This is a genomic window from Staphylococcus sp. HMSC65H10, from assembly GCF_001839185.1.
GTDB lineage: Bacteria > Bacillota > Bacilli > Staphylococcales > Staphylococcaceae > Staphylococcus > Staphylococcus simulans.
Map to the genome: position 1 here is coordinate 1 of NZ_KV840307.1, position 57,671 is coordinate 57,671.

General features: G+C 36.1%; 56 protein-coding genes and 2 tRNA genes. 35 read left to right on the forward strand and 23 right to left on the reverse strand.

Annotation, left to right across the window (positions count from 1 at the left end):
• Positions 1–71: 71 nt before the first annotated feature.
• Together ltaA and HMPREF3270_RS00925 are read right to left on the reverse strand one after the other, a co-directional pair.
• Complete coding sequence (gene ltaA, locus HMPREF3270_RS00920; RefSeq protein WP_070848496.1) at positions 72–1,274, reverse strand: lipoteichoic acid biosynthesis MFS flippase LtaA; 1,203 nt, start codon at positions 1,272–1,274, stop codon at positions 72–74.
• A complete protein-coding gene (locus HMPREF3270_RS00925) occupies positions 1,252–2,427 on the reverse strand; it encodes a diglucosyl diacylglycerol synthase (protein ID WP_057510810.1) in 1,176 nt (391 codons plus the stop codon). Before HMPREF3270_RS00925 ends, ltaA begins: the two co-directional genes overlap by 23 nt.
• A 385-nt stretch (positions 2,428–2,812) precedes the next feature.
• Between HMPREF3270_RS00925 and HMPREF3270_RS00930 the strand changes: the two genes are divergently transcribed.
• The 6 genes from HMPREF3270_RS00930 (at position 2,813) to HMPREF3270_RS00955 (ending at position 10,429) form a co-directional block, all read left to right on the forward strand.
• A complete protein-coding gene (locus HMPREF3270_RS00930) occupies positions 2,813–4,297 on the forward strand; it encodes a UDP-N-acetylmuramoyl-L-alanyl-D-glutamate--L-lysine ligase (protein ID WP_057510811.1) in 1,485 nt (494 codons plus the stop codon).
• The gene (locus HMPREF3270_RS00935; RefSeq protein ID WP_083326813.1) at positions 4,278–4,535 is read left to right on the forward strand and encodes a YueH family protein; all 258 of its coding nucleotides are present in this window, start codon (positions 4,278–4,280) and stop codon (positions 4,533–4,535) included. The genes HMPREF3270_RS00930 and HMPREF3270_RS00935 overlap by 20 nt, the downstream gene beginning before the upstream one ends.
• Entirely contained in the window at positions 4,532–6,094 is a 1,563-nt protein-coding gene (locus HMPREF3270_RS00940) for a peptide chain release factor 3 (RefSeq protein ID WP_057510812.1), read from the forward strand. Before HMPREF3270_RS00935 ends, HMPREF3270_RS00940 begins: the two co-directional genes overlap by 4 nt.
• A 266-nt stretch (positions 6,095–6,360) precedes the next feature.
• Positions 6,361–7,176, forward strand: a complete 816-nt coding sequence (locus tag HMPREF3270_RS00945; protein ID WP_002480420.1) for a TerC family protein — start codon at positions 6,361–6,363, stop codon at positions 7,174–7,176.
• A gap of 185 nt (positions 7,177–7,361) precedes the next feature.
• Positions 7,362–9,053, forward strand: coding sequence for a S1C family serine protease (locus HMPREF3270_RS00950; protein WP_083326814.1), 1,692 nt, complete (start codon positions 7,362–7,364; stop codon positions 9,051–9,053).
• Positions 9,054–9,070: 17 nt separating this feature from the next.
• The gene (locus HMPREF3270_RS00955; RefSeq protein WP_002480422.1) at positions 9,071–10,429 is read left to right on the forward strand and encodes a TrkH family potassium uptake protein; all 1,359 of its coding nucleotides are present in this window, start codon (positions 9,071–9,073) and stop codon (positions 10,427–10,429) included.
• Positions 10,430–10,564: 135 nt separating this feature from the next.
• Here the strand turns inward: HMPREF3270_RS00955 and hisIE are convergent, their stop codons facing one another.
• From hisIE to HMPREF3270_RS01000, 9 genes are read right to left on the reverse strand one after another with little or no spacing between them, the layout of a single operon-like run.
• Positions 10,565–11,194 carry a bifunctional phosphoribosyl-AMP cyclohydrolase/phosphoribosyl-ATP diphosphatase HisIE gene (hisIE, locus tag HMPREF3270_RS00960; RefSeq protein ID WP_070848498.1) on the reverse strand — a complete coding sequence of 210 codons (630 nt, stop codon included), beginning with the start codon at positions 11,192–11,194 and terminating at the stop codon, positions 10,565–10,567.
• Positions 11,185–11,949 (reverse strand): imidazole glycerol phosphate synthase subunit HisF, encoded by a 765-nt coding sequence (gene hisF / locus HMPREF3270_RS00965; protein ID WP_070848499.1) that lies wholly within the window; start codon positions 11,947–11,949, stop codon positions 11,185–11,187. The genes hisIE and hisF overlap by 10 nt, the downstream gene beginning before the upstream one ends.
• Positions 11,946–12,650, reverse strand: coding sequence for a 1-(5-phosphoribosyl)-5-((5-phosphoribosylamino)methylideneamino)imidazole-4-carboxamide isomerase (gene hisA / locus HMPREF3270_RS00970; RefSeq protein WP_002480425.1), 705 nt, complete (start codon positions 12,648–12,650; stop codon positions 11,946–11,948). The genes hisF and hisA overlap by 4 nt, the downstream gene beginning before the upstream one ends.
• On the reverse strand, positions 12,643–13,224 hold the full coding sequence (gene hisH / locus HMPREF3270_RS00975; protein ID WP_002480426.1) for an imidazole glycerol phosphate synthase subunit HisH: 582 nt from the start codon (positions 13,222–13,224) through the stop codon (positions 12,643–12,645). Before hisH ends, hisA begins: the two co-directional genes overlap by 8 nt.
• On the reverse strand, positions 13,221–13,802 hold the full coding sequence (hisB, locus tag HMPREF3270_RS00980) for an imidazoleglycerol-phosphate dehydratase HisB (RefSeq protein ID WP_023015826.1): 582 nt from the start codon (positions 13,800–13,802) through the stop codon (positions 13,221–13,223). The genes hisH and hisB overlap by 4 nt, the downstream gene beginning before the upstream one ends.
• Positions 13,789–14,784 carry a pyridoxal phosphate-dependent aminotransferase gene (locus tag HMPREF3270_RS00985; RefSeq protein WP_070848500.1) on the reverse strand — a complete coding sequence of 332 codons (996 nt, stop codon included), beginning with the start codon at positions 14,782–14,784 and terminating at the stop codon, positions 13,789–13,791. Before HMPREF3270_RS00985 ends, hisB begins: the two co-directional genes overlap by 14 nt.
• Positions 14,785–16,038 carry a histidinol dehydrogenase gene (gene hisD / locus HMPREF3270_RS00990; RefSeq protein ID WP_057510967.1) on the reverse strand — a complete coding sequence of 418 codons (1,254 nt, stop codon included), beginning with the start codon at positions 16,036–16,038 and terminating at the stop codon, positions 14,785–14,787.
• Positions 16,031–16,645 (reverse strand): ATP phosphoribosyltransferase, encoded by a 615-nt coding sequence (hisG, locus tag HMPREF3270_RS00995; protein WP_002480430.1) that lies wholly within the window; start codon positions 16,643–16,645, stop codon positions 16,031–16,033. The genes hisD and hisG overlap by 8 nt, the downstream gene beginning before the upstream one ends.
• 12 nt (positions 16,646–16,657) lie before the next feature.
• Complete coding sequence (locus HMPREF3270_RS01000) at positions 16,658–17,488, reverse strand: ATP phosphoribosyltransferase regulatory subunit (RefSeq protein ID WP_057510966.1); 831 nt, start codon at positions 17,486–17,488, stop codon at positions 16,658–16,660.
• 235 nt (positions 17,489–17,723) lie between these two features.
• Here HMPREF3270_RS01000 and HMPREF3270_RS01005 point away from each other — a divergent pair, with 235 nt between their 5' ends.
• The 12 genes from HMPREF3270_RS01005 (at position 17,724) to HMPREF3270_RS01060 (ending at position 29,660) form a co-directional block, all read left to right on the forward strand.
• On the forward strand, positions 17,724–18,008 hold the full coding sequence (locus HMPREF3270_RS01005) for a lactococcin 972 family bacteriocin (RefSeq protein WP_070848501.1): 285 nt from the start codon (positions 17,724–17,726) through the stop codon (positions 18,006–18,008).
• A 430-nt stretch (positions 18,009–18,438) separates the two neighbouring features.
• Positions 18,439–19,026 (forward strand): MptD family putative ECF transporter S component, encoded by a 588-nt coding sequence (locus HMPREF3270_RS01010; RefSeq protein WP_070848502.1) that lies wholly within the window; start codon positions 18,439–18,441, stop codon positions 19,024–19,026.
• Positions 19,023–19,718, forward strand: a complete 696-nt coding sequence (locus HMPREF3270_RS01015) for an energy-coupling factor transporter transmembrane component T (protein WP_070848503.1) — start codon at positions 19,023–19,025, stop codon at positions 19,716–19,718. The genes HMPREF3270_RS01010 and HMPREF3270_RS01015 overlap by 4 nt, the downstream gene beginning before the upstream one ends.
• Positions 19,719–19,731: 13 nt before the next feature.
• On the forward strand, positions 19,732–21,192 hold the full coding sequence (locus HMPREF3270_RS01020; protein ID WP_070848504.1) for an ABC transporter ATP-binding protein: 1,461 nt from the start codon (positions 19,732–19,734) through the stop codon (positions 21,190–21,192).
• Positions 21,193–21,359: 167 nt separating this feature from the next.
• Positions 21,360–23,795 (forward strand): NEAT domain-containing protein, encoded by a 2,436-nt coding sequence (locus HMPREF3270_RS01025; protein ID WP_070867148.1) that lies wholly within the window; start codon positions 21,360–21,362, stop codon positions 23,793–23,795.
• 77 nt (positions 23,796–23,872) lie between these two features.
• Positions 23,873–24,538: a heme uptake protein IsdC gene (gene isdC / locus HMPREF3270_RS01030; RefSeq protein ID WP_070848506.1), complete on the forward strand. Its 666-nt coding sequence runs from the start codon at positions 23,873–23,875 to the stop codon at positions 24,536–24,538.
• Position 24,539: 1 nt separating this feature from the next.
• The gene (locus tag HMPREF3270_RS01035) at positions 24,540–25,997 is read left to right on the forward strand and encodes an NEAT domain-containing protein (protein WP_070848507.1); all 1,458 of its coding nucleotides are present in this window, start codon (positions 24,540–24,542) and stop codon (positions 25,995–25,997) included.
• The gene (isdE, locus tag HMPREF3270_RS01040) at positions 25,981–26,862 is read left to right on the forward strand and encodes a heme ABC transporter substrate-binding protein IsdE (RefSeq protein ID WP_070625852.1); all 882 of its coding nucleotides are present in this window, start codon (positions 25,981–25,983) and stop codon (positions 26,860–26,862) included. Before HMPREF3270_RS01035 ends, isdE begins: the two co-directional genes overlap by 17 nt.
• Positions 26,863–26,870: 8 nt before the next feature.
• A complete protein-coding gene (locus tag HMPREF3270_RS01045) occupies positions 26,871–27,845 on the forward strand; it encodes a FecCD family ABC transporter permease (RefSeq protein ID WP_070848508.1) in 975 nt (324 codons plus the stop codon).
• Positions 27,826–28,596: an ABC transporter ATP-binding protein gene (locus HMPREF3270_RS01050; protein WP_070848509.1), complete on the forward strand. Its 771-nt coding sequence runs from the start codon at positions 27,826–27,828 to the stop codon at positions 28,594–28,596. Before HMPREF3270_RS01045 ends, HMPREF3270_RS01050 begins: the two co-directional genes overlap by 20 nt.
• 2 nt (positions 28,597–28,598) lie before the next feature.
• Positions 28,599–29,309, forward strand: a complete 711-nt coding sequence (gene srtB, locus HMPREF3270_RS01055) for a class B sortase (RefSeq protein WP_070848529.1) — start codon at positions 28,599–28,601, stop codon at positions 29,307–29,309.
• Positions 29,310–29,324: 15 nt separating this feature from the next.
• Positions 29,325–29,660: an antibiotic biosynthesis monooxygenase gene (locus tag HMPREF3270_RS01060; RefSeq protein ID WP_002480445.1), complete on the forward strand. Its 336-nt coding sequence runs from the start codon at positions 29,325–29,327 to the stop codon at positions 29,658–29,660.
• Between the two features lie 116 nt (positions 29,661–29,776).
• On the opposite strand, the gene HMPREF3270_RS01065 is transcribed toward HMPREF3270_RS01060, so the two are convergent.
• Positions 29,777–29,995: an IDEAL domain-containing protein gene (locus HMPREF3270_RS01065; protein WP_002480446.1), complete on the reverse strand. Its 219-nt coding sequence runs from the start codon at positions 29,993–29,995 to the stop codon at positions 29,777–29,779.
• 210 nt (positions 29,996–30,205) lie between these two features.
• Between HMPREF3270_RS01065 and HMPREF3270_RS01070 the strand changes: the two genes are divergently transcribed.
• The 3 genes from HMPREF3270_RS01070 to HMPREF3270_RS01080 all read left to right on the forward strand — a co-directional run bounded on the left by HMPREF3270_RS01070 (position 30,206) and on the right by HMPREF3270_RS01080 (position 31,095).
• Positions 30,206–30,778, forward strand: a complete 573-nt coding sequence (locus HMPREF3270_RS01070) for a competence protein ComK (protein WP_002480447.1) — start codon at positions 30,206–30,208, stop codon at positions 30,776–30,778.
• A gap of 150 nt (positions 30,779–30,928) precedes the next feature.
• Positions 30,929–31,003: transfer RNA gene (locus HMPREF3270_RS01075), tRNA-Asn, on the forward strand.
• A gap of 3 nt (positions 31,004–31,006) precedes the next feature.
• Positions 31,007–31,095 (forward strand) — tRNA-Ser (locus HMPREF3270_RS01080).
• A 127-nt stretch (positions 31,096–31,222) separates the two neighbouring features.
• Here the strand turns inward: HMPREF3270_RS01080 and HMPREF3270_RS01085 are convergent.
• The gene (locus HMPREF3270_RS01085) at positions 31,223–32,209 is read right to left on the reverse strand and encodes a lipoate--protein ligase (RefSeq protein ID WP_070848510.1); all 987 of its coding nucleotides are present in this window, start codon (positions 32,207–32,209) and stop codon (positions 31,223–31,225) included.
• A gap of 203 nt (positions 32,210–32,412) precedes the next feature.
• Here HMPREF3270_RS01085 and HMPREF3270_RS01090 point away from each other — a divergent pair, with 203 nt between their 5' ends.
• Both HMPREF3270_RS01090 and HMPREF3270_RS01095 read left to right on the forward strand, forming a co-directional pair.
• Entirely contained in the window at positions 32,413–32,598 is a 186-nt protein-coding gene (locus tag HMPREF3270_RS01090) for a YkvS family protein (protein ID WP_002480449.1), read from the forward strand.
• Between the two features lie 6 nt (positions 32,599–32,604).
• On the forward strand, positions 32,605–33,207 hold the full coding sequence (locus tag HMPREF3270_RS01095) for a CPBP family glutamic-type intramembrane protease (protein ID WP_002480450.1): 603 nt from the start codon (positions 32,605–32,607) through the stop codon (positions 33,205–33,207).
• 70 nt (positions 33,208–33,277) lie between these two features.
• Here the strand turns inward: HMPREF3270_RS01095 and HMPREF3270_RS01100 are convergent, their stop codons facing one another.
• The gene (locus HMPREF3270_RS01100; protein WP_002480451.1) at positions 33,278–33,484 is read right to left on the reverse strand and encodes a hypothetical protein; all 207 of its coding nucleotides are present in this window, start codon (positions 33,482–33,484) and stop codon (positions 33,278–33,280) included.
• Positions 33,485–33,504: 20 nt separating this feature from the next.
• Positions 33,505–33,711: a TM2 domain-containing protein gene (locus tag HMPREF3270_RS01105; RefSeq protein WP_002480452.1), complete on the reverse strand. Its 207-nt coding sequence runs from the start codon at positions 33,709–33,711 to the stop codon at positions 33,505–33,507.
• 162 nt (positions 33,712–33,873) lie between these two features.
• Between HMPREF3270_RS01105 and HMPREF3270_RS01110 the strand changes: the two genes are divergently transcribed.
• Positions 33,874–34,437 carry a GNAT family N-acetyltransferase gene (locus HMPREF3270_RS01110; RefSeq protein ID WP_070848511.1) on the forward strand — a complete coding sequence of 188 codons (564 nt, stop codon included), beginning with the start codon at positions 33,874–33,876 and terminating at the stop codon, positions 34,435–34,437.
• A 42-nt stretch (positions 34,438–34,479) separates the two neighbouring features.
• Here HMPREF3270_RS01110 and HMPREF3270_RS01115 read toward each other — a convergent pair whose 3' ends face one another.
• The gene (locus HMPREF3270_RS01115; RefSeq protein ID WP_002480454.1) at positions 34,480–35,418 is read right to left on the reverse strand and encodes a 1,4-dihydroxy-2-naphthoate polyprenyltransferase; all 939 of its coding nucleotides are present in this window, start codon (positions 35,416–35,418) and stop codon (positions 34,480–34,482) included.
• A gap of 240 nt (positions 35,419–35,658) precedes the next feature.
• Here HMPREF3270_RS01115 and HMPREF3270_RS01120 point away from each other — a divergent pair, with 240 nt between their 5' ends.
• From HMPREF3270_RS01120 to HMPREF3270_RS01140, 5 genes are all read left to right on the forward strand, one after another.
• Entirely contained in the window at positions 35,659–37,011 is a 1,353-nt protein-coding gene (locus tag HMPREF3270_RS01120) for an isochorismate synthase (RefSeq protein ID WP_023015843.1), read from the forward strand.
• A complete protein-coding gene (gene menD / locus HMPREF3270_RS01125) occupies positions 37,004–38,683 on the forward strand; it encodes a 2-succinyl-5-enolpyruvyl-6-hydroxy-3-cyclohexene-1-carboxylic-acid synthase (protein WP_060803877.1) in 1,680 nt (559 codons plus the stop codon). Before HMPREF3270_RS01120 ends, menD begins: the two co-directional genes overlap by 8 nt.
• Positions 38,670–39,482 carry a 2-succinyl-6-hydroxy-2,4-cyclohexadiene-1-carboxylate synthase gene (gene menH / locus HMPREF3270_RS01130; protein ID WP_070848512.1) on the forward strand — a complete coding sequence of 271 codons (813 nt, stop codon included), beginning with the start codon at positions 38,670–38,672 and terminating at the stop codon, positions 39,480–39,482. Before menD ends, menH begins: the two co-directional genes overlap by 14 nt.
• The gene (gene menB / locus HMPREF3270_RS01135; protein WP_002480458.1) at positions 39,475–40,293 is read left to right on the forward strand and encodes a 1,4-dihydroxy-2-naphthoyl-CoA synthase; all 819 of its coding nucleotides are present in this window, start codon (positions 39,475–39,477) and stop codon (positions 40,291–40,293) included. Before menH ends, menB begins: the two co-directional genes overlap by 8 nt.
• A gap of 328 nt (positions 40,294–40,621) precedes the next feature.
• The gene (locus HMPREF3270_RS01140; RefSeq protein ID WP_002480459.1) at positions 40,622–41,068 is read left to right on the forward strand and encodes a MarR family winged helix-turn-helix transcriptional regulator; all 447 of its coding nucleotides are present in this window, start codon (positions 40,622–40,624) and stop codon (positions 41,066–41,068) included.
• A gap of 163 nt (positions 41,069–41,231) precedes the next feature.
• On the opposite strand, the gene HMPREF3270_RS01145 is transcribed toward HMPREF3270_RS01140, so the two are convergent.
• Positions 41,232–42,395: an aminotransferase class I/II-fold pyridoxal phosphate-dependent enzyme gene (locus tag HMPREF3270_RS01145; protein WP_002480460.1), complete on the reverse strand. Its 1,164-nt coding sequence runs from the start codon at positions 42,393–42,395 to the stop codon at positions 41,232–41,234.
• 156 nt (positions 42,396–42,551) lie between these two features.
• Positions 42,552–43,562 carry an acyltransferase family protein gene (locus tag HMPREF3270_RS01150; protein WP_002480461.1) on the reverse strand — a complete coding sequence of 337 codons (1,011 nt, stop codon included), beginning with the start codon at positions 43,560–43,562 and terminating at the stop codon, positions 42,552–42,554.
• Between the two features lie 149 nt (positions 43,563–43,711).
• On the opposite strand from HMPREF3270_RS01150, the gene HMPREF3270_RS01155 reads away from it, so the two are divergent.
• Positions 43,712–44,131 carry a MarR family transcriptional regulator gene (locus HMPREF3270_RS01155; RefSeq protein WP_002480462.1) on the forward strand — a complete coding sequence of 140 codons (420 nt, stop codon included), beginning with the start codon at positions 43,712–43,714 and terminating at the stop codon, positions 44,129–44,131.
• A 109-nt stretch (positions 44,132–44,240) separates the two neighbouring features.
• On the opposite strand, the gene HMPREF3270_RS01160 is transcribed toward HMPREF3270_RS01155, so the two are convergent.
• The 5 genes from HMPREF3270_RS01160 to HMPREF3270_RS01180 all read right to left on the reverse strand — a co-directional run bounded on the left by HMPREF3270_RS01160 (position 44,241) and on the right by HMPREF3270_RS01180 (position 51,923).
• Positions 44,241–48,083 carry a glucosaminidase domain-containing protein gene (locus tag HMPREF3270_RS01160; RefSeq protein WP_070848514.1) on the reverse strand — a complete coding sequence of 1,281 codons (3,843 nt, stop codon included), beginning with the start codon at positions 48,081–48,083 and terminating at the stop codon, positions 44,241–44,243.
• A gap of 444 nt (positions 48,084–48,527) precedes the next feature.
• The gene (locus HMPREF3270_RS01165) at positions 48,528–48,950 is read right to left on the reverse strand and encodes a GNAT family N-acetyltransferase (RefSeq protein ID WP_023015848.1); all 423 of its coding nucleotides are present in this window, start codon (positions 48,948–48,950) and stop codon (positions 48,528–48,530) included.
• 95 nt (positions 48,951–49,045) lie between these two features.
• Positions 49,046–49,516, reverse strand: a complete 471-nt coding sequence (locus HMPREF3270_RS01170) for a DUF2538 family protein (protein ID WP_002480465.1) — start codon at positions 49,514–49,516, stop codon at positions 49,046–49,048.
• An 18-nt stretch (positions 49,517–49,534) separates the two neighbouring features.
• Positions 49,535–50,797: an LCP family protein gene (locus HMPREF3270_RS01175; protein ID WP_070848515.1), complete on the reverse strand. Its 1,263-nt coding sequence runs from the start codon at positions 50,795–50,797 to the stop codon at positions 49,535–49,537.
• Positions 50,798–51,005: 208 nt separating this feature from the next.
• Positions 51,006–51,923 carry a DMT family transporter gene (locus HMPREF3270_RS01180; RefSeq protein WP_070848516.1) on the reverse strand — a complete coding sequence of 306 codons (918 nt, stop codon included), beginning with the start codon at positions 51,921–51,923 and terminating at the stop codon, positions 51,006–51,008.
• A 128-nt stretch (positions 51,924–52,051) separates the two neighbouring features.
• Here HMPREF3270_RS01180 and HMPREF3270_RS01185 point away from each other — a divergent pair, with 128 nt between their 5' ends.
• The 5 genes from HMPREF3270_RS01185 (at position 52,052) to HMPREF3270_RS01205 (ending at position 57,559) form a co-directional block, all read left to right on the forward strand.
• On the forward strand, positions 52,052–52,525 hold the full coding sequence (locus HMPREF3270_RS01185; RefSeq protein WP_057510946.1) for an RrF2 family transcriptional regulator: 474 nt from the start codon (positions 52,052–52,054) through the stop codon (positions 52,523–52,525).
• 128 nt (positions 52,526–52,653) lie between these two features.
• Complete coding sequence (locus HMPREF3270_RS01190) at positions 52,654–54,306, forward strand: phospho-sugar mutase (protein ID WP_070848517.1); 1,653 nt, start codon at positions 52,654–52,656, stop codon at positions 54,304–54,306.
• 51 nt (positions 54,307–54,357) lie between these two features.
• The gene (locus HMPREF3270_RS01195; RefSeq protein WP_070848518.1) at positions 54,358–55,515 is read left to right on the forward strand and encodes a serine hydrolase domain-containing protein; all 1,158 of its coding nucleotides are present in this window, start codon (positions 54,358–54,360) and stop codon (positions 55,513–55,515) included.
• A 109-nt stretch (positions 55,516–55,624) separates the two neighbouring features.
• Positions 55,625–56,755 (forward strand): serine hydrolase domain-containing protein, encoded by a 1,131-nt coding sequence (locus tag HMPREF3270_RS01200; RefSeq protein WP_256324321.1) that lies wholly within the window; start codon positions 55,625–55,627, stop codon positions 56,753–56,755.
• Positions 56,756–56,944: 189 nt separating this feature from the next.
• Positions 56,945–57,559, forward strand: a complete 615-nt coding sequence (locus HMPREF3270_RS01205; protein WP_070867149.1) for a PepSY domain-containing protein — start codon at positions 56,945–56,947, stop codon at positions 57,557–57,559.
• Positions 57,560–57,671: the final 112 nt, after the last annotated feature.

Sequence of the window (57,671 nt, forward strand, 5' to 3'; positions counted from 1 at the left end):
TTTTTTAGTGTCTACTATAGGGGGAGCATATCACTATGTCTGAATCGGCTGCCTTTTTATGACAACTTACATTATTTTGTTGGTTGTTGTTTTTGAATACGCAGGAAATAAATCCCATAGAAAATGGCTAAGAAGACGAAGACGCCTCCTGAGAAGTAGAACGTCATATTCAAGTTATTCGTAAATTGATAAAGCATTCCACCGATAAGTGGACCAATCATAGCACCGACGCCTTGGATGCTGTTAAAGACACCCCAAGTTTCTTCTTGTTCATCTTTCTTAATGAACTTAGCCATGAACGTATTCCAAGCTGGTAATAAAAAGCCATACATTAAACCAATAAACAGTGCGACACCCCACACAAGGTAGATCTGTGTAATGAGTGAAAGACTAAATATGGCAAGTGTATATAATACAAAGCCTGTAAAAATCGCACTGAACATAAATTTATTACCATGATGATCGATGATTTTTGATAAGAATAGCATGGATATAGCGCAACCGACACCACCAATAATCAAAGCTGCCGTATATTCAACCATACTAACTTTTACCACTTTTGTTGCGTAAGTCGGTAAAATCGGTACAAGTGCACTGATTGAAGCACCTTGTAAGATAATACCTGGAAATAGGACACCATTTGAATGTGCCACACGTTTAATTTGCGCAAGTTGTTCTTTTAAACGACGAGTTTTGTAGTTAGTGAGACGGATTTTAACAAAGTAATAAAGTATCCAAGCTACTAACACAACGAGTGCCATTAAGAATGTAAAGTGTGTTGGATGCACTTTAACAATTAGCAGCATGCCAATCATACCTGCTAATAAACCAAATAGCCATGCGAAATAAACATGGCCCATTTGTTTACCACGAGATTCATCACGTACACTAGATAGCATAATGACCCAAATTGGGCTTGAAGCGACACCTAGTAAGATGGAACTCATAATTAAAATAATGGCATTATAAGGGAACCAAATCACTAAAAACAAACTGCCGAAAGCCAGTAAAAAGCCGAGTGTCAATACTGGTTTCGCACCGAATCGTTTTAATAAGAAGCCGACAACAAAGTTTGTTGCGGCATCAGAAATATAATGAATGGAAACTGCAGCTGAGGTTACACCGACAGCTACTGAAGAAACAGTAGGTAAGAACGGAAGGTAACCTAAGACAAACATGCCTCGTGCGAATTCCATAAAGAACAATATAAACAACATAATTATGAAATTACGTTTATAGTTTGCGTTGTATTTACTTGAGGAAGAGCTTTGCATATAATGGTACCTTTCCATAAATTTCTTCTGTTTGTGAAGATTCATCTAAGAGATGAAGTAAGTCTCGGCATAATTTATAGGTAGGGTATTTGACTTTTAAGTCTTGCATACGAGCAACCATTGTATCTAGTTCTTTTTCATCTTGTGTTAAATCTGTAATTAAAGCAATTGCTTCTTCTGTTGTGTCTGCCACTTTACCCATGCCTTTAGACTCAAAGTAAAGTGCATTTTCTAACTCTTGACCTGGTGCTGGATCTAAGAAAATCATCGGCACTTTACGTGCAAGCGCTTCTGATATCGTAATACCGCCAGGCTTAGTAATCATAAGGTTAGAGGCTGCCATCCATTCGTTCATATGATGTGTATAACCTAAAATCAACACATTATGATTGCCTTTAAATTGATGCTTTAAATTACGTTTTAATTCTTTATTGCGTCCGCATACCATTACAACTTGTGTTTCTGGCGTACGTTCTAAAATATCGGCAATCATTGATTCAAAGCCTTTAGATACACCAAATGCACCCGCAGACATTAAAATAGTAGGACGGTTAGGATCTAAGCGATTTTGACGCATCCAAGCGTCTTTATCAATGTCTTCTTCAAATTGTGAAGAAATTGGAATACCTGTAACTTTTATAATATCTTGTGGTACGCCGATATCTTTAAATTCTTGTTTTAAGTCTTCTGTAGCGACATAGTAACGTGAAGAGTGGGGTGTTACCCAGTTTTTATGTAAGCGATAATCTGTCATTACCGTCGCAATCGGGATATTCATATTAAATTGTTCTGTTAAAACAGACATGACCGGCGTTGGGAATGTCAGTAAAATCAAATCAGGTTTTTCTTTAATCAACAAATTGATCAATTTGTTTAAACCGTAATATTTGTAAAAACATTTATCAATGTCTTTTGGGCGGCTATAGTAAAAGCGTTTGTATGAATTTCTGAAATATTTAAAACTATTGATATAATACTTTTTGCAAATGGATGTTAAGATGGGATGTGCTTCTAAAAATAAATCATGTTCAATCACAGATAAGTGTTTAAGATTCATTTCATTTAATTGATTCACAACGCTGTTCGTCACTTGCAAATGGCCGTTCCCGAAAGAACCTGTAATTATCAATATCTTCTTATTTTGAGTAACCATGAAACCAGCCACCCTCCAGTTAGTAGATTTAATGTTGTCTATGTGAAGCTAATATATAGAATATATTGCTTTGTCTACAGTGTAACGTATGTTGCAGCCAGATTAAATAATATTGACGCTAACATCACTGAATTATAACACTTATTCACAGAGTATAAAAATATTTTCATACTTTCTTAACATTTGGTTCAATGAAAAAGAGATTCGTGATTTGTAAATTGTGCTTCTCTTATATAGGAAATATTTGAATTTAATATGTAATTGACAGCGTAATCGATATATTAATAACGTAGAAAAATGTACAATAGAAAATGAACTCACGCATCTAGATTTCTAAAGAAAAAATGTATAATATAGTAGTATTGGAAAAGAAGGGGCGATCGATGTGAAAGCGAACGAATTGTTCGAAAAGATAAAATCGAAACAAGTACTTGGCAGTTTAGATAGAGAAGTAGATGATGTAACAACAGATTCTCGTACTGCAAAAGCAGGCAGTATCTTTGTAGCTTCAAAAGGCTATACAGTAGACAGCCATAAATTTTGCCAAAATGTAGTTGAACAAGGCTGCAAAGTGATTGTAGTAGAACGTGAACAACAATTAACAGGCGATGTGACACAAGTGATTGTGCCGAATACAAGACGTGTCGCAAGTTTGATTGTACATAAATTATATCAATATCCGAGCGAAAAATTGGTAACGTATGGTGTGACTGGTACGAATGGTAAAACATCTATTGCGACGATGATTCACCTAATTCATCGTAAATTAGGAAAAGGCAGTGCTTATTTAGGCACAAATGGATTCCAAATCAATGAAACAGTCACAAAAGGTGAAAATACAACACCAGAAACTGTGACATTGACGAAGAAAGTACATGAAGCAGTAGATGCGGGTGCTGAAGCCATGACATTAGAAGTATCAAGTCATGGTTTAGCTTTAGGTCGTTTAAGCGGTGTTGAATTTGATGTTGCTGTTTTTTCAAACTTAACACAAGACCATTTAGACTTTCATGGCACTATGGAAGCATATGGTCACGCGAAGTCACTCTTATTCAGCCAATTAGGTGAGGATTTAAGTAAAGAAAAATATGCAATCGTCAACCAAGATGATGCATTCTCTGAATACTTGAAAACCGTAACACCATACGAGGTATTTACGTATGGTATTCATAATAAAGCACAATTCCAAGCTGAAAATATCAAAGAATCATTAACAGGTGCTTCATTTGATTTTGTGACACCAGACGGTACATTCCACGTGGATTCACCTTATGTCGGTCAATTCAACATTTCAAATATTATGGCAGCGATGACTGCAGTTTGGAGTAAAGGTACACCAATGCAAGACATCGTGGACGTAGTCAGCCAATTAGAACCGGTTGAAGGCCGTTTAGAAGTGTTAGATCGTTCATTACCAATTGATTTAATCATTGATTATGCCCATACGACAGATGGTATTGAAAAACTGATTGATGCAGTTAAACCGTTTGTGAAACAAAAATTCATTTTACTTGTCGGTATGGCAGGAGAACGCGATTTAACGAAAACACCAGAAATGGGCAGACAAGCAAGTCGTGCAGATTATGTTATCTTTACGCCGGATAATCCAGCGAATGATGATCCGAAAATGTTAACGCATGAATTAGCTAAAGGTGCGACACATGACAATTATGTAGAGTTTACGGATCGTGCTGAAGGAATTCGTCATGCGATTGAAGTTGCAGAACCAGGCGATACTGTTGTATTAGCTTCAAAAGGACGTGAGCCTTATCAAATTATGCCAGGTCATGTTAAAGTACCACATCGTGATGATTTGATTGGTTTAGAAGCGGCTTACAAGAAATTTGGAGGTGGCCCTTCTGAAGATTAGGACACTTCAAACGATAAAAGGTGCAATCGTCTATAGTTATACAGATGAAACAATGCAGAATCAGCTCATTGCGGTTCCTGATATGAGTTGGTCTGCGTTGATAGATAAAAAGGAGTCAGCAGAAGATGTAGAAGAAGACTTAGTAATGGAACTATTTAACTTAATGGATGAAGCTGAAGCGGAAAGCTTAGCGCACGAACTGACTTTAATTCTATTTGATAAAGGAGACGAAAGATGAGTATAAAGGATGAAATTGAATCCAGAAAAACCTTTGCGATTATTTCTCACCCGGATGCCGGGAAAACCACTTTAACTGAAAAACTACTGTTATTTGGCGGTGCCATTCGTGAAGCAGGGACGGTTAAAGGGAAGAAATCTGGGAAATTCGCAACAAGTGACTGGATGAAAGTGGAACAAGAACGTGGTATCTCAGTAACAAGTTCTGTGATGCAGTTCAACTATGATGATTTTAATATTAATATTTTAGATACACCGGGGCATGAAGACTTCTCGGAAGATACGTATCGTACGTTAATGGCAGTCGATAGTGCTGTGATGGTAATTGACTGTGCCAAAGGGATTGAGCCTCAAACATTAAAACTCTTCAAAGTATGTAAAATGCGTGGTATTCCTATCTTCACTTTCATCAACAAACTGGATCGTGTTGGTAAAGAACCTTTCGAGTTGTTAGATGAAATTGAAGAAACTTTGAATATTAAAACGTATCCGATGAACTGGCCTGTAGGTATGGGTCAAAACTTCTTCGGTATTATCGATCGTGAAGATCGTACGATTGAACCATTCAGAGATGAAGAACACTTATTGCATATCAATGAAGACTATGAAATTGAAGAAGAACATCCAATTACAAACGATAGTACTTTCGCACAAGCAATTGAAGAGTTTATGTTGGTGGAAGAAGCGGGCGAAGAATTCGATAACGAAATGATGTTAGCAGGTGAATTAACACCTGTATTCTTCGGTTCAGCATTAGCAAACTTCGGTGTACAAAGCTTCTTAAATGCTTATGTAGACCATGCACCGATGCCTAATGGCCGTTTAACAAAAGACGAAGAAGAAGTGAGTCCATTTGCGCCTGACTTCTCAGGATTTATCTTTAAAATCCAAGCTAATATGGACCCTAAACACCGTGACAGAATCGCATTTATGCGTATTGTCAGCGGCGCATTTGAGCGTGGTATGGACGTGAAGCTACAACGTACAAATAAAAAACAAAAAGTAACACGTTCAACATCATTTATGGCGGATGATAAAGAAACAATCAACCATGCAGTTGCGGGAGATATTATCGGTTTATATGATACAGGTAATTACCAAATCGGCGATACATTAGTCGGTGGCAACCAAAAATTCAGTTTTGAAGATCTGCCACAGTTCACACCTGAACTCTTTATGAAAGTATCACCGAAAAACGTAATGAAGCAAAAACACTTCCATAAAGGTATTGAACAATTGGTACAAGAAGGTGCCATCCAATACTACAAAACATTGCATACAAACCAAATTATTTTAGGTGCTGTAGGTCAACTGCAATTCGAAGTTTTCGAACACCGTATGAATAATGAATATAATGTCGATGTGATTATGGAACCCGTTGGCCGCAAAATTGCACGTTGGGTTGAAAATGAAGAAGATATCCAAGATAAGATGAGTACAGCGCGTTCTATCTTAGTACAAGACCGCTATGAACAAAAAGTATTCTTGTTTGAAAATGAATTTGCGACGCGTTGGTTTGAAGAAAAATTCCCTGAAATTAAACTTTATAGTTTATTATAGGTATCCAATGGGGTATAATTATTTTAAATAAATGAATACCTATGACAGTCATGTCAGAGGGGAGTAACTTACGAAGTTGGATTCAATTCCGCTTCAACATTCTTATCGTCATTACGAAATGCATAGACATTTCCGGTAAAATGGAGTCCGTACAAACAGCTATGGATTCAAGTGAGACCTTTGCTATTTATTTAGCATAGGTCTCTTTTATTTTGTCCACGTTTTTTAGCCAGACGATTGAATTATTTTGAAGGAGTGGTCATTGAATGGATCCGAGTTTAATTTTATCCTACGGATGGGTATTGCTCGTACTCGTATTTTTAGAAGGATTACTTGCTGCGGATAACGCAGTGGTTATGGCAGTAATGGTAAGACATTTACCGCCTGAGCAAAGAAAGAAAGCATTATTTTACGGTTTATTAGGAGCCTTTATCTTTAGATTCTTATCATTATTCCTAATCAGTTACTTAGTAAACTTCTGGTTTATCCAAGCAGCTGGTGCCGTTTATTTACTATATATGTCAGGACGGAATTTATATCAATTCTACAAATCCAAAGGTCATGGACCTGAACAACCAGAAGGTGATGATCATCACTATGATGAGCACGGAACTGAAAAGAAAGTCAGCCCGAAAGCCTTTTGGAGTACTGTTGCGAAAGTCGAATTTGCGGATATTGCCTTTGCGATTGACTCAATGCTTGCAGCAATGGCCATTGCTTTCACGTTGAAACCAGTTGGTATTCATTTCGGCGGTATGGACTTAGGTCAATTCGCAGTAATGTTCATGGGTGGTATGATCGGTGTTATCTTAATGCGTTTTGCGGCAACTTGGTTCGTAGAACTATTAAATAAATATCCTGGTCTTGAAGGTGCAGCCTTTGCGATTGTCGGATGGGTTGGTATCAAATTAGTGGTACTTGTTCTTGCACATCCACAAGTTCATTTAATTCCAGAACATTTCCCACATTCAACATTATGGCAAATCATTTTCTGGGGTGTCATGATTGGACTTGTTATCTTTGGTTGGTTATCATCTTTACGCCACAACAAAAAGAAAGCAAAAGAACAATCAAATTCATAATACAATATGCAATGACAAACCGTTTATCTTTATTGATTCAAAAGATAGACGGTTTTTGTTTTACCTTCAGATTGAAGTAGAAGAAAAAATCCTCTAAAATTTTTAGTGAAAGCACTAAGTTTACAAGAAATTTACAATAGATTGTGTCATAATAGATAAGAAAGATTGTAGTAGAGGAGGGCGTTATGATGGCAGAAGATAATGGAAAGCGTCAACCAGATGAAAAACAAGTTATACCGAAAAGTCATTATAAACGAAAACGTCGAGAGTTTTTCCATAATGAAGAACGAGAACAACGTGTTGAACAAGAAAAAGAGCAACAAGCACAAGAAAAAGAAAAAGCAGCAATGCAAGCTAAAAACAATGAAGAACGTGTGAAAGACAACTTAAGAAAAGCACGTATTGAAAAATTGACACAAGAAGAAATTCAACATCAACAAGAAATTGCGCAAGGTAAACGTGAGCCTGAAGTAGAAAATGAACAAACGGAGACACCGAAGGCAGAAACATCATCAAAAGATGAATCCTTACATAAAGAACAGCCATCAACATCCACTGCAGGTGCGAAAAAAGAAACAGTGAAGAATGAAAAAGCTGTTTCAAATGTTTCATCAGTCACAGTAGACGATGACACAAAAATTCATGAGCCCGCAACATCAGAAGATCCAGCAGAGACAGAATCAGAAACAAAACCGCCTCATAAAGATGGCGAACCTGCAAAACGCAGTACACAAAGCAATCAGGCCAAAGCATTCTTTGAAAAACATTGGGCTAAAATCGCAATTGCGGTCGGCGTAATTATTTTATTGCTATTACTCTTTGCGATATTCCATAATCTAAGAAGTGATAATGGAAGTGCCGGTGACGTCGCAACGTTTGATGGCAGTGGCGATAAACAAGAGACAGCTATGATGAAAGCAGCAAAAAGTTCGATTCATTCAGTCGTAACAGTTGAGAACAAAACAAAAAATAAAAGCTCAATTGATAAAGAAACCGCAAATTCTGATAATGAAATTGGTTCAGGTGTCGTCTACAAAAAAGTAGACGACTCCATTTTTATATTGACGAATAGTCATGTAGTCGGCGATAAAAAAACACAACGTATTTTATACGATGACAACAAAGAAACAACAGGAAAAGTCATCGGTAAAGATAAATATTCAGATGTAGCAGTTGTGAAAGCAAACGTTGAAAAAGATAGTGATGTCAAAGCTATACGTATTGGCGATTCTAAACAGCTTCAATTAGCAGAACCTGTTATTACAGTAGGAAATCCGTTAGGAGCTGACTTTAAAGGCAGTATTTCAAATGGTGTCGTTTCAGGTTTAAATCGTAATGTACCTGTAGATATCGATAAAGACAACCACTATGATGTACTGACAAAAGCCTTTCAAATTGATGCACCTGTCAACCCTGGTAACTCAGGCGGTGCAGTAGTTGATCAAAACGGTAAATTAGTCGGTATCGTCTCTTTAAAAATTGATATGCCGGCAGTAGAAGGCATGGCCTTTGCGATTCCAGTCAATAAAGCTGTGACACTCGCAAAACAATTAGAAGATAAAGGTAAAATTGATTATCCGAATACAGGTGTTGCTTTATCGAATGTCGCTGATTTATCAGATCAAGAACGTGATCAATTCAAAGTTCCTAAAGATTTACAACAAGGTACTGTAGTCAGAGAAGTAAATCAAAACTCACCAGGTGAAAAAGCAGGTTTAAAAACAGGGGATATTATTGTAGAATTAGATGGTAAAAAAATTGAAGATAATTTAAGATATAGACAGATTGTCTTTGAACACCAAGCAGATTTGAAACCATTATCTGCAAAAATATATCGAAATGGTAAACTAAAAAGTATAACGATTAAATTGAAGTAGTGTTGAGGTGAAAACAGTTGTCCATTTTTAACCAGTTATTTAAAAGATCCAGTCCTCAACAAGGTATTGTCTTATTCTATTTGATTGCGATTATCGCAGCATTTTTGATGTTAAATTTACCTGGCGTGCATAAGCCTGGTGTGCACGTGGATCCCATTGATACATTATTTGTGGCTGTATCAGGGATCAGTGTGACTGGATTGACACCTGTGACGATTGCCGATACATATTCGACTTTCGGACAAATTGTCATTATGATTATTTTAAATATCGGCGGTGTCGGCGTCATGGCATTAGGTACGGTGTTATGGCTCATTTTAGGTAAACATATCGGCTTACGTGAACGTCAGATGATTATGTTGGATAATAACCGCCATACGATGAGTGGTGCGGTTCAATTGATTATTGAAATTGTCAGAGCCGTCTTATTGATTGAACTTGTCGGTGCGCTATTACTAGCCTTTTATTTCTATAGAGATACCGCAGATATCCAATATGCGTTAATGCAGGGCTTCTTCGTTTCAGTGGCCTCTACAACTAACGCAGGACTCGATATTACAGGGAATTCATTGATTCCTTATGCGAATGATTATTTCGTACAAGCGATTGTGATGTTCTTGATTACACTGGGTTCTATCGGGTTCCCGGTACTATTAGAAATTAAAGCGTATATCAGTAATAGAAATCCGAACTTCCGCTTCTCATTATTCGCGAAAATCACAACGATTACGTATTTCGCATTATTCTTATTCGGAACAGTGATGATTTTAATCTTAGAGATGGGCAACACGTTGAAAGACGTCAGTTGGCATAAAGCACTCTTTTATGCCATGTTCCAATCGACTACAACCAGAAGTGCCGGATTACAGACAGTAGACATCTCACAATTTACAGATGCGACCAACTCATTGATGGGGACATTGATGTTTATCGGCTCTTCACCAAGTTCAGTAGGTGGGGGCATTCGAACAACGACATTTGCGATTCTGATTCTCTTTATTTTAAATTTCCGTACGGATTCAGAACGTATTACCATCAAAGTCTTTAATAGAGAAATCTTGCCGTCAGATATCCAAAAGACCTTTATGGTGTTTAGTGTTGCAACAATCTTATCACTAACATCAATTGTGATTATTCAAGCAGTAGAAGGCAGTAAAATGTCTATTCTTCAAGTCTTCTTCGAAGTCATGTCCGCATTCGGAACCTGTGGGTTATCGCTAGGTCTCTCGAGTGATGGTACAGATATCACCAAAGTGGTCTTGATGGTCTTGATGTTTATCGGACGGGTTGGATTAATCTCCTTCATCTTAATGATTGGCGGCAGAAAAGAGCCTGTCTTGTATCACTATCCAAAAGAAAAAGTACAAATTGGTTAAAAAGTAACCTAGTAGAAATTTAAATCACTTTCAACATCATTAAACATAGAAATAACTACAATAAATAAAGCATGCGTTTGAAGCTCTGGATTGAGCTCAAACGCATGCTTTTTATATGCTTATTTAAAATAATTTTTACCAGTCTTGAACAGATTTACGTTCACCTTTGAAATTACCGCTTTTTTGATGTCTGCTTTGTAGAACTTGTTTCACATCATCTACAGTTACACCACAAGCGTGGAGTAACACAAAGAGGTGATATAAGACGTCGGCTGTTTCATTAGCTAATTCTTTTTGGTCATTCTTCATAGCAGCAATCACAACTTCAAATGCTTCTTCACCGAATTTCTTCGTGATTTTCTCAATACCTTCATTCAATAAGTAATGTGTATATGATTTGTCATCATCGCTGTTTGCGCGTGATTGCACAATGTCTTCTAAACTATCGATAAAGAAAGGTGTTTCTGTATTGAAACAACTCGTTGAACCTGTATGACAAGTTGGACCATCTGGATTGACGAAGACTAATATTGTATCTTGATCACAATCTAATTTAATATCAACGACATGTTGGTAGTTGTGAGAAGACTCGCCTTTTTTCCATAGGCGTTCTTTGCTTCGAGAATAAAACCAACACACTTTATCTTCTAAAGTTTTTTGATACGCTTCTTCATTCATATATCCCAGCATTAACACTTGTTTAGTTTGATAGTGTTGTAAGATTGCGGGTACTAATCCTTTTGAAAAGTCTGGTGTTATTGCCATCTGACTTCAACTCCTTCTTCTTTTAGAAATGCTTTCACAGCGCCGACGGTTGTTTCTTTATCATGGAAAATGCTGGCAGCGAGGCCGGCTGAAACATCAGTTTCCTTAAATAAATCCGCAAAGTGTTGCGCATTACCACCACCGCCTGAAGCGATAATCGGAATAGATACACGGTCATTGATTAATGATAATAAGCGGTGATCAAAACCTTGTTTGACACCATCGTAATCCATACTAGTCACAAGCAATTCACCAGCACCTAATGCTTCGACTTCTTTAACCCAGTCTAAAGTGCGTTTATCTGTGCGTTGCTTACCGCCATGTGTATAACAGAACCAATCTTGTTTATCTTCTTCCCATTTCGCATCAATTGCGACGCAAATACATTGCGTACCGAATTTCTGACTTGCCTCCGCAATTAATTCTGGATTTCTTAATGCGCTAGAGTTTAATGAAACTTTATCTGCACCATGTTTTAACAAGATAGAGATATCTTCAACAGAATTGATACCGCCGCCGATGGTTAGTGGGATAAACAGTTTAGAAGCAGTCTCTTCGATAATATCTAACATCATTTGATGACCACTTTCAGTACGTGAAATATCTAAGAAAACAAGTTCGTCTGCTAGTTCTTGGTTATAGTACGCTGCCATTTCTACAGGGTCGCCGATATCACGCAACCCTTTAAACTTCACACCTTTGACGACACGACCGTCTTTGACATCAAGACAAGGGATGATACGCTTTTTTATCATTCTAATCCCTCCCAAAAGGCTTCAGTATTCGCAGCTTTGCCGACGATGGCCGCATGTACACCATCCGCTTCTAAACGCTTCAAATCATCAGAACTGCGGATTCCGCCAGATGCGACGACGGGTAGGGCAGTCGCTTGCGCAAGTTGTTTCGTTAATTCGAAGTTCGGTCCTTCTAATTTACCGTCTTTCGAAATATCTGTATAAATCAAGCCACCAAGCGGTAAGTGTTCAATGGTCTTAACGAATTCAAATAAGTTCAATCCTGTTTCTTCTAACCATCCGTTAACTTTGATTTCGTCAACATAAGCGTCTACAGATAGATAAATACGATTTGGAAACTGTTCAGCAGCTGTTTTAAGCCATGCGGTATCTTGAATACCTTTCGTTCCGACAATTACATAAGCGACACCTTTATTGAAATAATCTTCAATCGTTTCAGTAGAACGGATACCGCCGCCAACTTCAATTGGCAAATCTGTTAAACCAACAAGTTGTTCAATATAATCCGCTTCAACAGGTTGTTTAGTTTTCGCAGCGATTAAATCGATAACATGGATACGTTTCACACATTTATAACGACTATAGAATTGAACGGCTTCTTCTGCAGTTCTCGCCATCGCTTCTTTCGTTTCATAGTCACCTTCAGTTAAACGCACACTTTGTGAATCGATTAAATCAATTGCTGGCCATACTTCAATCATGAATAAAACCGCCTTTCAATGCTTGGTCTAAAATAGCTAATCCGAAATCACCGCTTTTTTCTGGATGAAATTGGATACCGATTTTATTATCTTTTTGGACAATGGCGGTAATCGGCAGACCATATTCCGCTGTCGCAATAATCGGTGCAGGTGTTTGAACGTAATAAGAGTGAATAAAGTAAACGTCTTTATCTAAAAGAGGGTGTTTACTTTCTAAATTATTCCAACCTAAGTGCGGTACAGGGTATGGTGTATCAATCGGCACGACACGACCAGGAATCATACCTAAACCCTCTACATCGCCTTCATCACTGTGTTCAAACATCAGCTGCATACCTAAACAAATGCCGATCATCGGTTTCTTGTCTTGAAGCTCAATCAGTAACTTATCTAGGCCAGAAGCTTTGAGTGCTGTCATCGCATCTTTAAAATGACCGACACCTGGTAAGATAATATGCGAGCTTTCTTTAATTGTGTCAAAATCGCTTGTCAGTTGTGCATCGTAGCCTAAGTGATTGACCGCGCGTTCAACATTTTTGATATTTCCGACACCATAGTCTACAATCGCGATCATTCAATCACTCCTTTAGAGGAAGGCACACCTTGTGTATCGCTTTCTGAAAGTGCGATTTTTAAACTGCGCGCAAAGGCTTTAAAAATCGCTTCAATTTCATGATGCGTATTACCGCCGCGGATTAAATCAATGTGTGTTGTCAAACGGGCATTAATCACAAGCGCTCTAAAGAATTCTTCGACAAGTTCTGTATCGAATGTACCGACTTTCTCTTTAGAGAATTCGGCATTAAATGATAAGAAAGGACGTCCACTGATATCTGTAACGACACGTGCTAACGTTTCATCCATTGGAATATAGAAAGTACCGTATCGTGTAAAAGATGTTTTATCACGAACAGCTTCTAATAATAATTGACCTAACACAATTCCGATATCTTCTGTTGTGTGATGATCATCAACATAGGTATCACCCTCAACTTTTAACTGAAGGGCAATACCGCTATGGAAGCTGAACAAAGTCAACATATGGTCTAAGAAGCCAACCCCTGTTGAAATCGATGTTTCTGATTGATTGGTAAAATCTAGCGTTGCTTCTATAGAGGTCTCTTTAGTTGCGCGTGTTTTATGATAAGTCATTTTGTTCACTCCATTCCTTGATGATTTGTGAGAGTTGATCGAGTTCTTGATCTGTCGCAATAGAATAACGGACAGCTTCATTTAATTCAGGTTCATCATAAATACGTGGTTTAAAACCATGTTCCATCACGTATTCACCTAAACTGCGTGCTTTTGGTCCATATGTGAAGACAAAGTTTGCTTTAGATGGAATCACTTTTAAATCATTGCTGTGATACGGTTTGAAAATATCATTGAGTTTACGACATAAGTAACGTTGTTCTGCGATCAGATTCATAACGCGTTTAGTATCTTTAAATAATGTTTCCGCTAGTGTTAAAGATAAAGTGCTCATCGGATACGGGTGTGCGAAACGATTTAATAATTGAATCGTTTTTGGTGTTGAAATCACGACACCGATACGTAAGCCAGCTAACGCGAAGGCTTTACTTAATGTTTTCATGACGATGATATGATCTTCTAACGCTACTTCAATCGGTTCGCCAAATTCAATATAAGCTTCATCAATGACAAAGTAACCGCCAAGTGCTTTCATTTTGTCGCTGATAGCTTTCAAGAAATTGAAAGGATATTGTTCGCCTGTTGGGTTATGTGGCACGCTCATGATAAAGAACGCAGGTTGAACGTCATCAATACGGTTTAAAATCGCTTCGAGTGAGAAGCGGAAATCTTGGTCGCATGAGACATATTCAATGTCACGCTCAGTTTGGCGCGCAAATTCGGTATACATAACAAAATCTGGGCTTAACGTAAGTACTGGGCCTTCTGGCAGAGCTAACATACATTTTTGAATCCATTCATCAGATCCGTTCGCAGCTAAAACTTGATTGGTATTTAAATTATAAAAATCTGCGTATGCTTTAAGAAAATCATTATATTGTGTTTCTGGATAGACGCGAAAATCTGTATGATTAATGACTTCTGCAATTTCTGATTTAGAAAGTGCAGGAATCGGGCTTTCGTTTTTATCAATATAAATCAATTATGATTCCTCCTGTTCTACTCTGACTTTAACTGAGGCTTCATGTTGGTATAAACCTTCTTCATGGGCGATTGTCATAGCGCCTTCTGCAAGGTTGTTGAAGGCATGTTGGTCGTAACGGATTACAGAGTGACTTGTGAGGAAGTCATTGACTGTTAAACCGTTTGTGAAGCGGGATGTTTGGTTAGTAGGCAAGACGTGGCTTGGCCCTGCATTATAATCGCCTAAAGCTTCAGGTGCATAAGAACCTAAGAACATTGCGCCAGCATATTTGATTTTGTTGATGTAATAGTCAGGTTCTTTTGTTTGAATTGATAAATGTTCAGGTGCGACATAGTTTGCGATTTCTATATTGTCTTCGATACTTTCAGTCAAAATAGGGTAGTGGAAGTCTCGTACACTTGGTTCGATAATCGCTTTTCTTGGGGCATTGTTGATAGCCTTTGGTAATAACGCTTCTACTTCTTCTAATAAAGATTGACTTGTAGATAATAAGAAAGTACGTGCACGCTCATCGTGTTCAGCTTGTGCTAAGATATCTTGAACAATAAATTCAGGACGAGATGTTTCATCTGCGATAATCATAATCTCGCTTGGTCCAGCGATTTGATCAATACCGACATAGCCATAAAGTAATTGTTTCGCTAACGCAACAAACTGATTACCTGGTCCGACGATCTTATCAACTTTAGGTACAGTTTCCGTACCAAAGGCTAACGCCGCAATACTTTGTGCACCGCCGACTTGGAAAATACGATCGACACCCGCAATTTTACAAGCTGCTAGAATACTTGGTTTAATGCCTTCAGCTTGTGGAGGTGTCACTGCGATAATTTCTTTGACCCCTGCAACTTTAGCAAGTGTCGCAGTCATTAAAACAGTCGAAGGATAAGCGGCTTTACCGCCTGGAACATAAATACCGACACTTTCAAGCGGGTTATAAATTTCGCTTGTGTATTCACCGATGACATCTTCATGTTTGATACGTTCTTGGAATGCTTTGATATTTTCAAAGCTTTGTGTCAAAGCTTCACGTAATTCTGGTGAGATTTGAGTCAAGCTGGCTTCAATATCCGCTTGCGGTACTTCTAATTGTGAAAGTTCGACACCGTCAAATTGTTTATTATAGTCAAATAAGGCTTTGTCTTGATTCTTTTTGACGTTTTGAATGATTGTGTTGACTTGGTCGATTAATGATTGTTCGATATCTGAAACGTTTTGGAAACGCGCATAAAATTCAGTTTTATTAAGCATGTATAGAAACCCCCAGTTGTGTAATGAATTGATTAATAGCGTCTGATTTACTGAAGAAAGCATGTTTATTGGTAATTAATTTCGCATTTACATTACCAATTTGTTCACGTTCTTCTAATCCGTTAGATTTAAGTGTTGTACCTGTTTGGACGATATCCACGATAGCATCGACCATATTGACGACAGCTGCGAGTTCCACTGATCCAGATAAAGGAATGATGCTGACATCTTGACCGAGTTGATTGAAATATTGGCGTGTAGTATTAACGTAAGTCGTCGCAACACGATTGATATCTGTCACACCAGGTTTGGCTGCTACAGAAAAGTGGCATTGACCGAATGGTAAATCGATATAGTTATTCACATTATGATTTGGCTTTTCACTTAAGATATCACTGCCGGTAATCCCTAAATCTGCGATACCTTCTTCAACATAAGTAGGGACATCTGTTCCTTTAACTAAAATGAATTTAATATCTTTTACGGTAATCTGCAGCTTACGTTCACGTTGATGTAAAGCTTCTGCCCATATAGGATTGTTGTTGCGTTCTAAAAATGCGATGAAGTCTTTGAGTAATCTCCCTTTGCTGAGGGCAATCGTTAACATAATTTGTTCCTCCTAATCTAATTGAATCCCAAAACCGAAACCATCGATTGTTCCACTGTAATGACCGCCTGACATTATCGGTTCAGACTGGCTATTTTCAAACAGCTGCATAAAGCTGCCGATATAGTAAGTTTTCGGTGGCATTGTTGTTACATCTAAGTGAATCGTTTGGATGCCTGCACGTTTCAATTCTTCTGACCATCGTAATAAAGATAAGTATGTCGGATGATCGTTAGGGATAATATTTCGAATATAATCCAGTTGCAAATGAGTCGGTTGTTTCAATAAACCTAAAAGTTTATGACCTTTAGGCAACTGCTGATTAAGTTCAGAAAGGTTACGTTCATTAATCAATTGTAAGATTTTTGGTGTGCGTTCTTCTTCACTAAGCAACAACGATAACAGTTGATAGTGACCAATCACCGCAAAATCTACCTCTCGTTTCATTTCCTTTTGAACAAATCCCAACATTAACTGAAAGCTCGTCAACATTTCTTGGTAAGTCGGATGAAATACTTCAATACCTAAGTTTGTGCTGATATGTTCATTGTTTGCGATAGGGCCTGCATATACGGCTTGTTTTAAATTTAAAGCATACGTTCTGACATAATGTTGAAGTTGATCTGTCCAGTCATTACGAAGCGCAAAGAAATTTTGACCATTTTTCCAAATACTGCGCGTTCCCATACTTTCTAAATCATCTTGCGTCAACTGTTGCCAATTCAAACGTTCAATAAAATGCAGGTCTATCACTTCATATTGATGAGATTGGAAATATTTTAAAAAGCGGAGTTCCAAATCTTTTCGTTTAAGCACTTTATCTTGGTATTCGATGTATTCCATTTATAGTTCCTCACTTCCATCAACGCTTTCACTCTCTACCGAACTAAAGCGTATTGATTTAATGACGTAATCATAGCACGAAATCACAGTTAAATCAATAGAATATTCAGAATATGATAATTATTACGAAAAGACTTATTAATGTAAGAATATTCAGAAAATTTATTGACGCTAGCGGGTTTTTATTGTATATTATTTTTAATAGATAGAGAACGTTTTAAAAAACGGTGTTTTCATGAAAAAGTATGTTGCTAGAACAATAATTATTGCCACTTTATTACTAGGAATGGGAACAACTACAATTGCAAATGCTTACGAATGGGCAGAAAGTGGAAAATGGAGTCATGGAATAGGCTCAACATATGTTTGGTCATATTACACACATAATAGTTATGGTCATGATTCTACAGCAATCGGCAAATATCGTTCAGATAGTGGCTATACCACTGCTGGAAAACAAGCACGTGCATCTGCGAAAAAAGCTTGGTGGGGTAACCAAGCATATTATAGAGTGTATTAGAATATCATTTAAAAAGAGTGGGGCTGGGACATAAATCCAGCCCCTTTTATATTTTAGATGTGAATCTAATTTTGCAAAGCAAAAAAGTTAAAATATATAAATTAGCTAGTATACTAGGCTATGTGTACGAGGATAAATTTAAATCTAAACATAGTTTATATAGAGAGATTTTAATTGTAGTAGAAAATGAATAGTCTGATTGATAGGATAGAAAGTGTTGGTTTGATGTGGGTTTCTAAATGGATTTGAATAATTTAAAGCTCAGATAAGCAGTTATTTCTATTTTATTGTTTTATATACCTTTTACTAAATGAAAGTAATTTTTGATTGAAATACGTAATTGAGAATCATTATCAATGGTGGTAAACTATGATTAAGTTATATTCACACGATAAATTTAACGACAGATTTTTAAGGAGGAGATACATGCATGCAACGTGAGAAATTAGAAGTTAAAGATTTAATTAACATCGGGCTCTTTACCGCAATATTCTTTGTGTTAATTACACCTGTAGGTATTGCTGGGATTGTGCCAGTGATTATGTTTTTCTTACCTGCATTATTTGCGGTTATTGGCAGTGTACCTATTATGTTGTTGGTAGCTAAAACACAAAAGTTTGGTGCTTTAAGTATCAGTGGTATTGTAGTGAGCTTAGTATTGTTTATTATGGGTCACCCAGGGCTCGCATTAATTACTGGTATTCCATTACCCATACTTGCTGATTTAATTATGAAGATAGGCAACTATCGTCATTGGTTGTCATTAAGTATCGGTTATATTGTTTTTTCATTTTGGTCACTCGGCAGTTTGCTTCCATTTTACTTCGCAAGACAATCCTTTTTCGATTATCTAGAACAAAAAAGAGGACACGAATATACAGCATTACTAGATAAACTATTCACGCTACAAACATTACCAATCATTATAGTGACTTGTATGGTCGGTGCGGTTATCGGAATTGTCATCGCAAGAATTCTATTTAAAAAACATTTTGTACGTGCAGGTATGGTCTCATGATCAAAATGCAAATTGATCCAAGAATAAAATTGTTAAGTATGGTATTGATATCCTTTATCGCTTTAACAGGAACTACTACGGGTCATGCGGTTTATCCACGACTTGTAATTATTCTGATACCTACATTTTGTCTGCTTTATCTACATTATTATAAAGCTGGCTTATTATGCTTTTTTATTCTTTTTACTGGATGGTATATCGAAACATTCCAATTGAGAGATTACCATGCGGTTGTGTATAGTTTGATATTTATAATAGCCAATTTGCTTACACGTTTTTTACCTGCTGCTTTAATGGGATTTGTCTTATTTAAAACAACGTCAGTTGAAATGTTCATTCGTGCATTAGAGAAAATGAAGTTTCCAAATGTGTTGACGATTCCTTTAGCGGTCATGTTTCGTTTTCTTCCTGTGGTCTATCAAGAATCGCAAAACATTAAACATGCAATGCGTATGCGGGGTATGACGACACTTCAAGCGTTTCTACATCCGATACGTTATACCGAAATGCGTATTGTACCGTTAATTAATCGAGTGGTCAAAATTTCAAATGAGTTGACAGCCGCTTCTTTAACAAGAGGACTGTCTGTAGACGCTGCACGTACGTCACTCATTGTATTTAAAATGACCGCAATCGACAAAACTATCGCAGGATTACTCATTTTACTGGTTATCCTTTATTACGTTATATAAGAGGGAGGCTCAAATGATTCAATTTAACAATGTAACTTTCAGTTACAGTGCTTCAGATAAAAATGCATTAGAAGATTTTAATTTAACTATTCGTCCTGGCGAAGTGATCTGTTTAACCGGATTATCAGGATGCGGAAAATCAACAGTACTAAGATTAATCAACGGGCTAATTCCTCAGTTTTTCTCAGGTGAAATCACAGGAGATATTGTCATCGCAGGACAAAACATGAAGGACTATGCTTTCAAAGATTTAAGTCGCCAAATCGGTAGTATCTTTCAAAATCCTAGATCACAATTCTTCTGTACACATGTATTAAATGAACTTGCCTTTGAATTAGAAAATTACTATACAGACCCAGAAGAAATTCAATCACGAATTATTAGAGCAGTAGATCAATATCAAATTAATGATTTACTAGAAAGTAATGTCTTTGAATTGTCGGGTGGTCAACAACAAATGATTGCCTGTATCAGTATTGAAATCGCAGGACAAGCGCTTATTGTCATGGATGAACCTTCTTCAAATTTAGATTTCAAAGCCGTTCAAAAATTAGCACGTATGATTCAATCTTGGAAGCAACAAGGGAAGACGATTGTCATTGCGGAACATCGTCTGCATTATTTATTAGATTTGGCAGATCGTTTTATCTTAATTGAATCAGGTCAGATTACTAAAGCGTGGAATCAAGATGATTTTCGTCAATTAGAACTAAAACAATTAAAAGCACACGGTTTACGAGCGACAGATTTAACACGACTACGACCAAAACAATCAGCACCTTCATCACACGATGTGATACCTATACAAAACTGGCAATATCGCTATCAGAAAAAAGAAACATTAGATTTAAATATTGAGCGATTTGATTTACATAAAGGTGCGATAACAGCGATAGTCGGCCATAATGGGGCAGGGAAATCTACATTCGCGAAAGCATTAATGGGTGCAGTTAAGTTAAATAAAGACGCGGTCATTATGGACGGTACACATAAAATACGTCAAAAACAGTGGAAGCACGATGTATATCAAGTTTTTCAAAATGTAGAGTCTCAACTTTTCGGTGAAACTGTAGAAGAAGAAATCAGATTCAGTCATCGAAATATGTCAGATCCTGATTTACTACATGTGTTAGATACGATTGATTTAAAACAACATCGTGATAAACACCCCTTATCACTTTCAAACGGAGAAATGCAGCGACTGGCGATTGCGAGTGCTAAAGAAAGCGGCAGACCTATTTTAGTATTTGATGAACCAACCAGTGGTTTAGATGGCAAACGTATGTCTGAATTTGCGACAGAATTACGACAATTAAAAGACCAAGGGTATACAATTCTGGTCATTACACATGACTATGAATTGATTATAAACAGCGCAGATTATGTTGCGGAATTTCATGAAGGGGAGGTCAAACACCACTATCCGCTTGATATGCGTAATGTCAAAGCGCTTCAAAACTTCTTCGAATTATAAATATTTAATAATAACGCAAATATAATAGTGTCATTTTAACTACTTTAAAAAACATAAATAATAGTAATGACATTGATTTAAGGGTGTGCTATACTCCCTTTATACATTGTTAATGAGAATGATTATCATTATTGGTGTAAAAATTAATGATTAGGAGCGTTATCAACGTGAGAAACAACAAAGAGAGAACAGTTATGAACCATGCCAACCAGAAAGCGTACCAATATTCAATTCGTAAATTTACTGTCGGAGCAGCTTCAATAGCTGTAGGTGCAGTGATCTTCTTAGGAGGAGGACAAGCACAAGCAGCTGAACAAGAAGCGCCCGTATCAAACGCAGCAGCATCGACTACTGTAACGGATAGCGGCACTTCGACGACACCAAACGCGACACCTGTTTCAGCGTCAAAAACAGTTGAGTCAAAAGAGAAAGAAGCAGTTAAACCACAAGCAGCATCTACAGCACAATCTCAAACAGACTCAAAACCGACAATCGAGAAAGTTGAAACAACACCAGCACCAAAACAAGAAGCACCACAAACAGAAAAAGCAACAGCAGCACCAACAAATCAAGTCTCAGTACAAGAAGCAATAAAACAACCATCTTTACAAGATCCTCACGCAAACGAAGAGCGTTACCCAGTAGAGTTTAAAGTTGTTAAACCAAATACTGACGAAGAAGAGTTCTTCCATGCATCGAATATTAAGCAACCTGCTTATTTCATGAAAGGTGATAAAGCATCAACTGTTGAATTAACATTGGACATTCCAACGATTTGGGATAGATTTGATGTTTATCAAGAGAACCATAAATTAAATACACAAGTCACTGCCTACGATGAAAAGGCAGGAACAGCAAAATTACAATTCGCCGTTCCAAACAATACACAAAGTGTCATTGTGAAGTCATCAACGAAATCAAGAATGCTTGGTAACCAAGAATATGACGATGTTGAACTTAAATTCAACCAACCTATTAACGCAAGTGATTCTAAGCCATTAACACAAGATGAGTATAAGAAAAAAAAAGAAACAGAAGCATTCGATAATGCGATTACGTTAGAAGATAAGATATATCAACTTAAGAAGTTGATGGCGAAAGATAAAGTGCCTACAAGAGAAGATAAAGAAATGCTTGCTGACTATGAAGAACAATTACAAGAACAGTTAGAAGCAGCGAAAAAAGAATTTAAAAATGCGCCATTGTCAGATTTCACAATTACGAACCCAGAAAATCACAATTTTGAAGTGTTGCACAGTAAGAAAAACGAACCTTCACATATGGACTTTGAAGTAGTCAAACCTATGCAAGTCTTCCAACAAAACGGTAAACACTATGTGGCGATGACAATTAAGTCAGACAGTATGTGGGATGACTTTATGGTGGATACTAAAGAAGGTTACGAGCGTGTGAAAACGATCGCACGTGATACGAAGAAGAATCAAAGAACAGTCGTCTTCCCATATCAAGTTGGTATTGATCACTATGATGCGATTGTGAAAGTCAGCTTACCTAAAATCAACTACGAAGGTGCTTACCATGTAAGAATTAAAGACCTTGACCAAAATAAACCGCCGACAGCACAATCAAATCAACAACAATCAGATGCAGCAGCACCGAAAGTGACGCCTAAGCCACAAGTAGAAAAGCCAGCTCCAAAACCACAAGTTGAACAACAATCTGACCACACTACACCTAAAGTAGAAACTCTAAGTGCTGCGCCTGTTACAAAAGAAATCGGCTTTATGGTTAAAAAAGACGGTGAAGATCAAAAATCAGTCATGGATGATTATATGGACCACCCAGCAAAAGTGGTTAAGGAAAATGGTAAAACATTTGTACAGTTTACAATTAAAAATCCAGATTGGTGGCAATCATTTGAACTCTTTGATGGTGCACAACAGCTCAAACAACATGAGGTTTCAAAATCAGCTGATCAAAAAGTTATTAACTTTGAAGTGAAACCAGGTACAAAGATGTTAACAAGTAAGGTGCATATTGTAGTCCCAGGCATCAATTACAACAATAAATATACGACACAAATTGCGTTTGACGAAGCAGTTGCTGATTTAAAAGCACCTGAGTCAAAACCACAAGTTAAACCTATGCCTAAGCCACAAGAAAAAGCTGAAGATCAAGCAACTGATAAAGTTGTAGATAAAACAGCTGAAAAAGAAAAAGTACAACCAAAAGTTATCACACCTGAAAAAGATACTAAGCAAGTCGATGAATCGACTGAAAAAGCATCGGATGAGTCTAATGTAAAGCCAGAAATAAAAGTAGAACCGATGTCAGTTCAAAAAACAGAACCAAAAGTATCTGAAGTTGTGACAGAAGTACAAGATGCGGCAGCAACTCAACCATCTATGAAAGCTATGGCATCTAAATCTGTACAGCCGCTTGGTTCAGTTAAAGCTAAAGCAATGAAGTCTGAAACTGTAAAATCAGTTAAAGGAAACAAATCAACACCTGCTAAGGCAAAAGCATTGCCGAAAACTGGTACAGAAGAATCAGCGACAACGTTTGGTATTTTATCTGTATTTTTAGGCGGTATCGCACTGTTTTGGAATAGACACGTGAAATCAAAGAAAAATAGTCTGTAATGTATTCCTGAGAATCAAGAAAATGAGGTTGTGGGTCTCTCACAACCTCTCATCATATAGAAAGAAGGATGATTCATATGACAACAACAATCAAGAAAGTTATCGCAATGAGTGCGATATTAATTGTGTTAACTTGGGCCATTTTTTCCATTGTAGCTTCAGCTGCTGAAAAAGATCTGAATTACGATATTTTAAAACATAAGACACAAGACGTATCGATGGCAAATGATTATTTCAATAAACCCGCTAAGTTAATTGATAAAAACGGTAAACAATATGTACAATTCACAGTCAACCACAGTCATTGGATTGTTAACTTTACATTTAACGGTCAAAAAGAAAATATTGTGCATGAAGATAAAGCAAAAGATGAACGTACTTCAGAATTTTTAATCGATAAAACATCAGGCGAAATTCCAGGCACAATTAAAGTGTATATCGATGAAGAAGTAAACGGTAAACCTTTTAAATATGACCATAACTACAACATCACATATTTATTAAAAGGTGATAAGCAAGGTGACAGTGCCGCAGCTGCATCCCATGCGGATGATTCAAAAGGTGACACTTCAAAAGGAGAAAATGCCGAAGCAACAGGAAAAGCAACATCATCAGATGCGACACCGACAAATCCACAAACAGCTGCCGGTGAATCTAAATGGCTTTATATCACTTTAATTGGTGCTTCAGCTGTATTACTTCTATTTTTTGTCGTCAATAAACGTAAAAAAGGACAACATTAAAATGAATGTACCTCACAAATGTTTAGTTGCTGTACTATGTGGCAGCTTACTTTGTTCATTTACCGTTGACAACTCAAAAGCTGAAGTCAATCATCAAACATTATCACAACAAACAATTAAAGAGATACCTTTTAAAGTCTATAAAGAAAACAGTCAGGATGTGTCAGTTATGAATGATTATATGGCACATCCAGCAACTGTCAAAACTAAAAACAACAAAGTTTATTTACAGTTTAAATTGCTGTATCCAGAGTGGTGGAAAGCTTTTGAATTATATGAAGGTGATAAACAATGTGATGTACGTACAGTCAGTGAAACAAAAGAAGCACGTATTGTAGAAGTTGAAGTCACATCAGAGACGCAAACATTTACTTCAAAAGTACATATTATCGTCCCTGATATTCATTACGATCATCACTATACAACCAAAATTAATTTAGAAGCACAATTGCCAAAAGATGTGACACCTAAAGTACAACCGACACCAAAGCCAAGTCCTGAATCGAAGCCAAAAACTGACGTTCAACCAAAACCAGATACACAACCAACAGAAAAACACACACCCAAAAAAGTATTTCCTAAGAAATCCAATACCCACGTATCAGAAATACAGAATTTGAATTTCAAAGTATTAAAACATCAAACAAATGAACGATCAGTGATGGATCAATATATGGTACATCCAGCTAAAGTGACCTATCACAATCAGCAAGCTACTGTTCAAATGACATTAAAAAATGCTGCGTGGTGGAAGTCTTTCGAAATCTTTAATGGTGAAACGCGTATTCCAGTAAAAGTGGTAAGTGAAGATTCACAACAAGATCAACGTGTCATTGAATTTAACATGCCAAAAGATCAGAAAATGTTGACCTCAAAAGTACATGTTATTGTTCCGCATTTAAATTATGATCATCACTATACAACTGAAATGGTGTTTAATGAAACAGCTCAAGAGACAGACACACCAAGCCAACAAGAAGAAAAAGGTGGCACATCTATCAAACAAGATGAGGGCACAGAAGTATCAACAAATGAAGCGACAGAAACGGTTGAAACTAAAGAAAATACTATAGTAGAAACTCCGTCAGAACATGCATCTGAGACACACAATCATAAACAAACACCAACTAATCCAGCATTTAATCAGGCACAATCGGTGAATGACACACCATTTATTACGTCATCAAGACCTCCACAACCAAGTGCTGTTAAAACAACACAAACTGCAAAAACAATGGAAGAACCGCCATTGCCTGAAATATTTCCTAAATTCAATCGGCATGCGGATGATGGTGAACCTATTAAATTTACAAAGACACATTCAGATGTTGGAAAGTATTTAAAGAGAATGAATCAAATTTATTTAGGTGCGGTGATTATTTTGGCGAGTGCTTTGTTAGTAGTCTCTACACTTTACGTTAGAAAGGGTGAAGGTAAAGGTCATGAGAAAAAACATTAAACGATGGTGTGTGGTACTTTTAGGTTTAATTGTTCTACTGACTGGTTGCCAAGCACAAGAAGATAAAAATAACCAAACATCTTCTGAAAAATACCGCATTGTACCGACAACAGTAGCTTTGACACAAACGTTAGATGCTTTGAATTTAGATATTGCAGGTAAACCAGATTCATATAAAACACTACCTAAAAGATATGACAATGTACCGAAAGTCGGACAACCGATGACACCAGATATGGAGAAGGTACAAGCTGTTCACCCGACACATATTTTAGGCGTTTCTACTATTGAAGATGAGACAAAACCTAAGTTCAAAATGATTAAAGCTAAAGCTATCTTTTATGACTATGACAGTCTAAAAGGCATGAAAACTTCTATTTCACAGATGGGTAAAGAATTTAATCGTGAAACAGAAGCATCAAAGCTAAATCAAAAATTAACTCATGCAGAAGAACAAATCAGACAAAAAGCAGCGCAACAAAAGCACCCTAAAGTACTCATTTTAATGGGTGTGCCAGGCAGTTATTTAGTTGCTACGAATCGCTCTTATATCGGCAATTTAGTTGAAATTGCGGGCGGTGAAAATGTGATTAAAGAAGATTCGAAACAATATCTAGCTTCTAATACAGAGTATCTGTATGACGTTGATCCAGATATTATTCTGCGTCTGCCACATGGAATGCCTGAAGAAGTTAAAAAGATGTTTGATAAAGAATTCAAAGAAAATGATATTTGGAAACATTTTAAAGCAGTCAAGACAGGTCGTGTCTATGATTTAGAAGAACAACCTTTCGGCATTACAGCTAATATCGATGCAGACCAAGCCATGCAAGATTTATATGATATCTTCTACAACAAGAAATGAGGTGCAATATGAAATATAAATTCAGTGTCGTCTTTATGTGTACCTTAATTCTCTTTGTTGTAGTGGTCTTATTTGCGTTGCTTAACGGTAAATTAGGCATAAGTTCAGCTCAGCTTTGGCATAAAATCGCAACAGGTCATGATAATCAAATCGATGCGATTATAGATTTACGTTTACCACGTATCATTGTCGCGATTTGTGCAGGTGCTACGCTATCCGTAGCGGGTGCTTATTTACAAGCAGTGCTGAAGAACCCGCTTGCGGACGCCAGTATTATCGGTGTCAGTTCAGGTGCTTTGGTGGCTAAAGCACTTGTGATGACTTTGGTGCCGACTTTATTCTTTTATATGCCACTTATCAGCTTTATAGGCGGATTATTGCCATTTACTTTATTGTTTTACTTACAACATCGTTATCAGCTGAATCCGATGCGCATGCTGCTTGTCGGTGTATCGATGTATGCGATGTTGAATGGTATGTTGGAATATTTAACCGCTAACCCAGCTGTGAGATTATCTGCTGGTTTATCTTTAAAAGTATGGAAAGACGCAGCACAAATTTCAGTGACTACATGCATAGGACTTATCTTAGCTATAACTGTTATCTTTCAAGCGAATATGTTGGGTTTTGATGATCGACAAGCACACAACTTAGGCTTTCCTATACAACGTTATCGTATGTGGATAGGGTTGATTGCGGTCTTTTTAGCGAGCAGTGCAGTAGCTGTAGCTGGTGCTATGGCCTTTGTTGGTTTGATTGTACCGCATATTGCACGTCGATTAGGCGGCAGTGACTATAAGAAAGTTGTGATTTGTTGTGTGTTATTCGGTGCGATAGCCGTGCTATTAGCAGATACACTTGGCAGGTTGATGTCCCGTCAATTTGAAGTGCCAGCGCATATTATTACGGTCATTATCGGCGGACCTTATCTTATCTATTTAATTTGTAAAGGAGCGTACCGAAATGAATATCAACAACGTTGAGTTTAAATATGGTCAAAGACAACTCTTTAATGACTTGAATCTGACAATTAAACGTTATGCGGTAACTTCTATTATCGGACCGAATGGATCAGGTAAGAGTACCTTACTTCAAATGCTTGCAGGTTATCTTCAACCTCAGGCTGGTTGTGTGTACATAGAAGGCAATGATTTGAATACATTAGGTAAGAAACAACTTGCGCAAATGTTATCAGCAGTCCATCAAAACAATACAGCACCTGAAGATTTCACCGTTAAAACATTACTGCGCTATGGACGATATAGTCATCATCGTTGGTTGAAGAAGGATGTAAGAGGAGAAGCGGTCATTGAACGTGTACTTGAACAATTCAATTTAACTAAGTATGCAGATCGTCCGATTGGCGCTTTGTCCGGTGGCGAAAAACAACGTGTTTTTATCGCAATGGCCTTAGTCCAAGAACCACAATATTTATTATTAGATGAACCTACCACATTTTTAGATTTACATTATCAATATCAAGTCCTTGAGATGATTCGACAGTTAAACGACATGCATCGTTTAACTATCATCATGGTGCTTCATGACATAAATCAGGCTTTAACTTATAGTGATGAACTGATTTGTGTCGCAAATGGTGAAATTGCAGCACAAGGCAAGCCGCAAGCTATCGTGACACCAGAATTATTAAAAACAATTTACCAAATCGACGCAAAGATTATTCATGATAAAGATTGCGGCATATTAATTGGTAAATGCCACGGCGGGTGTTAATGATGAATAAACTAATACGTGTCATTCAATTTGGATTAGTGCTGGTTATTATTGCGGCTGTCTATCTTATCTTCCAACATCGTTTAGATAATGAAGCGGAAGAAAAACAATACGAAGTTTTACAAACGGACTATAAAAAGAAAGGGATCCGCCCACAATTTGAAGCATTAGCAGAGGTCAATTCTGACATTCATGGGTGGATTCGTTTAGAAGGTACGAGTTTGAATTATCCCGTTTTACAATCCCGAGATAATGAAGATTACTTAGAACATAACTTTAAGAAACAAAAAACGAAAAAGGGCAGTATCTTTGTAGATTATCGTAATAACTTACAAGATTTATCTCAAAATACAGTGCTTTATGGTCATAGTGTTGGCGATAAAACTATGTTTGATGATTTACATCAATATTTGAATCAAACATTTTATGATGCACATCAAACGATAGAGTTTGATACAAAGTATCATCAGTATGCGTTAAAAGTATTCAGCGCATATTCGACAGATGCCCATGATAACTATATTCGAACAAGTTTCAACAATGTACATGAATACGAACAGTTTTTAAAAGAAACGAAAAATAAATCGAAAATCAAAACAGATATTTCAGTTCATCCACAAGACAAGATAATGACGTTATCTACGTGTGAAGATGCTTTTTCGCGTTCTGATAAACGTGTTGTTGTGGTTGGAAAATTAATTGAAAACAGATAAAGGAGTGTATGCGCTATGTTTATGGCAGAAAACAAATTGAAATTAGATAAAGGTTCAGCAGAAGGAATTGTAGAACGTTTTTACAAACGACAAGGTATTGAAACAATTGAAGGTTTTAAAGAAATGTTTGTCACAACGACAAATAATTTAAAAGAATATGATGAAGTGAAAATTTTAACAATTTGGGATGCAGAAGCATGTTTCAAAAATTGGTTGAGCTCAGATGTCTTCAAAGATGCCCATAAAAATGTACGTCATCAATCTCAAGATCAAGCGAGTCCAATCCAAGATAATGAAGTACTGACTTATACAATTGGCTATTACTATTTAAATGATCAAGAGGGGAAATAGAACGAAGTTTATTTCTCATTATGATTAAAAATAAGCAAACAAAAAAGGTCTATTCATTCGGTATTTGAAATGAATAGACCTTTTAGTATGAACAGGAACAGGAATCCCACGACGAGTTAGCCAATTAAAACATCCTCCAATTGATTATATTCTTCAATGTAACGATTGAATGCTGCTTCATCTTTTTCGATTAAAGCTTGGTCAATCAGTTCTGTAAGTTTTTCTTTACGTACATTACGTAGAGCTTGATCAATTACGAGTTCTACCCCCAGGTCGTTTACATTCGCTACGAACGCCTTCAGTGTTCCATTTTTTACATTGATATTGTGATTCATTTTAATCACTGCCTTTCTTTTTTTAAGTTATTTACGAGTATACATTGCATTTAATCTAAAATCAATGAATATTCTGACTTTTTAAAAATTAAAAGTGTAATATTAACTCAAAAGTTTCTATTGACTTTTCTAGGTGCTAGTATACAATAATTATATGATTAGATGTCTAACGAATTCTAATCGTAATTAATTAAATAGGAGGACGTGCTTATGGACGAACATAGCATCTTCAAAAGCGATGATATGGCCATTATCCCAGTCATTGCTCAAGAGTATGGAGCACTCCATACAAAATTGCTTACCTACAATAAAGATCCGAGGATTGTAGAAAGCTCCCCGCAAAAAACTTTAGACAACTCTTGTCGCTTTTATGGTTCAACCTTTCAATCACTTCGAACTGATACCGCTCGGATTACCAACATCAACAGTAAACCACCCATTTTACTTTCACCAGTTATTTCAATCTTTCTATTCTCTACCCATTCTGAACGCTCTGAAGACAATATTTGGATTAACATTGAATTTGTACAAGATATCAAAGCGTTGAAGAACAATACCACTAAAATCACTTTTTCTGACGGACAATCTTTAATCACAACCGCAACAGTCCGTACTATCTGGCATCAATATAAAAATGCAGCTTATTATGAACACATCATTAGAAAGCGTGTTAAGAAAATTAAATGGAATACAGAGCGCCCTATTGACTACTCTAAACCTGCTTTAGACGTGTATGAAACACTTTGTACTTATTTAGTGATTAATAACACACCACGCAGCTAGCGTAATTTTAAACATTTTATGATATTATCTCAAACTGCGGGATGTTTATAGGGAATGAGTGTAAATGTTCCGCAACTTTTTCGTTATTTTCTCTTGAATTATTTTAAGGGATTGTTATAATAGTATTTGTGCTTGAAGAAATTACATTATTCCACAGTAGCTCAGTGGTAGAGCTATCGGCTGTTAACCGATCGGTCGTAGGTTCGAGTCCTACCTGTGGAGCCATATGGAAACGTACTCAAGTTGGCCGAAGAGGCGCCCCTGCTAAGGGTGTAGGTCGCGAGAGCGGCGCGAGGGTTCGAATCCCTCCGTTTCCGTTACTGTAAGAATCCCATTAAATCAATGTCTAAGACGTTGACTTAATGGGATTTTTCTTTTTGTCAAAGTTGAATGAGAAAAGGTGAGAAACTGAGTTCTCACCTTAATCATGTAAAGCTTATTTAATTATGACATTAATCGAATTAATTCTTCTCTTGGAATATCTCCGAAATAATGATACGTATCGAATTCAGATAAAGCCGCTTCAATACTCTCGAAATTATGCAAGCTGCCGACTAATACATGTTCTAAATCTGACACATCGCCGACACCGAAGAAGTCACCGAAAATTTTCGCATGTTCAATACGTCCGCGCTTAACATCCAATTTAATTTGAACGAAACCTTTTTCGAACTTCTCTTCACGTTCAAAGTTATATTTAGGGTTTTTACCATAGTTCCAATTCCATGAACGATATTTTTCATTACTTAATGCTTCAATGTTCTTCCAATCATCTTCAGTTAACACATATTCTTCAACTTCATGTTCACCAAAGATATGTTTTAGGATAATTTCTTTGAAAGTTTCAATGTCAATCGGCTCTTCTAAGAATTCAGAGATGTTTGCGACACGTTTACGTACTGATTTGATACCTTTAGATTGAATCTTCGCAGGGTTTACACGTAAAGCATTCGCAACTTCGTTTAAGTCACTATCTAACATTAAAGTACCATGGCTGAACATACGCTCTTTCACTTTAACCATCGCATTTCCTGAAATTTTAGCTGCACCGATTTGGATATCGTTACGTCCAGTCATTTCAGCATCTACGCCCATTGCTTGTAAGGCTTGAACAATCGGTTCTGTGAACTTCTTAAAGTTATGGAAACTGTTGCCGTCGTCATCAGTGATAAAGCTGAAGTTTAAGTTTCCGAAATCATGATAAACGGCACCACCGCCTGAAATTCGACGCACAACATCAATATTGTGTTCATCTACATAGTGTTGATCAACTTCTTCAATCGTATTTTGGTTTTTACCAATAATGATAGAAGGGCGGTTAATATAGAATAAAAAGTAATCGCTATCGTTAGGAAGGTGTTTTAACACATACTCTTCCATTGCTAAATTTAATGTGGGGTCTGTAATACCTTTGTTACTAACAAACTTCATACATTCTCTCTCCTTCTGTACTTACTTTGCTTGATACTTTATTTATGCCCTAATTTAGGATAAAATGCCAACTATACACTTTGCCAGAAAAAAGGCACCAGTCGGACTTCAATTACAATTATAACGTGTTTACAGGATATTTGTTTATTTGAAGAGAGAATTTTAGTACAATATAGAATAGTATAATTCAAGGAGGATCTGTAATGACTATTGCAGAAGTAGGAGATATTGTAGAATTTTATGACGGTTTAAGAGGCCGTGTCGAAAAAATTAATGATAACTCTGTTATTGTTGACTTAACTATTATGAAAAATTTTGAATCATTAGATTTACCTGAAAAAACGGTAATTAATCATAAACGCTATAAGATAGTTGATCAAGAAGGTTAAAATATAATGAAAACTAATACAAAAGCATTACTATGGTTTGTGATAAGCTTTGTAGTGTTCCACATCATCTTATTTATCATGTGGGGAGAACGACAAGAATATTGGTATCTGTATACAGGCATTATGTTGTTTGCGGGTATCAGTTATGTCTTTTATCAACGTGATTTAGAATCTAAACGATTGTTGACGTCTATCGGTATCGGTATTTTAACCGCAATCGCATTAATCATTGTACAGTTGATTATGTCTTTGATGTCACAAGATTTAACGTATACATCATTGATTAAAGATTTATCACGTTCTGGCGTTTACTTTAAATGGCAGATTTTAGTGACATTACTCTTTGTGATTCCTTGTCATGAACTTTATATGCGTACGGTACTGCAAAAACAATTGTTGAATCTTAAGTTACCGGCTTGGGCAGCGATTGTAATTACTGCACTCGCATCAAGCTCACTCTTTTTCTACTTCGATCAAATCTGGTTATGCATTTTTATTTTCATCGTACAAGCTATTCTATCAATCAGCTATTATTATACGCGTCGAATTATTACAACTTCTGTTGCACAAATTGTGGCAGTGGTGTTATTACTGATTTTTCATCCTTAATTCAAAAGGACAAAAAAAGAACCTGTCAGCTTATCTCAAGCTTGGACAGGTTCTTTTTGCTATATCTTAATTAATACGTTGAACGCTCTAAAAGTTCGAAATAAGAAATCTTGGAAATATCTACTACATATTCTGATGGTTCTGTAACGTGTAATGCGCCTGCATTTGAATTCTCTTCAACGGCTTCTACTGAAATTTCATTGCCGTTGTCCATATAAAGGACAAGATATTTAGCAGGATTTTCATTTAAATACGTTAGAATCGTTGCTTTATTCATATAGTTTCAACTCCATTTAACTAAAATGTGATATTACCATGTTTGTCTGCTGGTCTGAATAGCATTGTATTGATTGCGCTGATAATCGCGATCACATGTGGAATGCCTGTCCAGAAGAACGCTAAGTGTAACAGGCCTGAGCCGTTTTTACCTGCGTAGAATCTGTGCACTCCGAAGTTGCCGAGGAACAGTGCAAGTACAATATAAACAATTTTATTTACTTTCATGCTGATTGCTCCTTTCTCCATTTAAGTGATACCTTTATTATGAATGATGAAATACAAACTTTCCAATAATACAAATGTTAAAATAATAAGTGAACAAACAATATAAATGATTGTTAAACTATATAGTGAATGATAATAACTAAACACATAAAGGAGAAAACAATGATTAGACCTGCTAAACCAACTGATAAACGTGCTATTGCAGAATTAACATATATTATCTGGCAAGATATGGAGTTGCCGATTGTAAAACGATTTGATAAATCTCATGTCATTCAATGGCTGGAACAAAGTATTACAGAAATACCTTATCGTTGTTATTACGACAATGTACAAGTTTACGATGTTGAAGGGGAAGTCGCTGGCATTATTATTACGTATCTTGGTAAAGATGAAATGAATTTAGAAGAAAATTGGTTGAAGTTAGATTTACCAAAAGAAGCGAAAGCAATAGGAACACCTTTACCTTTAAGAGAAGCAAAATCAGATGAGCTATATATCGAAACTGTGGCTGTTTTCCCAAAATATAGAGGAAGAGGAATTGCGACACAGTTAATGGAATCTGTCATCCATCACTCTAAAACATATAAGCTGAGCTTGAGCTGTGATTTAGTAAACACAGGTGCGTTCAGACTTTACGAACGTTTAGGGTTTCATAGTGAAGGTGTGATTGATTTATATGGCCATGATTATTATCACATGGTCATTGAACCTCAAGAAGGATAAAAAAAGAGACTGGAACGAAAAGTTCCAATCTCTTTATCATCATCAAATACCGCCTAATAACGCACTGATATAAATCCCTAATGCATACAGTAAACCAAATACTGTGTTTGTTTTACCTGTTGCTGCCATAGCTGGCATCATTTCAGCAGGTGTATCGTTCTTTTTGAAACGACGAATGGCTTTGATAGGGAACGGGAATGATAACAGTACGAGTAAGTAAAAGATTGAACCGCCAGGTACAAAGAAAACAGTATAAATGACCCATGCATAAGCGATGATGTACATGAGGGCCATGAAGCGGATAGAATTGGCTTTACCTAATAAAATCGGTAATGTTTTGCGTCCGCTTGCTTTGTCTTTGACACGGTCTCGGATGTTATTGGCCATATTAATTAAGCCAATTGTGATAATAATCGGTACACTGATCCATACAGCATAACCTTGTAAGTTATCTGTTTGAATAAAGAACGCGATTAAAATAATAATCAATCCCATAAAGACGCCGGAGAACAACTCTCCAAAAGGTGTCCAAGAAATTGGGAAGGGACCGCCTGTATACAGATAACCGACTGCCATACACAAGATTCCGATTGGGATTAACCAATAAGAAGATTGTGAAGCGATAAATAAACCGATTAGCGCAGCAATCACATAAAAGGCGATGGCTAAGTTCATCACGAGTTTCGGGCTCATGCCGTTACGTACAATCGCACCGCCGATGCCCACTGATGTATGATCATCAAGACCTTTCTTGAAATCATAATACTCGTTGAACATATTTGTGGCTGCTTGAATTAAAAGACAAGCAAGTAACATCGCTAAAAACAAACTGAACTTAAGATGGTCTTCACTACCTAATAAGAATAACTTTGCTGTCGCTGTACCGACTAATACAGGTACTACAGCTGCAGTTAAAGTGTGAGGACGCATCAACAGCCAATATTTTCGAACGGTTGAAAATTCCTGATATTGTTTTGACATGGTTTCTCCTTCTTAACACTTAAAAATACCAAATTTCAGATTGCGGATTTTAAGACACAAAGATTCTATTATAAATTATCTGCATTCTGATTAATAAATTTATTTTAAGCAATAGAAAGAGAAAGGTCAAATCATGTAAAAATAGTAAATAATAAATGTGCAAATCAAAGTACAGATAAAGATAAAAAATGATACAATGAGATAATGTGATTAAGTAGAATGATGAAAGAAGTGAGATAGATGACTGTAAGTGTCAAGGATGATCAAATTCTCGACGCAATATATGAAAGCCGTGAAAAATGGGTTTCAGTGGAGGTTAAAATCGACCAGCCGACGAACCCAATCATGCTTTTCCAAATGACAGAAGATAAAGCAGATGACCGCTTCTACTTCAGGGAGAATACAGGAGAAACGGCCTTTTTCGGATATAACGCGCTTTTAAAATTTAAAAATGACTATGAAAATAAACAAACCATTTTCCGTGAATGGGAAAATTATAAAAATGATATCGCACTTATCCATCCAGATTCAAACAAACATCACTTAAAAGTGTGTGGAGGTTTCCAATTTTCAAGTCATAAATCAGATGACGAGTGGCGTCAATTCGGCTTGAACCATTTCGTGTTGCCGAAAGTATTAATTACGATGACAGCTTCAGAAACATTCGTCACTTATACAGTATTAAGAGAAGAGTTTAATATAGAAGACCTACATGAACTTGTACAACAAGTTGCAGAAACGAAAGTAGAACCGACACAACCTATTGGGGATGTAGTTCGCAGTGAAGATATCTATAAAGAAGAATGGTTAGAACTTGTACAAGAAGCCATAGATTCTATGAATGACGAAGAAAAAATCGTTTTAGCACGCAGACGTATGATTCGCTTTGATCGACCAATTGATATCGCATATGTGTTAGAAAATGCGATGCACAACGAATCCAACAGCTATATATTCGTAATGCAATCGGAAGGGTCTGTGTTCTTTTCACAAACGCCAGAACAGCTGATGGAAGTCGAAAACCAAGTGTTATCGACGAAAGCAGTTGCAGGGACAATTAAACGTACATCTGATGAAACAGAAGATCAAAAACACGTAGATGCTTTCTTGAAAGATGAGAAAAACTTGCAAGAGCATCATTTTGTGGTGCAAAGTATTCTAGATGATATTGAGCCGTACGTTACAGATGTAGATTATAATAAGCATCCTAAAATCTTAAAAAATGATCATTTGTATCATTTATATACAGAGATTTCAGGAGCGTTAGAAAATAATACCTATATTGGCTTACTAGACCGTCTGCATCCAACACCTGCGTTAGGCGGTTATCCTAAAGAAAAAGCCATGGACTTTATCGAACAAAAAGAGTTCGGAACAAGAGGTCTGTATGGTGCGCCAGTAGGGTATATTGATATGGAAGATAATTGTGAATTTATCGTCGCAATCCGTTCTATGCTGATTAAAAAGAAACAAGCAACTTTATTTGCAGGTTGCGGTATTATTAAGCAGTCTGATCCACAGAGTGAATTAGAAGAAACTACACTTAAATTTACTCCGATGATGAATGCTTTAGGAGTCGAAAATCATGGATAATCATCAAACTTTATTAACCAAACAAGTGTTTACGTTAGCTTCAGAAATCTATGCATACGGCATCAGAGAAGTTGTCATTAGTCCAGGGTCTCGTTCAACACCGCTTGCTTTAGCGTTTGAAGCACACCCAGGTATTAAGACATGGATTCATCCAGATGAGCGCAGTGCTTCATTCTTTGCGCTCGGATTGATTAAGGGCAGCAATCGACCTGTTGCTATTTTATGTACGTCAGGAACAGCAGCAACCAACTATACGTCAGCAGTGGCTGAAAGTGATATCAGCAACTTGCCGTTAGTAGTATTAACAAGCGATCGCCCACACGAATTGCGTGGCATTGGTGCGCCGCAAACGTTGAACCAGGTCAACATGTTCCAAAACTTTGTACGTCATCAGTTTGATATGCCATTAGCTGATGACACTACAGGTTCAACTGAAGATGTTATTCGTTTCCAAATGCAGATAGCAAGTCAGTATTTTGAAGGACCCAAACGTGGACCTGTACATTTTAACTTGCCGTTTAGAGAACCGTTGACACCAGATTTCGAGATGACAGAATGGTTAACGACTAACGAAAAAGTCATACCTAAATATCAAAAGACAGCTACGGTTGAAGCTATTAAGCCAATCTTGAAGAAAAAACGTGGTTTCGTTATTGTCGGCGATATGCAGCATCAAGATGTGAGAGAGTTGTTACCATTTGCGACGGTCCATGACTTGCCTATTTTAGCAGGTCCGCTTTCAGGTCTGCGTCAATCAGGTCATCCGAATATTATTTCAACGTATGACTTACTATTTCGTGCAGGTTTAGATCCGAAAGATATTGATTTTGTGATTCGTGTCGGCAAACCAGTATTATCTAAGAAATTAAATCAATGGTTGAAAGCTACAGATGCTTATCAAATTGCGGTACAAAACAGTGCGCAGCCAGATGCTTTCCCTACACCGGCAGATATTACATTTGAAATGACACCAAACGACTTCTTCCGTGCACTTGGCGATATTCCGACAGCTTATCGTAAACGTTGGTTATCCCAATGGCAAGATATGGATAGTCGTGCAAAAATCGAAGTAAAAAATTATATCGATCATGCGACAGACGAAGCGGCGAATGTCGGTATCTTATTAGATAAACTTACTAAAGAAGATGCTTTATTTGTCAGCAATTCTATGCCAATTAGAGATGTGGATAATCTATTTGTAAATAGTGAGGCGGAAATCTATGCCAACCGCGGTGCTAATGGTATCGATGGTGTCGTTTCTACTGCAATCGGTATGGCAGTGCATAAGAAAGTGACATTGTTAATCGGTGATTTAGCTTTCTATCATGACATGAACGGTTTGTTGATGGCTAAATTGAATGATATTCATTTAAATATTGTGTTGTTAAATAATGATGGCGGCGGTATATTCTCTTATCTGCCGCAAAAAGAATCAGCAGCGAAATACTTTGAACGTTTATTCGGTACACCGACGCATCTTGAGTTCAAACATGCGGCCATGTTGTATGATTTCAACTATGCCTTAATGGATTCTGTCGAAGATTTTAAATTCACGCCATTATCACAATTAGAATCATACATTTATGAAATTCGTACAGACCGTGAAGACAATCGTCAACAACACCAAATCCTATATCAGAAATTGAGTGATATTGCGAATGTTGAATTATAATTTTTATGACAGTCAAACAAGAGAAAATCATAACTTGCTTGTTTTGTTGCATGGATTTATCAGTGATGCGACATCATTTAGTTCACACATTGACAAACTGACTGAAGCAGCAGCTGTCGTAACGATAGAACTGCCTGGACATGGTCAAGATAACAGCGACAGAACTAAGCAATGGGATTTCGATTTTATTTGCGATGCGTTAGATAATGTACTCGTACAATTTAAAGCTTATGATATCTATTTACATGGCTACTCTATGGGTGGCCGTGCAGCATTGTATTATGCCTTACATGGTCAATTAGACCTAGCAGGTTTGGTTTTAGAAAGTGCTTCACCAGGCATTGCAGATGAAACAGCGCAAAAAGAACGTCAGCAAGTTGATGAAGCAAGAGCTAAAGTATTAGAAATTGCGGGCATTGAAGTGTTTGTGAATGATTGGGAGAAATTACCATTGTTTGCGAGCCAAGCAGAGATGATGACAAAAGAACAACGCCAGAAACATCGTGCAATGCGCTTAGCACAAGATCCAAAAGGTTTGGCGAAAGCACTGCGTGACTATGGCACAGGTCATATGCCGAATTTATGGCCAGAACTTGCGCAACTTCAGCTGCCGGTCTCTCTGATTGTCGGCGAGTATGACGAAAAGTTTGTGGAACTTGCGCATAAGATGCATCAGCAACTTCCAAACAGTGAAGTTCATGTTGTGGAAGGTGCTGGCCATACGGTTCACGTGGAAGAACCAACACAATTTGATATACTAATATTAGGTTTTTTAAATAAGGAGGAGCAAAATGACTAGACAATGGGAAACAATTAAAGAATATGAAGAGATAAAATATGAGTTTTTCGATGGTATTGCTAAAATTACAATCAACCGTCCAGAAGTGCGTAATGCATTCACACCAAAAACGGTTCAAGAGATGATTGACGCATTCTCACGTGCACGCGATGATCAACGTATTTCTGTAATCATCTTAACAGGTGAAGGCGACATGGCATTCTGTTCAGGCGGCGACCAAAAAGTTCGCGGTCACGGCGGATATGTAGGCGACGACCAAATTCCTCGTTTGAACGTATTAGATTTACAACGTTTAATCCGTGTTATTCCTAAACCAGTCATCGCAATGGTTCGTGGATATGCAATCGGCGGCGGCAACGTATTACAAGTCGTATGTGACTTAACAATCGCTGCAGACAATGCAAGATTCGGTCAAACTGGACCTAAAGTCGGTTCATTCGACGCAGGTTACGGTTCAGGTTATTTAGCTCGTATCGTAGGTCACAAGAAAGCGCGTGAAATCTGGTACTTATGCCGTCAATACGACGCACAACAAGCTTTAGATATGGGCTTAGTCAACACAGTTGTACCATTAGACCAAATTGAAGATGAAACAGTACAATGGTGTCAAGAAATCATGCAACATTCACCAACTGCTTTACGTTTCTTAAAAGCAGCAATGAATGCTGATACTGACGGTTTAGCAGGTCTTCAACAAATGGCTGGGGATGCAACTTTACTTTATTACACAACTGATGAAGCGAAAGAAGGTCGTGACGCATTTAAAGAAAAACGTCAACCTGACTTTGATCAATTCCCTAAATTCCCATAATAGATTAATCATTTAAATGAGGTTCTTATTAAGTCTCTCGTGTTCATACCTTTGGGTGTGAAGCGGGAGGCTTTTTATGTCGTTTTTTTACTTATTAGGTAAATAAAAAATGCACGTCCAGCGATTAAAATTATAAAGTGCACGTTAGGATTAAAATATTTTAAAAGCAGGCATAACTCTTTATTTTATGTGTATTATTATGTGTTTTATTTTGCGGAGTGAGTTAAACAAATTATATAAAGCAAGCACAAATTTACTTAATAAATAAAACTATTTAATTGACATTCATTATGATGTTGAATATATTTTAAGGTAGAGGTGAAATTATATGAGTAATAGCACAAAGAAGAATTTAGATCACGACTTATGTTTTCTTTTTTATATCACAACAAAAGAAGTGATCAACCGTTTTAACAAGTTTCTGAAACAATACAATATCAGCTTCCCCAATTATATGGTCTTATCTTATATTGAAGATGATGAAGAAGTGTTTGTGAAAACACTTTGCAATAAATTGTTTTTAGATTCAGGGACAATCAGTCCAATTGTAAAGCGCTTAGAAAAGAAGAACTTGGTCATTAGAAAAAGACTACCTGAAGATGAACGAAAAGTGATGTTAAGTTTAACTGAAGAGGGAAAAGAATTAAAAGCACAATTCAAAAACATTTCAACACAAGTAATTAATCAATTGAATTTAGATTCTGATGAAAAAGAAGATTACTATAACATGATGCGTGGTTTCGCACAAAAGAATCTAAGTCAACCAGAAGTTTAGTCAAGTCAACAAGAAATACTGAGAATAAAGAGGGAATGTTATGCTCATAAGAGAGGATAATTTTTTTAGGGATAATATTAAGATAACTCGCACATTAAAAAGAATAAAAAAGAAAGTGAGGTAGAACTAGCGAACTAGTCTATCTCACTTTCTTAATGATGATTTATTTTACATACTGATTTAAATAATTTTCAAGACGATCCATACCTTCTTTGATGGTATCTAAGTCATAAGCATATGAAATACGAATATGACCTTTACCTGCATCTGTAAAAGCAGAACCAGGTACCATCGCAATATGACCTTTTTCTAAGGCATCGACACAGAAATTAAAGTCATCTTCAATACCGAATGGTGCAAGGCTCGGGAAAATATAGAATGCACCTTCAGGTTCGGCATCAATTTTAAAGCCCATATCAAGTAAACGTTGTTTTAAATAAGCTAAACGTTCTTTGTATGCTTTATTCATCGCTTTTGGCGCATCGATGCCATCTGTTAACGCAGCGATACAAGCGATTTGAGCGGGTACATTGGCACAAATCGTATTATAGGCATGCATGAATGTCAATTTCTTTATTAAGTACTCAGGGCCTAGTAAAAAGCCAATACGGATACCTGTAGCTGAATGAGATTTACTTAAACCGCTGATTAATAATAATTGATCACGTAAACCTTCAAATTCCGCAAGGGATGTGTGTTTACCTTTAAAGGTATTTTCAGCATAAATTTCGTCACTTAACACAAAAATTTCGTGTTGTTGTAACTCTTCAGCAATCGCTTCAGCTTCTGTTCTATTTAAAATAACTCCTGTTGGATTGGTAGGGTAGTTTAAAAGAATCGCTTTTGTTTTATCGTTTACATGTGAACGAATTGCTTCAGGCGTAATTTTAAAGTCTGTTTGTGTAGTATCTACATAAACAGGATGACCGCCTAATGTTTCAATCAATGGAATATAGCCTGCATAAATAGGACCAGGAATAATGATTTCATCTCCAGGTTCTAAGATGCTCCGTAAAGCTGTATCAATAGCTTCACTTGCACCATTCGTCACAATAATTTCTTCTTCTGTGTAATCCACATTATAACGAAGGTTGAAGTATTGACGGATGGCACTTCTTGTTTCCATTAAGCCTTTATTATGAGAATAACTCGTTTCATCATTTTCAATCGCTTTAATATACGCGTCTTTAACCACATCAGGCATAGGGAAGTCAGGTTGACCGATTGTTAAGTTGATACAATCCGGTATATTTTTAATTCGGCTTGAAAATTGTCTGATGCTTGGCGCACGTAAAAATTTAGAATTTGTATTTAAAGATAATTTCACTCTGTTAACACCTCAATTGATTACTGCACTATGTAAGTAAATGCTATCTTATCATATTGTAACACTGAAAACCGTCAAAAAGTCTGAATTGCTTTAATTTTAAGTCGATAATTGTCAAAAGAAAAGTGAGGCAATGTTGATTTGCCTCACAATGCTTTATAATTTAGATTTAAATTTTGATGGTGACTTGAGGTTGATGACTGGATTGGTCCATTTTGCTACAAAGTTTGTGGATAACAGATAGACAATGAGTGCTGTTAAACCAATCAAGTATAGGTAAGTCCACAACGTAACTGGGTCCTGGAAAGGATAAAGTTTAAAGCCTCGAATCAATCCAATCGCAATACCGTGTAACAGATAAATGTACATAGTACGTTGGCCAATATACGTAAACCAATGTAATCCTGAAGGGATTAGGTTCAAGAATGAGAACATCGTGGCACAAATAATGATATAGAGCAATAGACGTTTCAATGGACTATAGACGTCAGGACCATCTAAAGAACTATATGGTGAGCTGCCGAGCAACCAATCAGAATTAATCGGATGAATCATATATACGATATAGAATCCAACTAAAATCAATAATGAAATTGGAATTAACTTCTTATTTCTCAGTAACATCGCTTGATGTTTATTCATTAAGAACCCTAGATAGAAAATAGGGAAGAACACAATCGTTCTTGAATAACTCATATAGCCGTCGATATCAGAAGAGAATCCTGCCAATAAAGACACTATTACAGCAATCGGTAATACGTAATAAGCTTTATAGTTCTTTACAATCACTAAGACAACATGAAAGATAAAGAGCGTAATTAAGAACCATAACGCAAAGACAGGATCAAATGGATCCAACTGCAAGTGACTGCTTTTACCTGTCAGATAATAATAGATTGAGAAGAAACTAAAGAACACAAAATAAGGTACTAATAGTTTTTTCGCAACTTTTTCTAAATGATCCGGCTTACCGATATTTTTCGCAAAGTAACCACTTATAAATAGGAAAGAGGGCATATGGAAACTGTATATTAATAAATACAGTGCACCCATGTGCTTATGTCCTTCTACATAAGGGTTTAATAAATGTCCGAATACCACTAAATAAATTAAAAAGGCACGGGCATTATCAAAATAATAATCTCTATGGGATAGTGATTTATGCATATGTAAACTCCTTTTGAGATTTTAGATAATCTTAACGTATTATACATACCAACTTAAATGCAAGATAAACAACTTTTGCAAGTTAATGTTGTGTATTTTCCGCAAAAAACTTATAATATGTATATTAAAACTAGCGGGGTATAACATCTATGTTTAAACAACTTGAACAACAAATAACACTGACACACAATGATTTGATTATCGTAAATAAACGTTTTGGGCAACGCGCTAATTTAACAACTGAACAAATTGAACTTTTACGAATTTTGAATGAGCATCATAGTTTATCACAATATGATTTAACAATGAAAATCGGAAAGGAACAATCTATTGTTTCAAGATGGATTAAAAAACTCGTCAATTTAGGTTATGTGATCAGTATTCAATCGAACCATGATTTACGTTGTAAAGTATTAAGTGTCACGCCGAAATCCGAAGAATTAATCAATCAAATTAATGACGCTCGCCGAGAATGGTTACAAAAACACTGTGAAGAGTTATCCGCTGAAGATGTGGAAACACTATATAACTTACTAGCAAAATTAAATAAAAAAACCTTTTACATTTAAAAAGAATGCGGTATACAGAACTTGTATACCGTATTTTAATGAATAAGGACCTGCAGCATTTTATTATTACGCTGCAGGTCCTTTTCAAATATCAAAATGATAATTGGGATTAAACGCGATAAATATCTGTATCGAAGTATTTACCAGTTTCACCGATTTTATCATACATTTGTTTCATTCTTGTCGCATTGTGGCTTGCCCAGTTGATATCAGTCGCATATTGATGCATAGCTGGTTCGCTTGGGTTCCAACGCATGCGGTAAAGTGTGTTTTGACCTCTATCTAAGTAGTCGCTTGTGATGAACTTAGCTCCGCCGATAATCGCTTTTTCTACAGTATCCCAGCCGTAGTGTGCTGCTGTTTTGAAGCCGCCACGTACTGCATCTGTGTCAATTGCACCGATACCGAACATATTGTAGTATTTTTTAGGTTCGTTTGTCACAACTTTGTTGGCGCTGTTGACATAACCGCCATTAGCTAAAGCAGATGTACCGTTACCAGTTTCAAGTAAGGCATGTGAGATTAAATAGATTTCGTTAATGTCATATGTTTTAGCTGCTTGTGTGAAAGCTGCACCTTGTCCTTCTAAAATACCTTTACCTTCAAGTAATTTATTTACACTGCTTGCTGAAAGGGCTTGTGCTTTGTCTAAACGTAAGAATTGATATTTTTGTGTCGCATCTTCTGTGATAGTTCTAGGGTCCATCGCAGTTCTTACTTCATCTTCTGATGCATCATCCCATTGACCAGGCACGTGTTGAACTTTAGGTGACCAAGGTAAGTTCATTTGTTTTGCGACTGCTTGATCAAATGAGTAGTCAGAAACATTTGTACGTGTCAATGTATTACGAACATCTGCAGCTTTAACCCAAGCTGTTTGTCCGTTAGCTAAGACACCATGATACCAAGTCACACCATTAACTACTTGTCTTTCGAAAACTGTAATGATGTTACCGAATTGGTCTTTTAATGAACCTAATACTTGGCCATTTGGCGTTTTGTAGTAATAACCTTTATTGCTTGTCACGATATAGTCGTGGTTGTATTTCACAGCTGGTTGTTGTTTTTGTGCTGAAGTTGTCGCAGCTTTAGCTGTTGTTTTAGGTGTTAATGTTTTTTCAGCGACCCAACCAGTTTTACCATTTACAGTACCGTATACATAAGGTGTTTTGTTGACTAAAGTACGTTTAATTGCTTTGAATGTACCATTTTGTTTTGTTAATGGATCAATTAATTGTTTTGCTGTACCCCAAGGTGTTGTGTACAGACCATTTGATTTTGTATTAACGCTGTATTGTTGAGATGTAGGTGTTACAAGACCTTTATCCGCAACTCTTACATCTTTTGCGTTAACCCAACCAAGTGGCGTAGTTAAACCGATATTTTGTAATAGGTAGTATAATGTACCGTCTTGGTTACGTTCTCTAGTGATGTTGTAAGTGTAACCTAAGAATTTCGCAGCTTTCGCACCTTTTTTATCATAAACACTTGCACGTAAACCGTAGTTATCAGATACATATTGACCTAATTTGTTTACTGTAATTGTTTTGTTTAATGGTGCTTTAGTTGTTTGTGTTGCAGCTTTTGTTGTTGCTGGTTTTGAAACTGCTTTAGTTGTTGTAGCTGCTTTTGCAGTAGGTTGAACTTTTTGAGCAGTTGTTTTCGCAACAGATTTTACTGTATTAACAACTTTCTTAGCTGCAGGTTTAACCGCTGTTTTAGTAGTTTTAACTGCAGTAGTTGGTTTAGTTGCTGGTTTAACAACTTTTTTAGTTGTTGTAGTTGCAGGTTTCACTGCTGTTTTAGTTGTTGTTTTCGCAACAGGTTTAGCAGTAGGTTTAACTGCAGTTTTAGTTGTCGTTTTTGCGACAGGTTTTGTCGCTGGTTTCACAGCTTTTTTAGTCGTTGTTGTTTTAGAAGGTGTTGTAGTACTTACACCTTTTACTTGTGTTGTTGGTTTGTTGACTGTTGTTTTAGGTGCAGTGTAGTTAGATAATTTAGCGATATCTACCCAACCAGATTTACCGTTTACTGTACCGTATACAAATTGAGTAGGGCTGACTTCTGTTTGTTTAGAAGCTTTAAATGCTTGTGCACCTGTACCTGAAACAGTTGCGACAGCTTGTTTATCAGTACCCCAAGGTGTGCTGTATAATTTAGTGCCTGATTGAACACCATAAGTTTTAGTATTAGTTGTAACAGGGTGGCCGACTTTGTATGTGATGTCGCCAGTTTGTACCCAACCATAATTTGTACCTTTATTATAATCACTGATTAAGTAGAATGATTTGTCACCTAATAACGCTTTTTTAGTTAAGCGGTATGTTTGGTTATTTAAGTTTGAGTTTTGAACACCAGCTTTATCATAAACTGTTTTATATAAACCGTTGTTAGTGTTGTTGAGACGACCTAGTGAATCTACTGGAATTAATTTTAATTGAGATGTATTTGTGCTAGGTTTAGTTGTCGGTTTAGTTGTTGGTTTAGTAGGTTGAGTCGGTTGTGTTGTTGTATTTGATGCAGTACCCCAAGGTGCCACAACGCCTTCTTTGATTAAATATTTTTCATTGATTAAATCATAAAGCGCATCATAGTTATAGCCGCGTGATTGTAAGTAACCATGTGGATCGACATGGTCTGTACCACCTAAGAAGTTTGAAACTGCACGGTGAGTCCATACTGTACCACGACCATCATATTCAGCACTATCTGGTTTTAAACCATAATATTGTAAGTTTGTTGCCGCATAGTCAGCGATATTGTTCATTTGACGCGCAAACGAATCTTTATCATGTGTATGCACAAGTTCCATGTGAATGTAACGTTCGTTGGCTACTGGACCAGCACCCCATGCAAGGTAGTCTGTGTTCGCTGTTTCAACGATACGATTACCATCTACGAAACCATGAACAAAGGCATTTTGCCAGTTGTTTTTCATATAAGCAACTTCGTTATTCAATGTTGAATTTTCATTCGCTGTATCATGGATTACGATACCTTCAGGTTTACCATAACGATAATTATATTTAGGAATGTATGAAGAATAATCTTGCTCATACGTTGGTACTTTGTAATTTTGTTGACGAATGTAATCATTGATTGATGATTTCACTGTTGGTTTATATTTTGGTAGTGATGGTTTAGGTGCACTATAAGTTGTTTGTGCAGGTTGCGCAGAACGTGTTGCAGTTTGTGTAGTTTGTGCTGAACGCGTTGCTGTTTGCGTAGGTTGTTGTACTGAACGTGCTGCAGTTTGTGTTGGTTGTTGTACTGAACGGAAAGTCGTTACAGGTTCAGTTGAACGTGCTGCATATGTTGTTGCTTTAGGTTGCTCAACTTTTTGAGGTGTTGTTTGATTTACTGATGTTTGTGCTTCAGGTTGAGAAGCTTTGTTTTGTTCAGATACAACTTGTTTTTGAACAGCTTGTTGTGCTTCTTGAGTTTGTTGTTTATTTGCTTGTTCTTGTTGTTGAGCAGCTTGAGCTTGTTGTTCAGCTAATTTTTGTTGTTCTGTTACCTGCGCATTTTGAGCCTGTGTATTTGTTTGTTCTGTATCTTGTTGTGTAACATTAGCAGGTTGATCAGTTGTATTGTTTTGAGCATCTGCAGTTGGTTGTGCATTTGCTTCATTACTTGGTTCTGCTTGATTATTTAATTGATCAAGTTTAGAATCGTAACTCAAATTCTCATCATTTTCTTTTGGCTGTATTTGTGTAGGGTCTTTGTATTGTTGTGTACCAGCAATAGTTTTAGCTGTATCCTGAGTTGCTTGTTGATTTTGAGCCGTTTGATTACCTGTCGGCTGTTGATTCTGGTTTACATTGCTTGTAGTATTTGTAGGTTCTGAAGTTTCTGAATTACTTTGCGCATATGCTTGGTGCGTTGTAATAGCAGATCCTGCGATTGTTAATGCAATGATTGCTGGGGTTTTGTAATGAAACTTTTTAGACATAAAATGATACTCCTTTTAACAATATATTATTTTGAATATATTACAGTCTGTAGATAAACGTCTGGATTGGTAATTCTGAATTTCCTAGATGTTTGATTCTTAACGTCAGTGAAGTTCAAATCTGTGGGTGACGTTAGAAAATAGATGACTTGATGATGTTATTAACACATTGGTAGTTGTTGAAACGCATTATTAACATTTATCCAGGTCATATCATTTCTACACACAAAGCTACTAGCAGACTGAATGAATATGACACTATGTCAAAACTATGTAATATATCATTTTCATATATTATAATACGACTAAAGTAGGATAGAGAGGTTTTTAATCGATTTGTAATCAAACCTTAATGTGAGTACTCAATTGTTTATAAAGTAAATAGTTACTAAAGGTTACATTAATATATCTTTTAATCTATAAAAATTGTAAATTTCATAGAAATTATAACGCTTTCGACATTGTTATATGTTCGATATTTTCCTCTAGAAATACGTCGCCCTCGGCTTTATAACCTAGTGATTCATAAAAAGCTTGTGCTTGAATTTGACCATTTAAAACTGCTTTTGAAAATCCATCGTTTTTCGCAATTGTTTCAATATATTTCATTAAATCGCGACCAATCCCTTGTTTTCTGTAATCTTTCAAAACTGCAACACGTTCCATTTTTGCAACACCATTGTAATCTCTGTAACGTGCTGTCGCAATAGGGCGTTGGTTATCATCATATCCGATAATATGTTTAGAGACATCTTCGAATTCATCCAATTCATTTTCTAAAGGCACATTTTGTTCATGCACAAAGACTTCGATTCTTACATCAAACACATCTTGCATTTCCTTTTTGCTTTTTGCGATTTTAAACATATTCATCATCCTCATATTTATTTTTTAGATACGATATAAGCGTACAAAAAAATCGTTACAGATGCATGCATTCATGCGCTGTAACGATTAATTAATTATTGGGCATATTTACGCACAATGGCTGTATATTGCCAGAATATACGCATTTGCGCAATATTCCAGTTATTCATACCCATTGTGAAACCTGATGGTTTAAAAATATTAACGTCAGTCACTTCAAGAGCTGCCGCAATTAAATATTGAATTGGAACACTGATGCTTTTCATGGTTTCAGTAATTCCATTTTGATCATAAACCCAAGAGAAGGGTAGTTCAGATTCGAATACGTCTACACGATCAAAGATTTCAGGCAGGGCAACGATATAACAAGCACCATCAATAAATGGATTTTCAACACTATCTTTATAGTAAAGCAGTAACGCTTCATAATTCTCTCTATGCGCATGGTTCACATAGAAGAATTCATTTCTGAAATGTGCCATATCTTTACTGTGGATGATTTGTTGCTCTAAAATACCGAACATTCCATTGATATTATTTAATTTCTCATAGGTTTTACGTGGCATACGTTATCGCTCCTCTTTCTAATAAAAGTCTTGACCAGAAGGCGCTTGTTGCTGCGCTGGGTTATTATTCATATTCGGATTTTGTTGATTACCTGGGTTCTGATTTTGATTAAAGCCGTTATTTGGATTTTGTTGGTTATTCCACTGTTCATTACCCGAATTATCGTATTGTTGATTATTATTTAATTGTTCATCTTGAGATTGGTCATCAGATTCTTCATCTTCAGTCGTATCTTTTTGATTTTCTCTTAATAAACTGTCATCAATTGGTGTTAATGGTATTAACTCACCATATTGTTTGATAACGCGTTCGTTTAAGAATTCATCTTTTTCTTTGATTTTAGATAGACCTAAATCCGAACGTAGTAAGTTCGCATATTTCTTGATGCTTTTGATATCTGGATTGTAATAATAGATACCATTAAGTAATTCGTTATCTCCTTCGATTTGGGCTGTTTTAATATCTAAATCAGCTGGAAGGTAAGTCGTAAGTAATTTTTGGATATCTTTGTTTGAAAGGTTATGTTTTGAGTTTTTACCTACAATTTTAATTAAGTTATCAAGTTTGTTTACTTTATCTAATTTTTGCGCTTTTGTTGCGAGGATTTTAATTAAATCCATTTGACGTTGTCCTCGTTTTAAATCGGAATCATGATATCTTGTTCTAGCTACAGCTAATGCTTGATCGCCATTTAATTTATGATAGCCTTTTTTGACTTTAATACGACCATCATCGCCTGTATTCGGCTCATTTAAATTGTATGGCACATCATAATAAATACCGCCAAGTTCATCAACAGCTTGTACGAAAGCGTCCATATCAATACGTACATAGTAATCGACTGGTACATTTAATGTAGCTTCTACTGCATCCATTGAAGCATTCGGTCCACCAAATGCATGCGCATGTGTGATTTTATCAAAGTAACCGACTTTAGGAATATAACTGATAGTGTCTCGTGGAATACTTAACATTCTGACCTGTTTCTTATCAGGATTGAATGTTGAAAGAATCATTGCGTCTGTGCGTGACTTCTCAGTGGCTTGACCGCCTTCTCGTCTGCCTTTGTTATCATCTATTCCTAAAAAAAGTATAGAAATCGGCTCCTTTGCAGGATTGACTTTACCATCACGTAAATTCGATACTCTATTGGAATTATCGCTGAACGATGAATCGATTGCGCTTCTAGAAGTTTTATATAACATCACTGCGAAAATAATAGGAATAATGACCAGGACGAGTGAAAGAAGTATTAAAAAATACTTGAAAATTTTATTCATTAGTCTTGCTCCCGGTTTCAATTTTAAGATGTAGCAATCCTATAAATAGGCAGCTAATGCACCGCTCATGGATTGCCGATAATTTTGCTCATTATAACCATATATTTTAATACTAATATGGCTAAATTACAAACTTTGTATCCCACTTATTATTTCACAAAACAGCAGATTACTAAAGATAAATCAGAAAAACTTCTAATAAATTACATCACTCGTTTGACTGTGCTGAATGATGATTAACGATTATTAAAGCAATCACTACAAATAAACCGCCGATTACTAAGCTGAAAGTAAATTTCTCATGTAACCAAATAATAGAGAAAATTGTTGAAGAAACTGGGACTAAAAATAAGAAGCTGCTTGCGACTGTAGCTCCACCGATACGAAGACTTAAAAACCACAAGCCGAACGATCCGATAGATGCTGGGATAATAAGCCATATTAAATTAAACCAGCCAAAAAAGCTTAAGTCGAAAATATGGTAATGTTCATTGGAAACAGCAGAAATAATCAACATGATAAACCCGCCGATAAATAGTTGCCAACCTGTGAGGACCCATGGCCCTTTATCGAAAGCAACCATTTTAGTGACTACTGTATTGACAGCCCAACATAAAGATCCCAAGAGTGCATAAAATGCACCGATACCTAAAGTTGATTTATCTAACCCTAAACAGATTACTACACCTGTAATACCTAGAAATAACGCTAATACTTTTAATTTTGTCAATTTATCATTTAATAGAAAATGGGCTAAAAAAGCTAACCATAAAGGGTTTGTAAATAAAATGATAGATGACATTGAAGATGACAATCCTTTAGCCATTGATAAATTTAAAAAGCCCATTGTACCAGCTGTTTGCAGTAAGCCAATAACAATGACAAGGATTATTCCTTTAGTAATGTTTTGATTAGAAGCGGGCACGAGCGGGCGCCAACCACGTAAAACAAGGGTGATTAATAACATAAGTAGACCTGCGATTAAAAAACGCCATCCGCCAATATAAAATGGAGGTGTACAATCAACGGATATTAAATATTTTCCTGTAGGAAACGAAGAACCCATAAAAATTGTTGTGAAAATTATACTGAAAAGAAACGTATGTTTAGAACTTAGCTTTTCCATGGTATATCTCCTCACTTTCATTTAAAAAAATTAGAAAAAATTATACAATAATTGTAAGTATAAATCTCTATTAGGGATATTGTTTATCTCTAATGTATAAATTAAAACTTTAAGGATGGTGTGTCAATATGAAATTATCATCAGGATGGGAACAATCTATCTATGTTTTACTTATATTAAATGAATTACCTGACGGAAAAAGTATCAATTCACTTGCTTTAAGCGAACGATTAAATACTTCACATTCATATTTAAAGAAAATTATTAAGTTACTCGTAAATGAAGGACTTATTATTTCAACGCCAGGTAAAAATGGTGGATTTTCATTAGAAAAACCTCTAGAAGAAATTACATTTTATGATGTGTTCATGGCAGTAGAAGGCAGAGGAAAAATATTCGCGAGCCAACACTTGTTACGTAATTTTTTAGGTGAAAATGAAGGTGAAAAAGCACAAAAATGTGCGGTAACTGAATCATTAACAATTATTGAAGAAACTTTAATAAATACTTTAACTAGTATTACACTTGAAAATGTATCAAAAGATATAAAAAACCATTATGATTTAACAGAACTTCAGTCTTGGGTCAGTGAGAATATTTAGTCCAGAGATGTATGTCAATCTGAAAAACATAAGTTATAATAAAACTATTGAAGTGAAGTAATATTATCTATTATTGAGGACTATTGACTTATAGTAGATTTAAATCATAGAGAGGAGCATAAGTAAGTATGAAATTGAATTGGGAAAATAAGATAGATGAAAGTTTAGTTTCAGCGTTTTATAAAGATCAAACTGAAAATATTAAAAATGAAGGATTTGAAGATACACTCGCTTTTGGTACAGCAGGTATCAGAGGGTTAATCGGTTTAGGACCTGGCCGTTTAAATGCCTTTACAGTGCGTAAAGTTGCGGTAGGTTTAGCTAAATATTTAAGTGAACATAAACCTGAATCATTAGTCGTGATTCATTTTGATACACGTTTCTTATCAGAAGAATTCGCACATGAAATCGCAGCAGTACTAGCACAATATGAAGTGAAAGCTGTAGTAGGCAAACGTTATAATTCTACACCTGAATTATCATTTGCGGTACGTTATTTAGAAGCAGACGCTGGCGTTATGATTACAGCGAGTCATAATCCTAAAGAATATAATGGAATTAAAATTTATGGTGCAGACGGCGGTCAATTATTGCCTCAACCTTCTGAGATGTTAAGTAGTTATATTAATCAAATTGAAGATCCATTAGACATTGAAGGCGGAGATTTTGAAGAAGGACTAAACAATGGCTTCATTACATACTTATCAGAGGATGTTACAGAAGCTTATAAAGCAGAAGTAATTAAATTAGTTGATTCAATTCCAACGCAGACTGAAAAAATTGCGTTAACAAGTTTACATGGTACAAGTCTACCAATTCTATCCGAAATCTTTGAAAAATTAAATTACAGCAATTATGTCATCGAAAAAGAACAATCACAACCTGACGGCAGCTTCCCGACAGTTGCTTATGCGAACCCAGAAGAAGAACAAGCCTTTACGTATAGTTTACGCTTAGCGGATCAAGAAGATGCCCAATTGATTTTAGCAACGGATCCTGATGCTGACCGTTTCGGCATAATCGAACGCTACAAAGATGGCACACACCGTTACTTCAACGGCAATGAAATCGGCTTAATCTTATTAAAATTACGTTATGACCAATTAAAAGCAGAAGGTACAAACCAACCGTTATACATGGTGAAATCTATCGTCAGCAGTGCAGCCAGTGATCGCTTAGCACAAGCATTAGATTTAGAAAGTAATACAGTTTTAACAGGATTCAAATTTATTTCTGAAATTCTTCAAAACAAACAAGATACTGATGAACAATTGGTATTAGGTTATGAAGAAAGCCATGGTTATCTAGCAGCACCATTCTCAAGAGACAAAGATGCGATTCAAATGATTCCATTAGTGGTTAAATACAAAAATGAATTAGCCCAACAAGGTAAAACGTTTAAAGATGTCTTAGATGAAGTTTATGCTTTGACAGGTATCTTCAAAGACAAAACGATTTCACCTAAATTTGAAGGTGCTTCAGGCAGACAAAAAATAAATGATTTACTTGAAAGTTTCAGAAAAGAACAACCAGATACATTACTTGGACTAAAAGTGAAACAAATTGAAGATTATCAAACGAAGACCATTACAGACTTAGTCAATCATCAAACAGTGGAAACAACATTACCACAAAGCAACTTAATCCGCTTCATTTTAGATGAAGGCTTTATCGCGTTAAGACCTTCAGGTACAGAACCTAAAATCAAAGTGTACTTCTCATTAAATGTTGAAGATTTAGAAGTTGTTGTTACACAATTTGAACAAACGTATTTGGATTAATAAAAATGAATTAAACTAACAAGAAAGACATATCGATAAAAGAGGAAATGAATGAATAGAAGAATAAAGAACGGCATTATCTTTGTCGTTGTAGTTACGTTGTTGGTTGGTGTATTTTCGGTTTATTTAAATTGGAAACATCATCAAAGCTATAGTCAGCATCAACTACCGAAAATAAGTGGAAACGCACAGTCAAAAGAAAAAGCAAATTACTATACTGTAATGAAAGATAATGCAGTAGACCCTAAAATTGATGCATATTTAAAAGGAAAAGGTTTTAACGGTACAATTACGATTTTTCATAAGGGTCAGTTAATTATGGACAAAGCGTATGGCTATCAAAATTTTGAAGAGAATAAGAAAAATACACCGAACTCTATGTATTTGATCGGTTCTTCTCAAAAGTTCACAACAGGCTTATTATTGAAACAATTAGAAAGTGAAGGCAAAATAAATATTAATGACCGATTGGATAAATATTTGCCGTGGTTTAAAACAGAGCAACCCCTTTATTTGAAGGATTTAATGCTGCATCGAAGCGGTTTAAAGAAATTTACAGGCAGCAATACAGCACACAGTAATGAAGATGTTGCGAAAGAGTTACAGCGTGCAGGCATTCAACCGGGTAAATATCATAAACATCAATATAATGATGGGAACTACATTATATTGTCTGATGTTATCCAAAAAGTGACACACAAGTCATTTGATCAATACTTTGATGAAAAATTAAAAAATCCGAACCAATTATATAGAACAGCTTTCTATAATGAAACACAATATCAACCGTTTATGGCACAAGGTTACAATGCTGAAAAACAACCGATGACTTTAAAATTTATGGACCATTACTACGGTGCAGGTAATTTGTTTATGTCAACGCGAGATATGGCAAAGCTGATCGCAAACTTGCAAGAAAATAAAATCTTATCTCCAAAAGATACGGAAGGGTTGTTATACGAATTACACACACCAACCTATAATGAACCTTATCGTTACGGCTTTTATAGTTATGATAATGGTAGTCGTGTCAACGGTATGTTTTTCGGTCATCAAATGACCAGCTATTTTAACAAAGATTATATCGTGGTAATGGGAACGAACTATCAATATCCGAAATACGTTAATGAACACTATATGAAAGATATTTTTGTGAAACAATTACATCAGCCAGATCCAACTAAAAAAAAGCAGAGTCATTTGATTTAAACCGTTTTTTAATATCAAAACAAAAACGATATCAAATCAACTAACGTATCATTTCAAGACGTGACATCAAGTGAAGAGGACAACAATGAAGAGAAAACTAATAAAGATAATGATATTTATACTAATGGTCGCACTTATAGTCGGTGTGATAACCTATTATTTAAATTGGAAACATTTTCAACAATACGGACATCATCATAACTTTTTGAAAACTAAAGATAATCATCCATCAGTTCAAGTTGGAAGTTATAAAACTGTAATGAATGAAAAGAATGTGCGCTATACAGCCATTGATGAATATTTGAAAAAACAAAAGTTCAATGGTGATATTGCGATATATTACCAAGGTAAACTCGTGATGGATAAAGGATATGGTTATCAAGACTTTATCAATCGTAAAAAGACGAATCCTAATTCAATGTATTTGATTGGGTCAGCGCAAAAGTTTATGACAGGTATGATGCTTAAAAAGTTAGAAACAGAAGGTAAACTCAACATCAACGATGAAGTGACAAAATATCTACCTTGGTTTCAAACCAATGAACCTTTGATTCTGCGTGATTTTATGCTGCATCAAAGCGGTATACAAATGTTTCGCCCGAAAACGAATATCCATAGTATAGATGGAGCAGTTCATATGTTGCAGGAACAAGGGTTGCAGCCGGATATGTTTAGAAAGCATCAATATAATGATGCGAATTATATTGTGTTAGCGCGGGTGATTGAAGCGGTCACTAAGATGTCATATGCAGATTATTTCAATCAAAACTTTGTGCAACCATATGAATTGAACCAAACAGCCTTTTACAATAACACTGCTTATAAACCTTATATGGCTAAAGGCTATAATGAATTGAAAATACCAGAGTTTCCTGCATACATGGATCAATATTATGGGGCAGGTAATTTGTATATGGCACCTAGAGACATGGGGAAATTTGTCTTAGCATTACAAAATCAGAAGATGTTTAATGCTCATACTACAAATCAACTCTTACATGAATTGAACACCAAAGAGTTTCCACATGCATATCGTTATGGCTTTTACAGTTTTGGTCAGAGTGCGCGCGCGAATGGTATCTTTTATGGGCAACAATTTACTTGCTACTTCAATAAGGATTATATATTAGTGATGGGCACTAACTATCAAAAACCAGTTGGTAAGAATGAAACATTAATGAAAAAGATTTTTATGGATTATCTGAAACAACCAGATCCTACTAAAAAAGCAAAACAGTAGAATAAAAAAGTGAAGTAATAGACTGTTTCATCTACAGTGATATGTAGAGCGAGACAGTCTATTTTGTTTGGAAACAATTTCTCAAATAAAGAGAAAACAATATATTTAAATGTATAATAACACAAAATATTGGGAATAATTTAAATAATTCATGGCGTAACGGGTATATAAATACAAGGAGGAATCGATATGCAGAAAAAAATGCTTTCTTTATTAGTCGCTTCCGGTTTAGTACTTGCTGCATGTGGAAAAGGCGGATCAAGCGATGAAAACAAAAATGATTCAGAACAAAAAGCCAATACAGAACAAAAACAAAAAGGTGATACTTCTGGTACAAGCGAGACTGGTAAAAACAGTAACGTTATTAAACTAGGAGATATTAAAACTCAACCTGAAGATGCAGTAAAAACTGCTAAGAAAGAATATGATGGTGAATTAAAAGAAATCTCATTTGAAAAAGAACAAGGCAAATGGGCATATAAAATTGATTTACAAAAACAAGGTGAAGAAGGAGAAGTTATCATCAACAGTAAAGATGGTAAAGTCATGAATAAATCAACTGAAAAAGAAGATGATTATGACAAAGCAAAATCATTCAAATATGAAGACTTCAAACCTTATGATGAAATCATCAAAAAAGCGAAAGACAACTTCAATGGTGATATCCATGAATGGTCATTATCAAGAGATAGTGACGAAGGTAAATTCGTTTACGATGTAGACTTACAAAAAGGCAACTCTAAACAAGAGTTCAGCTTAGATGCGAAAACAGCTAAAATTTTAAAAAATGAAAAAGATGACTAATCTTTAAATACGAAATGGACTACTTAGGTTAATGCCTAGGTAGTCTTTTTTTACGTCAAAATGAAAGGGAATTCATTCAAATCTTTAAAGCGCTGTCAATTTTATGTAGATT

Excerpts from the sequence above, each read along its gene's own strand:
- ltaA (WP_070848496.1), bottom strand. The coding sequence starts at position 1,274 with ATGCAAAGCTCTTCCTCAAGTAAATACAACGCAAACTATAAACGTAAT.
- HMPREF3270_RS00925 (WP_057510810.1), bottom strand. The coding sequence starts at position 2,427 with ATGGTTACTCAAAATAAGAAGATATTGATAATTACAGGTTCTTTCGGG.
- HMPREF3270_RS00940 (WP_057510812.1), top strand. The coding sequence starts at position 4,532 with ATGAGTATAAAGGATGAAATTGAATCCAGAAAAACCTTTGCGATTATT.
- HMPREF3270_RS00945 (WP_002480420.1), top strand. The coding sequence starts at position 6,361 with ATGGATCCGAGTTTAATTTTATCCTACGGATGGGTATTGCTCGTACTC.
- HMPREF3270_RS00950 (WP_083326814.1), top strand. The coding sequence starts at position 7,362 with ATGATGGCAGAAGATAATGGAAAGCGTCAACCAGATGAAAAACAAGTT.
- hisIE (WP_070848498.1), bottom strand. The coding sequence starts at position 11,194 with ATGGCAATAACACCAGACTTTTCAAAAGGATTAGTACCCGCAATCTTA.
- hisF (WP_070848499.1), bottom strand. The coding sequence starts at position 11,949 with ATGATAAAAAAGCGTATCATCCCTTGTCTTGATGTCAAAGACGGTCGT.
- hisA (WP_002480425.1), bottom strand. The coding sequence starts at position 12,650 with ATGATTGAAGTATGGCCAGCAATTGATTTAATCGATTCACAAAGTGTG.
- hisH (WP_002480426.1), bottom strand. The coding sequence starts at position 13,224 with ATGATCGCGATTGTAGACTATGGTGTCGGAAATATCAAAAATGTTGAA.
- hisB (WP_023015826.1), bottom strand. The coding sequence starts at position 13,802 with ATGACTTATCATAAAACACGCGCAACTAAAGAGACCTCTATAGAAGCA.
- hisD (WP_057510967.1), bottom strand. The coding sequence starts at position 16,038 with ATGCTTAATAAAACTGAATTTTATGCGCGTTTCCAAAACGTTTCAGAT.
- hisG (WP_002480430.1), bottom strand. The coding sequence starts at position 16,645 with ATGTTAACGATTGCCCTCAGCAAAGGGAGATTACTCAAAGACTTCATC.
- HMPREF3270_RS01000 (WP_057510966.1), bottom strand. The coding sequence starts at position 17,488 with ATGGAATACATCGAATACCAAGATAAAGTGCTTAAACGAAAAGATTTG.
- HMPREF3270_RS01005 (WP_070848501.1), top strand. The coding sequence starts at position 17,724 with ATGAAAAAGTATGTTGCTAGAACAATAATTATTGCCACTTTATTACTA.
- HMPREF3270_RS01010 (WP_070848502.1), top strand. The coding sequence starts at position 18,439 with ATGCAACGTGAGAAATTAGAAGTTAAAGATTTAATTAACATCGGGCTC.
- HMPREF3270_RS01015 (WP_070848503.1), top strand. The coding sequence starts at position 19,023 with ATGATCAAAATGCAAATTGATCCAAGAATAAAATTGTTAAGTATGGTA.
- HMPREF3270_RS01020 (WP_070848504.1), top strand. The coding sequence starts at position 19,732 with ATGATTCAATTTAACAATGTAACTTTCAGTTACAGTGCTTCAGATAAA.
- isdC (WP_070848506.1), top strand. The coding sequence starts at position 23,873 with ATGACAACAACAATCAAGAAAGTTATCGCAATGAGTGCGATATTAATT.
- HMPREF3270_RS01035 (WP_070848507.1), top strand. The coding sequence starts at position 24,540 with ATGAATGTACCTCACAAATGTTTAGTTGCTGTACTATGTGGCAGCTTA.
- isdE (WP_070625852.1), top strand. The coding sequence starts at position 25,981 with ATGAGAAAAAACATTAAACGATGGTGTGTGGTACTTTTAGGTTTAATT.
- HMPREF3270_RS01045 (WP_070848508.1), top strand. The coding sequence starts at position 26,871 with ATGAAATATAAATTCAGTGTCGTCTTTATGTGTACCTTAATTCTCTTT.
- HMPREF3270_RS01050 (WP_070848509.1), top strand. The coding sequence starts at position 27,826 with ATGAATATCAACAACGTTGAGTTTAAATATGGTCAAAGACAACTCTTT.
- srtB (WP_070848529.1), top strand. The coding sequence starts at position 28,599 with ATGAATAAACTAATACGTGTCATTCAATTTGGATTAGTGCTGGTTATT.
- HMPREF3270_RS01060 (WP_002480445.1), top strand. The coding sequence starts at position 29,325 with ATGTTTATGGCAGAAAACAAATTGAAATTAGATAAAGGTTCAGCAGAA.
- HMPREF3270_RS01065 (WP_002480446.1), bottom strand. The coding sequence starts at position 29,995 with ATGAATCACAATATCAATGTAAAAAATGGAACACTGAAGGCGTTCGTA.
- HMPREF3270_RS01070 (WP_002480447.1), top strand. The coding sequence starts at position 30,206 with ATGGACGAACATAGCATCTTCAAAAGCGATGATATGGCCATTATCCCA.
- HMPREF3270_RS01085 (WP_070848510.1), bottom strand. The coding sequence starts at position 32,209 with ATGAAGTTTGTTAGTAACAAAGGTATTACAGACCCCACATTAAATTTA.
- HMPREF3270_RS01090 (WP_002480449.1), top strand. The coding sequence starts at position 32,413 with ATGACTATTGCAGAAGTAGGAGATATTGTAGAATTTTATGACGGTTTA.
- HMPREF3270_RS01095 (WP_002480450.1), top strand. The coding sequence starts at position 32,605 with ATGAAAACTAATACAAAAGCATTACTATGGTTTGTGATAAGCTTTGTA.
- HMPREF3270_RS01100 (WP_002480451.1), bottom strand. The coding sequence starts at position 33,484 with ATGAATAAAGCAACGATTCTAACGTATTTAAATGAAAATCCTGCTAAA.
- HMPREF3270_RS01105 (WP_002480452.1), bottom strand. The coding sequence starts at position 33,711 with ATGAAAGTAAATAAAATTGTTTATATTGTACTTGCACTGTTCCTCGGC.
- HMPREF3270_RS01110 (WP_070848511.1), top strand. The coding sequence starts at position 33,874 with ATGATTAGACCTGCTAAACCAACTGATAAACGTGCTATTGCAGAATTA.
- HMPREF3270_RS01115 (WP_002480454.1), bottom strand. The coding sequence starts at position 35,418 with ATGTCAAAACAATATCAGGAATTTTCAACCGTTCGAAAATATTGGCTG.
- HMPREF3270_RS01120 (WP_023015843.1), top strand. The coding sequence starts at position 35,659 with ATGACTGTAAGTGTCAAGGATGATCAAATTCTCGACGCAATATATGAA.
- menD (WP_060803877.1), top strand. The coding sequence starts at position 37,004 with ATGGATAATCATCAAACTTTATTAACCAAACAAGTGTTTACGTTAGCT.
- menH (WP_070848512.1), top strand. The coding sequence starts at position 38,670 with ATGTTGAATTATAATTTTTATGACAGTCAAACAAGAGAAAATCATAAC.
- menB (WP_002480458.1), top strand. The coding sequence starts at position 39,475 with ATGACTAGACAATGGGAAACAATTAAAGAATATGAAGAGATAAAATAT.
- HMPREF3270_RS01140 (WP_002480459.1), top strand. The coding sequence starts at position 40,622 with ATGAGTAATAGCACAAAGAAGAATTTAGATCACGACTTATGTTTTCTT.
- HMPREF3270_RS01150 (WP_002480461.1), bottom strand. The coding sequence starts at position 43,562 with ATGCATAAATCACTATCCCATAGAGATTATTATTTTGATAATGCCCGT.
- HMPREF3270_RS01155 (WP_002480462.1), top strand. The coding sequence starts at position 43,712 with ATGTTTAAACAACTTGAACAACAAATAACACTGACACACAATGATTTG.
- HMPREF3270_RS01160 (WP_070848514.1), bottom strand. The coding sequence starts at position 48,083 with ATGTCTAAAAAGTTTCATTACAAAACCCCAGCAATCATTGCATTAACA.
- HMPREF3270_RS01165 (WP_023015848.1), bottom strand. The coding sequence starts at position 48,950 with ATGTTTAAAATCGCAAAAAGCAAAAAGGAAATGCAAGATGTGTTTGAT.
- HMPREF3270_RS01170 (WP_002480465.1), bottom strand. The coding sequence starts at position 49,516 with ATGCCACGTAAAACCTATGAGAAATTAAATAATATCAATGGAATGTTC.
- HMPREF3270_RS01175 (WP_070848515.1), bottom strand. The coding sequence starts at position 50,797 with ATGAATAAAATTTTCAAGTATTTTTTAATACTTCTTTCACTCGTCCTG.
- HMPREF3270_RS01180 (WP_070848516.1), bottom strand. The coding sequence starts at position 51,923 with ATGGAAAAGCTAAGTTCTAAACATACGTTTCTTTTCAGTATAATTTTC.
- HMPREF3270_RS01185 (WP_057510946.1), top strand. The coding sequence starts at position 52,052 with ATGAAATTATCATCAGGATGGGAACAATCTATCTATGTTTTACTTATA.
- HMPREF3270_RS01190 (WP_070848517.1), top strand. The coding sequence starts at position 52,654 with ATGAAATTGAATTGGGAAAATAAGATAGATGAAAGTTTAGTTTCAGCG.
- HMPREF3270_RS01195 (WP_070848518.1), top strand. The coding sequence starts at position 54,358 with ATGAATAGAAGAATAAAGAACGGCATTATCTTTGTCGTTGTAGTTACG.
- HMPREF3270_RS01200 (WP_256324321.1), top strand. The coding sequence starts at position 55,625 with ATGATATTTATACTAATGGTCGCACTTATAGTCGGTGTGATAACCTAT.
- HMPREF3270_RS01205 (WP_070867149.1), top strand. The coding sequence starts at position 56,945 with ATGCAGAAAAAAATGCTTTCTTTATTAGTCGCTTCCGGTTTAGTACTT.